At 67.7% G+C, this 56,086-nt stretch carries 51 protein-coding genes, 2 tRNA genes and 2 pseudogenes (2 of these 55 running past the window's edge); 16 read left to right on the top strand and 39 right to left on the bottom strand.

The window, feature by feature from the left end; translation table 11 throughout:
* Both GVO57_RS11320 and GVO57_RS11315 read right to left on the bottom strand, forming a co-directional pair.
* Positions 1-1,482 carry the 5' portion of an anthranilate synthase component I family protein gene (locus tag GVO57_RS11320; protein ID WP_160593976.1) on the bottom strand. The gene continues 30 nt to the left of window position 1, outside the view, so 1,482 of the gene's 1,512 nt are visible here — the first part of the coding sequence; the start codon lies at positions 1,480-1,482; its stop codon lies beyond the left edge, outside the window.
* A 65-nt stretch (positions 1,483-1,547) separates the two neighbouring features.
* Complete coding sequence (locus tag GVO57_RS11315; protein WP_160593224.1) at positions 1,548-3,485, bottom strand: peptidylprolyl isomerase; 1,938 nt, start codon at positions 3,483-3,485, stop codon at positions 1,548-1,550.
* 227 nt (positions 3,486-3,712) lie between these two features.
* Here GVO57_RS11315 and tpiA point away from each other — a divergent pair, with 227 nt between their 5' ends.
* Positions 3,713-4,462: a triose-phosphate isomerase gene (tpiA, locus tag GVO57_RS11310; RefSeq protein WP_160593223.1), complete on the top strand. Its 750-nt coding sequence runs from the start codon at positions 3,713-3,715 to the stop codon at positions 4,460-4,462.
* 98 nt (positions 4,463-4,560) lie between these two features.
* Here tpiA and GVO57_RS11305 read toward each other — a convergent pair whose 3' ends face one another.
* Positions 4,561-5,061: a vgr related protein gene (locus tag GVO57_RS11305; protein WP_160593222.1), complete on the bottom strand. Its 501-nt coding sequence runs from the start codon at positions 5,059-5,061 to the stop codon at positions 4,561-4,563.
* Positions 5,062-5,109: 48 nt separating this feature from the next.
* Entirely contained in the window at positions 5,110-5,595 is a 486-nt protein-coding gene (locus tag GVO57_RS11300) for a copper chaperone PCu(A)C (RefSeq protein ID WP_160593221.1), read from the bottom strand.
* Positions 5,596-5,789: 194 nt separating this feature from the next.
* Between GVO57_RS11300 and dnaK the strand changes: the two genes are divergently transcribed.
* Positions 5,790-7,685, top strand: coding sequence for a molecular chaperone DnaK (dnaK, locus tag GVO57_RS11295; protein WP_160593220.1), 1,896 nt, complete (start codon positions 5,790-5,792; stop codon positions 7,683-7,685).
* A gap of 112 nt (positions 7,686-7,797) precedes the next feature.
* Positions 7,798-8,915, top strand: a pseudogene (dnaJ, locus tag GVO57_RS11290) (molecular chaperone DnaJ).
* 192 nt (positions 8,916-9,107) lie between these two features.
* Here dnaJ and purB read toward each other — a convergent pair.
* Positions 9,108-10,424: an adenylosuccinate lyase gene (purB, locus tag GVO57_RS11285; protein ID WP_160593219.1), complete on the bottom strand. Its 1,317-nt coding sequence runs from the start codon at positions 10,422-10,424 to the stop codon at positions 9,108-9,110.
* Positions 10,425-10,639: 215 nt separating this feature from the next.
* Here purB and GVO57_RS11280 point away from each other — a divergent pair, with 215 nt between their 5' ends.
* Positions 10,640-11,029, top strand: a complete 390-nt coding sequence (locus GVO57_RS11280; protein ID WP_160593218.1) for a calcium-binding protein — start codon at positions 10,640-10,642, stop codon at positions 11,027-11,029.
* Positions 11,030-11,126: 97 nt separating this feature from the next.
* Here the strand turns inward: GVO57_RS11280 and metH are convergent, their stop codons facing one another.
* The 7 genes from metH to GVO57_RS11245 all read right to left on the bottom strand — a co-directional run bounded on the left by metH (position 11,127) and on the right by GVO57_RS11245 (position 19,384).
* Complete coding sequence (metH, locus tag GVO57_RS11275; protein ID WP_160593217.1) at positions 11,127-13,757, bottom strand: methionine synthase; 2,631 nt, start codon at positions 13,755-13,757, stop codon at positions 11,127-11,129.
* Between the two features lie 22 nt (positions 13,758-13,779).
* Positions 13,780-14,325, bottom strand: coding sequence for a GNAT family N-acetyltransferase (locus GVO57_RS11270; protein WP_160593216.1), 546 nt, complete (start codon positions 14,323-14,325; stop codon positions 13,780-13,782).
* Positions 14,322-15,380, bottom strand: coding sequence for a homocysteine S-methyltransferase family protein (locus GVO57_RS11265; protein ID WP_160593215.1), 1,059 nt, complete (start codon positions 15,378-15,380; stop codon positions 14,322-14,324). The genes GVO57_RS11270 and GVO57_RS11265 overlap by 4 nt, the downstream gene beginning before the upstream one ends.
* Entirely contained in the window at positions 15,377-16,318 is a 942-nt protein-coding gene (gene metF / locus GVO57_RS11260) for a methylenetetrahydrofolate reductase [NAD(P)H] (protein WP_160593214.1), read from the bottom strand. Before metF ends, GVO57_RS11265 begins: the two co-directional genes overlap by 4 nt.
* Positions 16,315-17,253, bottom strand: a complete 939-nt coding sequence (locus GVO57_RS11255; RefSeq protein WP_160593213.1) for an ArsR/SmtB family transcription factor — start codon at positions 17,251-17,253, stop codon at positions 16,315-16,317. The genes metF and GVO57_RS11255 overlap by 4 nt, the downstream gene beginning before the upstream one ends.
* A 167-nt stretch (positions 17,254-17,420) precedes the next feature.
* A complete protein-coding gene (locus GVO57_RS11250) occupies positions 17,421-18,521 on the bottom strand; it encodes an LLM class flavin-dependent oxidoreductase (RefSeq protein WP_160593212.1) in 1,101 nt (366 codons plus the stop codon).
* The gene (locus GVO57_RS11245) at positions 18,476-19,384 is read right to left on the bottom strand and encodes an aldo/keto reductase (protein WP_160593211.1); all 909 of its coding nucleotides are present in this window, start codon (positions 19,382-19,384) and stop codon (positions 18,476-18,478) included. The genes GVO57_RS11250 and GVO57_RS11245 overlap by 46 nt, the downstream gene beginning before the upstream one ends.
* A gap of 29 nt (positions 19,385-19,413) precedes the next feature.
* Here GVO57_RS11245 and GVO57_RS11240 point away from each other — a divergent pair, with 29 nt between their 5' ends.
* Together GVO57_RS11240 and GVO57_RS11235 are read left to right on the top strand one after the other, a co-directional pair.
* Complete coding sequence (locus GVO57_RS11240; protein WP_160593210.1) at positions 19,414-20,499, top strand: Gfo/Idh/MocA family protein; 1,086 nt, start codon at positions 19,414-19,416, stop codon at positions 20,497-20,499.
* A 234-nt stretch (positions 20,500-20,733) separates the two neighbouring features.
* Positions 20,734-23,082, top strand: a complete 2,349-nt coding sequence (locus GVO57_RS11235) for a TonB-dependent receptor (protein ID WP_160593209.1) — start codon at positions 20,734-20,736, stop codon at positions 23,080-23,082.
* Between the two features lie 60 nt (positions 23,083-23,142).
* Here GVO57_RS11235 and GVO57_RS11230 read toward each other — a convergent pair whose 3' ends face one another.
* The 6 genes from GVO57_RS11230 to GVO57_RS11205 all read right to left on the bottom strand — a co-directional run bounded on the left by GVO57_RS11230 (position 23,143) and on the right by GVO57_RS11205 (position 25,686).
* Positions 23,143-23,862, bottom strand: a complete 720-nt coding sequence (locus GVO57_RS11230; RefSeq protein WP_160593208.1) for an NAD-dependent deacylase — start codon at positions 23,860-23,862, stop codon at positions 23,143-23,145.
* 9 nt (positions 23,863-23,871) lie between these two features.
* A complete protein-coding gene (locus GVO57_RS11225) occupies positions 23,872-24,375 on the bottom strand; it encodes a DUF5946 family protein (protein WP_160593207.1) in 504 nt (167 codons plus the stop codon).
* Positions 24,376-24,461: 86 nt separating this feature from the next.
* Entirely contained in the window at positions 24,462-24,773 is a 312-nt protein-coding gene (locus tag GVO57_RS11220) for a transcriptional regulator (RefSeq protein ID WP_201752638.1), read from the bottom strand.
* On the bottom strand, positions 24,770-24,946 hold the full coding sequence (locus GVO57_RS11215) for a hypothetical protein (RefSeq protein WP_160593206.1): 177 nt from the start codon (positions 24,944-24,946) through the stop codon (positions 24,770-24,772). Before GVO57_RS11215 ends, GVO57_RS11220 begins: the two co-directional genes overlap by 4 nt.
* A gap of 26 nt (positions 24,947-24,972) precedes the next feature.
* A complete protein-coding gene (locus tag GVO57_RS11210) occupies positions 24,973-25,446 on the bottom strand; it encodes a hypothetical protein (RefSeq protein ID WP_160593205.1) in 474 nt (157 codons plus the stop codon).
* 3 nt (positions 25,447-25,449) lie between these two features.
* Positions 25,450-25,686 (bottom strand): helix-turn-helix transcriptional regulator, encoded by a 237-nt coding sequence (locus tag GVO57_RS11205; protein WP_160593204.1) that lies wholly within the window; start codon positions 25,684-25,686, stop codon positions 25,450-25,452.
* Between the two features lie 98 nt (positions 25,687-25,784).
* On the opposite strand from GVO57_RS11205, the pseudogene dapB reads away from it, so the two are divergent.
* From dapB to GVO57_RS11185, 4 genes and pseudogenes are all read left to right on the top strand, one after another.
* Positions 25,785-26,496, top strand: a pseudogene (dapB, locus tag GVO57_RS11200) (4-hydroxy-tetrahydrodipicolinate reductase).
* The gene (gene nth / locus GVO57_RS11195) at positions 26,493-27,128 is read left to right on the top strand and encodes an endonuclease III (protein ID WP_160593203.1); all 636 of its coding nucleotides are present in this window, start codon (positions 26,493-26,495) and stop codon (positions 27,126-27,128) included. Before dapB ends, nth begins: the two are co-directional and overlap by 4 nt.
* Before the next feature lie 90 nt (positions 27,129-27,218).
* Entirely contained in the window at positions 27,219-27,659 is a 441-nt protein-coding gene (locus GVO57_RS11190) for a hypothetical protein (protein ID WP_233281352.1), read from the top strand.
* 58 nt (positions 27,660-27,717) lie between these two features.
* Positions 27,718-27,794 (top strand) — tRNA-Arg (locus tag GVO57_RS11185).
* A 175-nt stretch (positions 27,795-27,969) separates the two neighbouring features.
* On the opposite strand, the gene GVO57_RS11180 is transcribed toward GVO57_RS11185, so the two are convergent.
* Entirely contained in the window at positions 27,970-28,494 is a 525-nt protein-coding gene (locus GVO57_RS11180) for a PEPxxWA-CTERM sorting domain-containing protein (protein WP_160593202.1), read from the bottom strand.
* 496 nt (positions 28,495-28,990) lie between these two features.
* Here GVO57_RS11180 and GVO57_RS11175 point away from each other — a divergent pair, with 496 nt between their 5' ends.
* Both GVO57_RS11175 and GVO57_RS11170 read left to right on the top strand, forming a co-directional pair.
* A complete protein-coding gene (locus tag GVO57_RS11175; RefSeq protein WP_160593201.1) occupies positions 28,991-30,109 on the top strand; it encodes a DUF2339 domain-containing protein in 1,119 nt (372 codons plus the stop codon).
* 59 nt (positions 30,110-30,168) lie between these two features.
* Complete coding sequence (locus tag GVO57_RS11170) at positions 30,169-31,941, top strand: DUF2339 domain-containing protein (RefSeq protein WP_201752756.1); 1,773 nt, start codon at positions 30,169-30,171, stop codon at positions 31,939-31,941.
* A 57-nt stretch (positions 31,942-31,998) separates the two neighbouring features.
* On the opposite strand, the gene GVO57_RS11165 is transcribed toward GVO57_RS11170, so the two are convergent.
* From GVO57_RS11165 to GVO57_RS11155, 3 genes are all read right to left on the bottom strand, one after another.
* Entirely contained in the window at positions 31,999-33,264 is a 1,266-nt protein-coding gene (locus GVO57_RS11165) for a surface lipoprotein assembly modifier (protein WP_233281351.1), read from the bottom strand.
* A 51-nt stretch (positions 33,265-33,315) separates the two neighbouring features.
* The gene (locus GVO57_RS11160) at positions 33,316-36,654 is read right to left on the bottom strand and encodes a hypothetical protein (protein ID WP_160593198.1); all 3,339 of its coding nucleotides are present in this window, start codon (positions 36,652-36,654) and stop codon (positions 33,316-33,318) included.
* 599 nt (positions 36,655-37,253) lie between these two features.
* Positions 37,254-39,767 carry a TonB-dependent receptor domain-containing protein gene (locus tag GVO57_RS11155; RefSeq protein WP_160593197.1) on the bottom strand — a complete coding sequence of 838 codons (2,514 nt, stop codon included), beginning with the start codon at positions 39,765-39,767 and terminating at the stop codon, positions 37,254-37,256.
* 371 nt (positions 39,768-40,138) lie between these two features.
* Between GVO57_RS11155 and GVO57_RS11150 the strand changes: the two genes are divergently transcribed.
* Positions 40,139-40,798, top strand: coding sequence for a S24 family peptidase (locus GVO57_RS11150; protein ID WP_160593196.1), 660 nt, complete (start codon positions 40,139-40,141; stop codon positions 40,796-40,798).
* Positions 40,799-40,817: 19 nt separating this feature from the next.
* Here GVO57_RS11150 and GVO57_RS11145 read toward each other — a convergent pair whose 3' ends face one another.
* The 4 genes from GVO57_RS11145 to yaaA form a co-directional block, all read right to left on the bottom strand.
* A complete protein-coding gene (locus GVO57_RS11145) occupies positions 40,818-41,756 on the bottom strand; it encodes a TraB/GumN family protein (RefSeq protein ID WP_160593195.1) in 939 nt (312 codons plus the stop codon).
* Positions 41,757-41,797: 41 nt separating this feature from the next.
* Positions 41,798-44,545, bottom strand: coding sequence for a DNA gyrase subunit A (gyrA, locus tag GVO57_RS11140; protein ID WP_233281350.1), 2,748 nt, complete (start codon positions 44,543-44,545; stop codon positions 41,798-41,800).
* 176 nt (positions 44,546-44,721) lie between these two features.
* Positions 44,722-45,405 carry an SDR family NAD(P)-dependent oxidoreductase gene (locus tag GVO57_RS11135; RefSeq protein WP_160593194.1) on the bottom strand — a complete coding sequence of 228 codons (684 nt, stop codon included), beginning with the start codon at positions 45,403-45,405 and terminating at the stop codon, positions 44,722-44,724.
* Entirely contained in the window at positions 45,402-46,157 is a 756-nt protein-coding gene (gene yaaA / locus GVO57_RS11130) for a peroxide stress protein YaaA (RefSeq protein ID WP_160593193.1), read from the bottom strand. Before yaaA ends, GVO57_RS11135 begins: the two co-directional genes overlap by 4 nt.
* Positions 46,158-46,319: 162 nt before the next feature.
* Between yaaA and GVO57_RS11125 the strand changes: the two genes are divergently transcribed.
* On the top strand, positions 46,320-47,606 hold the full coding sequence (locus tag GVO57_RS11125; RefSeq protein WP_160593192.1) for a tetratricopeptide repeat protein: 1,287 nt from the start codon (positions 46,320-46,322) through the stop codon (positions 47,604-47,606).
* Positions 47,607-47,657: 51 nt separating this feature from the next.
* Here GVO57_RS11125 and GVO57_RS11120 read toward each other — a convergent pair whose 3' ends face one another.
* The gene (locus tag GVO57_RS11120) at positions 47,658-48,149 is read right to left on the bottom strand and encodes an Lrp/AsnC family transcriptional regulator (protein WP_160593191.1); all 492 of its coding nucleotides are present in this window, start codon (positions 48,147-48,149) and stop codon (positions 47,658-47,660) included.
* Positions 48,150-48,307: 158 nt separating this feature from the next.
* Here GVO57_RS11120 and GVO57_RS11115 point away from each other — a divergent pair, with 158 nt between their 5' ends.
* Positions 48,308-50,044, top strand: a complete 1,737-nt coding sequence (locus GVO57_RS11115; RefSeq protein ID WP_160593190.1) for a sensor histidine kinase — start codon at positions 48,308-48,310, stop codon at positions 50,042-50,044.
* A gap of 76 nt (positions 50,045-50,120) precedes the next feature.
* Positions 50,121-50,196 (top strand) — tRNA-Ile (locus GVO57_RS11110).
* A gap of 130 nt (positions 50,197-50,326) precedes the next feature.
* Here the strand turns inward: GVO57_RS11110 and GVO57_RS11105 are convergent.
* From GVO57_RS11105 to GVO57_RS11055, 12 genes are all read right to left on the bottom strand, one after another.
* Positions 50,327-50,734: a tyrosine-type recombinase/integrase gene (locus GVO57_RS11105; protein ID WP_160593189.1), complete on the bottom strand. Its 408-nt coding sequence runs from the start codon at positions 50,732-50,734 to the stop codon at positions 50,327-50,329.
* Complete coding sequence (locus tag GVO57_RS11100) at positions 50,722-51,414, bottom strand: site-specific integrase (protein WP_160593188.1); 693 nt, start codon at positions 51,412-51,414, stop codon at positions 50,722-50,724. Before GVO57_RS11100 ends, GVO57_RS11105 begins: the two co-directional genes overlap by 13 nt.
* Positions 51,411-51,680, bottom strand: a complete 270-nt coding sequence (locus tag GVO57_RS11095; RefSeq protein WP_160593187.1) for a helix-turn-helix domain-containing protein — start codon at positions 51,678-51,680, stop codon at positions 51,411-51,413. The genes GVO57_RS11100 and GVO57_RS11095 overlap by 4 nt, the downstream gene beginning before the upstream one ends.
* Positions 51,677-51,808, bottom strand: a complete 132-nt coding sequence (locus GVO57_RS15290) for a hypothetical protein (protein ID WP_268830432.1) — start codon at positions 51,806-51,808, stop codon at positions 51,677-51,679. The genes GVO57_RS11095 and GVO57_RS15290 overlap by 4 nt, the downstream gene beginning before the upstream one ends.
* Positions 51,805-52,263, bottom strand: coding sequence for a hypothetical protein (locus GVO57_RS11090; protein ID WP_160593186.1), 459 nt, complete (start codon positions 52,261-52,263; stop codon positions 51,805-51,807). The genes GVO57_RS15290 and GVO57_RS11090 overlap by 4 nt, the downstream gene beginning before the upstream one ends.
* A complete protein-coding gene (locus GVO57_RS11085; protein WP_160593185.1) occupies positions 52,260-52,904 on the bottom strand; it encodes a hypothetical protein in 645 nt (214 codons plus the stop codon). The genes GVO57_RS11090 and GVO57_RS11085 overlap by 4 nt, the downstream gene beginning before the upstream one ends.
* Positions 52,905-53,137: 233 nt before the next feature.
* Positions 53,138-53,398 (bottom strand): hypothetical protein, encoded by a 261-nt coding sequence (locus tag GVO57_RS11080; protein ID WP_160593184.1) that lies wholly within the window; start codon positions 53,396-53,398, stop codon positions 53,138-53,140.
* Positions 53,395-53,784, bottom strand: a complete 390-nt coding sequence (locus GVO57_RS11075; RefSeq protein WP_160593183.1) for a hypothetical protein — start codon at positions 53,782-53,784, stop codon at positions 53,395-53,397. Before GVO57_RS11075 ends, GVO57_RS11080 begins: the two co-directional genes overlap by 4 nt.
* Before the next feature lie 76 nt (positions 53,785-53,860).
* Positions 53,861-54,076 carry a hypothetical protein gene (locus GVO57_RS11070; RefSeq protein ID WP_160593182.1) on the bottom strand — a complete coding sequence of 72 codons (216 nt, stop codon included), beginning with the start codon at positions 54,074-54,076 and terminating at the stop codon, positions 53,861-53,863.
* On the bottom strand, positions 54,063-54,251 hold the full coding sequence (locus GVO57_RS11065; protein ID WP_160593181.1) for a hypothetical protein: 189 nt from the start codon (positions 54,249-54,251) through the stop codon (positions 54,063-54,065). Before GVO57_RS11065 ends, GVO57_RS11070 begins: the two co-directional genes overlap by 14 nt.
* The gene (locus GVO57_RS11060) at positions 54,248-55,384 is read right to left on the bottom strand and encodes a hypothetical protein (RefSeq protein ID WP_201752637.1); all 1,137 of its coding nucleotides are present in this window, start codon (positions 55,382-55,384) and stop codon (positions 54,248-54,250) included. Before GVO57_RS11060 ends, GVO57_RS11065 begins: the two co-directional genes overlap by 4 nt.
* A gap of 12 nt (positions 55,385-55,396) precedes the next feature.
* A protein-coding gene (locus GVO57_RS11055; protein WP_160593180.1) for a YqaJ viral recombinase family nuclease crosses the window boundary here: on the bottom strand, positions 55,397-56,086 show its 3' portion. 216 nt of this gene lie beyond the right edge of the window; 690 of the gene's 906 nt are visible here — the last part of the coding sequence; the start codon falls outside the window, past its right edge; the stop codon is at positions 55,397-55,399.

Raw genomic sequence — 56,086 nt, 5'->3', positions numbered from 1 at the left:
AACAAGCGCCTCGCGCGCGGCGGCGAACAGCGCGCCCGATTTGGCCTCGCACTCGCGCTGTTCGGCGGCGGGATCGCTGTCGGCGACGATGCCGGCCCCGGCCTGGACGTGCATCTGCCCGTCCTTGACCACGGCGGTGCGCAGCACGATGCAGCTGTCCATCGACCCGTCGGCCGAGAAATAGCCGACGCCGCCCGCATAGGCACCGCGCGTTTCCGGCTCCAGCTCGGCAATGATCTCGCACGCGCGGACCTTGGGCGCGCCCGACACCGTGCCGGCCGGAAAGCCGGCGAACAGCGCATCGAGCGCGTCGCGCCCGTCGGCCAGCCGCCCGACCACGTTCGACACGATGTGCATGACGTGGCTGTAAAACTCGATCGTGTAGCTGTCGGTCACGCGCACGCTGCCCGGCGCGGCCACCCGGCCGACATCGTTGCGGCCAAGGTCGAGCAGCATCAGATGCTCGGCCCGTTCCTTGGGATCGGCGAGCAGGCTGTCGCGATTCTCGGCATCTTCGGTCGCGGTCCGCCCGCGCGGCCGGGTGCCGGCGATCGGGCGGATCGTCACCTCGCCGCCGCGCGCGCGCACCAGAATCTCCGGGCTGCTGCCGGTGAGCGCAAAGCCCGGCAGGTCGAGGAAATAAAGGAAGGGCGACGGATTGATCCGCCTGAGCGCGCGGTAAAGATCGAACGGCGGCAGCGGGAAGGGCGCGGTGAAGCGCTGGGCGAGCACGACCTGAAAGATATCGCCGGCGCGGATATAGTCCTGCGCGCGCACGACCATGTCGCGGTACTGGCCGGGCGCAAGGTGCGGCGTCACGCTCAGGTCGGTGACGGCCGGCGGTGCGGTGCGCGCTGCGGTATCGCCGCGCGCCGCCAGCCGGGCGGCGGCGGCGTCGATCCGCTCCCGCGCGTCGGCGATGCGGGCTGCCGGATCGGCAGCGCCGTCACCCGGCCAGAGCGGGGCGATCAGGAACAGCTCGTCGGTCAGCCGGTCGAACACCAGGATCAGGGTCGGGCGCACGAACAGCATGTCGGGCAGCGCCAGCGGATTGGCCGGCGGCCGGGGCAGGTTTTCGATCAGGCCGAACGTCTCATAGCCGAAATAGCCGACCAGACAGGCGAGCGCCGGGGGCAGTTCCGCCGGCACATCGGCACGGCATTCGCCGACCAGCGTGCGCAGTGCCGCGATTGCCGGGCCGGCGGGGATGAAATCGTCCCGGTCGTGCAGCCAGTTGCGGTTGATCTCGGCCGTGTCGCCGACGGCGCGGAAGACGAGGTCCGGTGCCAGCCCGATCAGGCTGTGGCGGCCGCGCGTCTGCCCGCCCTCGACCGATTCCAGCAGGAAATCGCCGCGCCCCGGCTCGATCAGCGCAAGCGCCGCGCCGACCGGGGTGTGGACATCGGCGATCTGCCGCCGCCAGACAAAGGCGGGCCGCCCTTCGGCCAGCGCCTGCGCCACCGCCTGATCGTCGCTTGCCATGGCCGTGCCCGTTCCCATGCCCGCGCCCGCGCCCGCCGGGGCAGCGCCCACGCCGTGCTGTGTCATCAGGGCGCTGCCGGGCCGATCAGGTCGCGCTTCAGCGCGCCGACCGCTGCCTGGTTGATTTCGCTGCCCAGTTCGCGGCGGGCGGCGGCGATCAGCTGCTGCGCATATTCCTGGCCCAGCACCGGGCCGAACTGCGCCTGCGACGCCTGGATCAGCGCCGGCTGGCCGCGCGCATCGCCGGGGACGATCTGGTCGACGCGCACCACATACCAGCCCGCCATGTCGGCGGCGGGCGCGAGCCGCGCCCCGCCGGCGCGCGGGCCGAACAGCGCATCGAGCCGGGGATCGACCGGCCGGCCCGCCTGCAGCAGCTCGCGCCGCTGCCCTGCAATGGCCGCAGGCGCGGGCAGGGCGGCCCCCGCCGCGCGGGCGGCGGCGGCAAGATTGTCGCCGGCCTTCAGCCGGGCGAGCACCCGGTCGGCGGCGGCGCGGGCGGCGGCAAAGCCCTGATCGCGGCCAAGATCGGCGACCAGCCGGTCGCGGATCGACGCCATCGGGCGCGGCGTCGGCGCGACGATCTGGCCGACCTTCAGGATCACCGCCCGTTCATTGGCTGCGACCTGTTCGACCACCGGATCATCATCCGCCTCGCTGTCGAACGCGACCTTGAGCACGGCGGCCAGTTCCGGCGCGACCGGCGCGTCGGGCGCAGCATCGGCGGTGCGCCCGGTCGCGAGCAGCGGCTGGGTGGTGATGCCGGTCAGCTTGTTGGCGGCGACCACTTCGTCGAACGTCCCGCCATTGGCGATCGCATCGTCGATCCGCGCGATCAGATCGGCAAAGGCCTGTTCGCTCTTGGTTTTGAGGATGCCGGCGGCGAGTTCGCCGCGCACATCGGCAATCGTCTTGCCCGGCACGGTGCGGACCTGATCGACGCGGACGACATGCCAGCCGAGCGGCGAGCGCGTCGGCGCGGCGATCCGGCCCTGCGCGGTCTGGAACGCCGCCGCGGCGACTGCATCGGCGCTTGCCGTCGCATAGGCCTGGCGGGTCTGGCCGGTCAGCCGCGCGGCTTCCAGCCCGATGGCCCGCGCGGCGGCATCGATCGTCGCCCCGCCTTCGATCCGCCGGGCGAAATCGCGCGCCGCGCTTTCGGACGGCAGGATCACCTGGCTCAGATCGCGGGTTTCACGCGGGGCATATTCGGCCTTGGCCGCATCATAGGCCTTGGCGATTTCCGCATCGGTCGGCGCGGGCACGGCAAGCGCCGCGCGCTCGATCACCGCATAGCGGAGCACCCGGCGTTCCGGGATCGTGTAACGGCCGATATTCTGCCGGTAATAGGCGGTCAGCTCGGCCTCGCCGGGTGCCTTGGGCGCGAACGCCGCCGTCGGCACGAACAGCGCCTGGCCGCGCCGCTGTTCGAGCAGCATCGACGCATAGGGCAGCGCGAGGCCAAGCGGCGCGCGCGTGCCGCCAGCCGCCGGCACGATCAGCTGGTTGGAATATAGATCGCGAGCGAGTTCCGCGCGGACCTGCTTTTCGCTCAGCCCCTCGCGCGCCAGAAACGCTTCATATTGCGACTGGTCGAACCGCCCGTCGAGGCCGCGAAACGCCTGCGCGCCGGCGATCAGCCCGTCTTCGAGCTTACGGCTGACGCCCATGCCCGCGCCGCGCGCAAACTGTTCGATGACGAGATCGTCGATCATGCGGTTGAGCACCGCCTCCACCCCGCCCTGGGCGACAAAGCTCTGGATGGTCAGCGCCGGATCCTGCCGCCGCGCGGACTCATAGGCACGCTGCACCCGCTGGCGCAGATCGGCCTGGGAAATCGTCGTCCGCCCGACCCGTGCCGCATTGTCGCCGGTCGCGCTGCCCGGGACCCCGACATTCTGGATGTCCGCCAGCACAAAGCCGGCGGCGATCGCGGCAAGGAACAGCCCAAGCAGCACCACGCCGAACTTGGATTTGGACAGACTGCGAAGCGCGTTGAGCATCGATGTTCCGCAACAAAAATGGGCAGGGCAGACGGACGCGCCGGAACATGCGCCCCGGTGCAGGGCAAGGGCTTTAGGCATTGTCGCGCAGCGGGACAAGCATCGGGCGCATGGCGGGCGGGCTCGCGGAACGGTTGCGCGTGCCGCATGCGATCCTCTACCGGGCGGGCGGAGACCGATCCGGGGGCCACCCGGTCGGAGACCGATCTTGAGGGATGCGAGGGCAGATGAGCACCGGAACACAGGCGCGGCGCAAGCTGGTCGCGGGCAATTGGAAGATGAACGGCGACATGGCAGCGCTCGCCGAGCTGGATGCGATTGCAGCCGCCGCCGCCCTCCACCCGCATGTCGATGTCGCCATCTGCCCGCCCTTTACGCTGATCGCGCCGGCGGCAGCGCGGACGGCGCTGCCCATCGGCGCGCAGGATTGCCATGCGCGGGCGAGCGGCGCGCACACCGGCTGCGTGTCGGCGGCGATGCTGGTCGAGGCGGGGGCGCGGCTTGCCATTGTCGGCCATAGCGAGCGCCGCGCCGATCAGCATGAAAGCGATGCCGAGGTGCGCGCCAAGGCCGAAGCGGTGATGGCGGCCGGGATGATCGCCATCCTGTGCGTCGGCGAGACCGAGGCCGAGCGCGATGCCGGGCGGGCCGAGGATGTGGTCGCGGCCCAGCTGGCCGGATCGGTGCCGCCGGGGGCGAAGGCGGATGCGCTTGTCATTGCGTATGAACCGGTCTGGGCGATCGGCACCGGGCGCACGCCGACGCCGGGCGATGTCGCGGCGATGCATGCCGGCATCCGCACCCGGCTGCGTGCGCTGCTCGGGCCGGAGGCGGACGGGGTGCGCATCCTTTATGGCGGGTCGGTCAAGCCCGCCAACGCGGCCGAGCTGCTCGGCCTGCCCGATGTCGATGGCGCGCTGGTCGGCGGGGCGAGCCTCAAGGCAGCCGATTTCGTGCCGATCATCGCCGCCGCCTAGAGCGGCTTTCGATCCGATTGCATCGGGCCGGCCCTCCAGGTCTCTGTTTTGCGGCGTTTTCCGAACCGTCAGGTGATTCCACCCGGCTTGAAAACACCCTAGCCCGAGAGGGTGCCGAACGGCAGCAGTGCGGCGAGGCGCATCGCGTCTCCGCCGTCCTCGCCCGAAGGCCATGATCCTGCGGCCAGAAAGGCGTGGCGGACAATCTCCGCCTGCTGCTCGATGCCATATCGGGCGAAGGGCCGGCCCGGCTCCAGCCGATAGGTGTAGCGGCAGAAGGGATGCCGCCGCCAGGGCAGGAACAGGCCGGTCTGGTGCTGCCAGACATGCACCATTTCATGGATGAACAGCCCCTGCGCGGCACGCGGCGCGGCGCTGAAATCGGCGTGATAGGCGGGGCTTTCGGGGTGGAACCAGATCGCGCCATCGGGTGCCATCACCACCCGGCGCGGCTGGAGGGGCCACCAGCAGCGCCGATGGATGCGGATGGCCGCGTAATCGACCGCATCGCCGAACACTGACCGGCCAAGATCGATCTCGCCGCCGGTCAGCGGCCTGCCGCCGGCCTGTGCCCGGCGGATCAGGGCGGCGCGGATCATCGCCGTCCGGCCCTTATCGGCCCGTTGCCACCAGCCACGCCGGTCGCGTCATTTGGGTGCGGGCGCACCCACCGCAACGGTGCGCGCCGCGACCTCGATCTGGGTGCCATCGGAGAAGGTGAAGACGAGCGGCATGGTGCGCGGCGGCACGATGCCGGGATTGATGTTCCAGAACATCGCATGGCGCCCGCCGGGCGCGAACGCGACGGTGCCGCGCGCCGGCACATCGACGCTGGTCACCGGCTTCATCATCGTCATGCCATGGCCCTTGCCATCGCTATTGCCATCACCAGCACCGTGATCGGCCATCGTTTCGTGCATTTCGGTGCGGATCGCGACCGGCGAGCTGACGCCGATCAGCTGGACGGCCTTTTCCCCGCCCTTGACCGTGAAATAGCCGGCAGACGGATTGGACGCCACCGGCGAGATGCGCACCCAGGCATCGGTCACCTGCAGCTGCGCTTCTTCCTGCGTGCAGCCGGCGGTTGCCAGCGCAATGCCGGCGGCACAAAGCCCAACAAACGGACGCAACATCGGGTGATCTCCTCTGGCATGGCCGGCGCACCGCGACAGCAGTGGCGCGCGCGCCGGACGGTCGGCCAAAGTCTAGGGTCCGGCGCGACTTGCGGCAAGCAATAGCCTGCCTATATCCGCTTCATCAGTCCGGTCGGGGCTGGCCCAGGGGGGTCGCCGCGACCAGCTTCATCGCAGGGGTGCAAAGAGGTAAAATGGCTAAAGTTATCGGCATCGATCTGGGCACGACGAACAGCTGCGTCGCCGTGATGGAAGGCGGCAAACCCAAGGTCATCGAAAATGCGGAAGGCGCGCGCACGACGCCGTCGGTCGTCGCGTTCACCAAGGATGGCGAGCGCCTGATCGGCCAGCCCGCCAAGCGGCAGGCGGTGACCAATCCGGACAACACGATTTTTGCGGTCAAGCGCCTGATCGGCCGCCGCTATGACGATCCCGTCACCAAGCGCGACACCGAGCTGGTGCCCTATGCCATCTCGCGCGGCCCCAATGGCGATGCCTGGGTGCAGGCGGGCGGCAAGGATTATTCGCCGTCGCAGATCTCGGCCTTCACCCTGCAGAAGATGAAGGAAACGGCCGAGGCCTATCTGGGCGAAACCGTCACCCAGGCGGTGATCACCGTTCCGGCCTATTTCAACGACGCCCAGCGCCAGGCGACCAAGGATGCCGGCCAGATCGCCGGGCTTGAGGTGCTGCGCATCATCAACGAGCCGACGGCGGCCGCGCTCGCCTACGGCCTTGAAAAGCAGGACGGCAAGACGATCGCCGTCTATGACCTTGGCGGCGGCACGTTCGACATCTCGGTCCTCGAGATCGGCGACGGCGTGTTCGAGGTGAAGGCGACCAATGGCGACACCTTCCTCGGCGGCGAGGATTTCGACTCGAAGGTCGTCGAATATCTGGCCGACGAGTTCAAAAAGGCCGAGGGCATCGATCTGCGCGCCGACCGGCTGGCGCTGCAGCGCCTGAAGGAAGCGGCAGAGCGCGCCAAGATCGAACTGTCGTCGGCGCAGACGACCGAGATCAACCTGCCCTTCATCACCGCCGACGCCACCGGGCCGAAGCATCTGGTGAAGACCGTCACCCGCGCCGATCTGGAGCGGCTGGTCGACGATCTGATCCAGCGCACGCTGGAGCCGTGCCGCAAGGCGCTCGCCGATGCGGGCGTGAAGGCGGCGGACATTTCCGAAGTGGTGCTGGTCGGCGGCATGACCCGCATGCCCAAGGTCCGTCAGGTCGTGAAGGACTTTTTCGGCAAGGAACCGCACACCGGCGTCAATCCGGACGAGGTCGTGGCGATGGGCGCGGCCATCCAGGCGGGCGTGCTGCAGGGTGACGTCAAGGACGTGCTGCTGCTCGACGTGACGCCGCTGTCGCTGGGCATCGAGACGCTGGGCGGCGTGTTCACCCGGATGATCGACCGCAACACGACGATCCCGACCAAGAAGAGCCAGGTCTATTCGACCGCCGACGACAATCAGCAGGCGGTGACCATCCGCGTGTTCCAGGGCGAACGCGAAATGGCGGCGGACAACAAGCTGCTCGGCCAGTTCGATCTGGTCGGCATCCCGCCGGCCCCGCGCGGCGTGCCGCAGATCGAGGTGACGTTCGACATCGATGCGAACGGCATCGTCAACGTGTCGGCCAAGGACAAGGGCACCGGCAAGGAACAGCAGATCCGCATCCAGGCGTCGGGCGGCCTGTCCGATTCCGACATCGAGCAGATGGTCAAGGACGCCGAGCGCTTCGCCGAAGAGGACAAGAAGCGCCGCGCCGCCGCCGAGGCCAAGAACAATGCCGAAAGCCTGATCCACACCACCGAGCGCCAGCTTGCCGAGCATGGCGACAAGGTCGATGCGGCGCTGAAGGGCGAGATCGAGGCTGCGATCGCCGAAGCGAAGGCGGCGGTCGAAAGCGGCGATGGCGACCAGATGACCGAAAAGGCCCAGGCGCTCGCCCAGGTGGCGATGAAGCTTGGCCAGGCGATCTACGAAAAGGAACAGGCCGCGCCCGCCGGCGATGCGGCCGAGGCCAAGGCCGATGACGATGTCGTCGATGCCGAGTTCTCCGAAGTGGACGAGAACAAGGGCTGAGTCCCGTGAAACGCAAGCCCATGCCGGTCGGCGCGGGAAGGGGCGGGGCGCATGACGCGTTCCGCCCGGCCCGCCCGGCCGGCATCGGGCTTCGCCAGGCTCTGGGGTCAGCATGAGCACCGAAATCGACTATTACGAGCTGCTGGGCGTCGAGCGCACCGCCGACGATGCGACGATCAAGTCCGCCTATCGCAAGCTCGCGATGAAATATCACCCGGACAAGAATGGCGGCTGCCGCGATGCCGAGGCGCAGTTCAAGGCGGTCAGCGAGGCCTATGACTGTCTGAAGGATCCGCAGAAGCGCGCCGCCTATGACCGGTTTGGCAAGGCCGCGTTCCAGAATGGCGGCGGGGGCGGCGGTTTCCACGCCGGCCAGGGCTTTGACGGCTTTGCCGACATTTTCGAGAGCATTTTCGGCGGCGGCCAGCAGCGCGGCGGGCGCCAGCCCCGGCGCGGTGCCGATCTGCGCTATGATCTCGAGATCACGCTGGAAGAAGCCTATCACGGCACGACGACCGAGGTGACGCTCGACGTTTCGGCGGCCTGCGGCACCTGTGCCGGCACCGGGGCCAAGGCGGGGCGGGCGTGCGCGCCTGCAACACCTGCGGCGGGATGGGCAAGATCCGTTCGCAGCAGGGTTTTTTCGTCGTCGAACGCACCTGCCCGACCTGTCACGGCATGGGCGAGGTGATCGCCGATCCGTGCCAGACCTGCCATGGCGAAGGCCGGGTGGACCAGCAGAAGACGCTGTCGGTCAACATCCCGCCCGGGGTCGATGACGGCACGCGCATCCGCCTGAGCGGCGAGGGCGAATGCGGCGCGCGCGGGGCACCGTGCGGCGACCTCTACATCTTCCTCCATGTCCGCCGCCATGCGATCTTCGAACGCGATGGCACGACGTTGTTCGCGCGCGCGCCGATCAGCTTCACGACGGCGGCGCTCGGTGGCACGATCGTCGTTCCCGGCCTCGACAAGCAGCGCCACGAGATCCGCATCCCGGCCGGCATCCAGTCCGGCAAGCAGATCCGTCAGCGCGGGGCGGGCATGCCGGTGCTGAACGGGCGCGGCCAGGGCGATCTGGTGATCCAGGTCGAGGTCGAGACGCCGACCAAGCTCAACGCCAAGCAGCGCGAGCTGCTGGAACAATTCCGCGCCACCGAAACCGGTGAGGAATGCCCGCAGAGCCACGGCTTTTTCGACAAGCTGAAGGCGATGTGGTCGGGGGAATGACGGGGGCGCACTGACCCGGCACCGGCCCGCTTCCCCACCCGGCGTCCCAACGGCCATATCCTGTGGGAGGCCGGGTGGGGGAGCGGGCCGGTGCAGCCCTTGCGCCGTCGGGCGCAGCACAGACTCCGCCGCACGAAACGCACGATCAGCCAGATAAAAACAGCCGCCGGGGCCCCGGCGGTTGTTTTCGGGTCAGTCCGCCCCGAACACGCGCGCGAAGATCGTGTCGACGTGCTTCAGATGATAATCGAGGTCGAACCGCTCGGCGATCTCGGCGGGCGACAGCCGGGCGGTGACGTCCGGATCGGCCTTGAGCAGCTCCTCCAGCGACAGCGCGCCGTCGGATTCCCACACCTTCATCGCGTTGCGCTGGACCAGGCGATAGGCGTCCTCGCGCGATGCCCCCGCCTGGGTCAGCGCCAGCAGCACGCGCTGCGAATGGATGAGGCCGCCCATGCGGTTCATGTTGCGCGCCATCCGCTCCGGATAGACGAGCAGCTTGTCGATCACCCCGGTCAGCCGGGCGAGCGCGAAGTCGAGCGTCACCGTCGCGTCGGGGCCGATCATCCGTTCGACCGACGAATGGCTGATGTCGCGTTCATGCCACAGCGCGACATTTTCAAGCGCCGGGGTCACATAGCCGCGCACCATGCGGGCGAGCCCGGTCAGATTTTCAGTCAGCACCGGATTGCGCTTGTGCGGCATCGCCGACGAGCCCTTCTGGCCGGGGGAGAAATATTCCTCCGCCTCCAGCACTTCGGTGCGCTGCAGATGCCGCACCTCGGTCGCCAGCCGTTCGACCGACGAGGCGATGACGCCCAGCGTGGCAAAGAACATCGCATGGCGGTCACGCGGGATCACCTGGGTCGACACCGGCTCGATGGTCAGGCCCATTTTCTCCGCGACATGCGCTTCGACGCGCGGATCGATATTGGCAAAGGTGCCGACCGCGCCGGAAATCGCGCAGGTCGCGACATCGTCGCGCGCCGCGATCAGCCGGGCGCGGTTGCGCGCGAACTCGGCATAGGCCTGGGCAAGCTTCAGCCCGAAGGTCACCGGTTCGGCATGGATGCCGTGGCTGCGGCCGATGGTCGGGGTGAGCTTGTGCTCAAAGGCGCGGCGCTTGAGCACCGCCAGCAGCGCGTCGAGATCGGCAATCAGCAGATCGGCCGCGCGCTTCAGCTGCACGGCAAGGCAGGTGTCGAGCACGTCCGAGCTGGTCATGCCCTGATGCAGGAAGCGCGCCTCCTCACCGGTGCGTTCGGCGACATGGGTGAGGAACGCGATCACGTCATGCTTGGTCTCGGCCTCGATCGCATCGATGCGCGCAATGTCGAACGGCGGCGCGGCTGCATGGGCTGCCCAGACCTTTTCCGCCGCCGCGCGCGGCACGATGCCCAGCTCGGCCATCGCATCAAGGGCATGGGCCTCGATCTCGAACCAGATCTGGAAACGGGTCTCGGGCGCCCAGATGGCGACCATTTCGGGCCGGGAATAGCGGGGGATCATGCGCTGTCTCTGGTTGCGGGCCGGTGGTCGCGGGCCTCTGGTTGCGGGCAGGGTCGAACGGTTCGTCGCGCGCGTCGCACGGACTCGCGGCGAGCCGCGCGATAGCAGGGACGGGCAGGGGCGGCAAATGGTCGCCGGGGCGGAACGGACGAAAGCGGGGCGGCGTTCACGCCCGTGGTTGATCAGCCAAAGCCAATGCTATTCAGGAGTTTATCATGTTGAAGAGCCTCATGCTTGCGAGCGCGGCGCTGATCGCGGCTCCGGCCGTGGCGCAGGATGCGACCACCCCCGCAGCGCCCCAGTCGACCAGCTCGCCGACGTCGCCGACGTCCATGCCGACCGACACCGCACAGACCGGTGCAGCACAGGCCGTCGCCCCGATCGAGCCGCAGCCCGGCGCGGCCGCCGATCCGGTCGCGGCCACGGTCGCCGCCGAATGGGCGACCTATGACGCCGATGGCAGCGGCAGCCTGTCCAGGTCCGAGTTCACCAAATGGATGGTCGCGCTGCGCGCCAAGGCCCCGAACAGCAGCCGGTGGCCGATATCAGCGCCTGGGCCAATGCCGCTTTCGCCCAGGCCGATGCCGACCGCAGCAAAAGCGTGAGCCAGGACGAGCTGCAGCGCTTTCTGCGCGGCTGATCGCGGTCCATCGCCGGGCCGCCGCGCACGCCCCCGCGCGCGGCGGCCCGTTCAGGCCGGGATCAGTCGAGATTGGGCCGCAGCCAGCGCTGCGCCTGATCGAGGCTGACCCCGCGCCGCACCGCATAGTCGGCCAGCTGGTCCTGCCCGATCCGCGCGACGCCGAAATAGGCGGACTGCGGATGGCCGAAATAAAAGCCCGAAACCGCCGCCGTCGGCAGCATCGCAAAGCTTTCGGTCAGCGTCGCGCCGGCCGGCGTGCCGCCCAGCATGTCGAACAGGATCGGCTTCAGGCTGTGGTCCGGGCAGGCCGGATAGCCGGGGGCAGGGCGGATGCCGCGATACTGTTCGCGGATCAGCGCCTCGTTGGTCAGCTGCTCATCTGGCGCATAGCCCCACAGGGTCGTGCGGACATGGCTGTGCAGCGCCTCGGCAAAGGCTTCGGCCAGCCGGTCGGCCAGCGCCTTCAACAGAATGTCCTGATAATCGTCATGCGCGGCCTTGAACCGGGCGATGTGCGGATCGATGCCGTGAATGGCGACGGTAAAGCCGCCCAGCCAGTCATCGGCGGTGTCGATAAAGTCAGCCAGGCACATATTGGGCTTGGCGGTGTTCTTGGCCATTTGCTGGCGCAGGAACGGCAGCACCACCGCGCGTTCGGGCGGGGCGGCACCTGCCCCAGGGCGGTGGCCATCGGGATAGACGAGCACATCGTCGCCATGGCGCGCGCACGGCCAGAGCGCCGCGACGCCCCGCGCGGTCAGCCATTTTTCGGCGATGATCGTGTCGAGCATCTTCTGCGCATCGGCATAAAGGCTGCGCGCGCTTTCCCCGACAATCTCGTCATCGAGGATCGCCGGGAAGTTGCCCGCCAGTTCCCAGGCGCGGAAGAACGGCGTCCAGTCGATGAAGTCGCGCAGATGCTCGAGCGGCCAGTCGTCGAACACATGCAGGCCGGGCTGGCGCGGCGCGGGCGGCTTCAGCGCCGGATCGATGGTCATGCCGCGCGCCCGCGCTTCGGCGATCGGCAGCAGCTCGTTCTGGCCCTTGCCCTCGCGCGCGGCGCGCACGGCGGCATAATCCTCCGCCGTGCGGTCGATGAACGGCTCCGCCTGGGTGTCGCTGACCAGCGCCGATGCGACGCCGACGGCGCGGCTGGCATCGAGCACATGGATGACCGGCCCCTTATAGGCCGGGTCGATGCGCAGCGCGGTATGGACCTTGGACGTGGTCGCCCCGCCGATCAGCAGCGGCATCGTCATGCCCGCGCGCTGCATTTCCTCCGCCACCGTCACCATTTCATCAAGCGACGGGGTGATCAGCCCAGACAGGCCGATCATGTCGGCCTCATTCTCGTTGGCCGCTTCGAGAATGCGGGTCCAGGGCACCATCACGCCCAGATCGATGACCTCGAACCCGTTGCACTGGAGGACGACGCCGACGATGTTCTTGCCGATATCGTGCACATCGCCCTTGACGGTGGCGAGCACGATCCGCCCCTTGCCCTTGGCGTTCTCGTCCTTTTCGGCCTCGATATAGGGCAGCAGATGGGCGACCGCCTTTTTCATCACGCGGGCCGATTTCACGACCTGGGGCAGGAACATCTTGCCCGCGCCGAACAGGTCGCCGACGACGTTCATCCCGTCCATCAGCGGGCCTTCGATCACCTCGATGGGGCGGGCAAAGGCCTGGCGCGCTTCCTCGGTATCGTCCACCACATGGGCGTCGATGCCCTTGACCAGCGCATGTTCCAGCCGCCGCGCGACCGGCCAGCTGCGCCATTCCTCGGCCTGTTTTTCCGCCACGGCGTCGCCGCCGCGATATTTTTCGGCCAGCGCGATCAGCCGTTCGGTCGCATCGTCGCGCCGGTCCCAGATCACATCCTCACAGGCTTCGCGCAGTTCCGGGTCGATCGCGTCATAGACGTCGAGCTGGCCGGCATTGACGATGCCCATGTCCATCCCCGCCTGGATGGCGTGATAGAGGAACACGCTGTGCATCGCGCGCCGGACCGGCTCGTTGCCGCGGAAGCTGAACGACAGGTTGGAAACGCCGCCTGAAATATGGACATGCGGGCAGCGGGCCTTGATCTCGCGCGTCGCCTCGATGAAGTCGATCGCGTAGCGGCGATGCTCGTCAATCCCGGTCGCGACCGCGAAGATATTGGGATCAAAGATGATGTCTTCGGGCAGAAAGCCGATGCCGGTCAGCAGCTTATAGGCACGCTCGCAGATCTCGACCTTGCGGTCGCGCGTGTCCGCCTGGCCGACCTCGTCAAACGCCATGACGACGACGGCGGCACCATAGGCCATGATGCGCCGGGCCTGCTCCAGGAACGGCTCCTCGCCTTCCTTCATCGAGATCGAATTGACGATCGGCTTGCCCGACACGCATTTCAGGCCGGCTTCGATCACCGACCATTTGGAACTGTCGATCATCACCGGCACGCGGGCAATGTCCGGTTCGGCGGCGATCAGCTTCAAAAAGGTGGTCATCGCCTGTTCGGCGTCGAGCAGCCCTTCGTCCATGTTGACGTCGATGATCTGCGCGCCGTTTTCGACCTGCTGGCGCGCGACCTCGACCGCGCGCGTATAGTCGCCGGCCATGATCAGTTTCTTGAACGCCGCCGATCCGGTGACGTTGGTGCGCTCGCCGATATTGACGAAGACGGCGGAGGGTCCGGTTCCAGACATGGGGCTTTGGGGTGTCCAGCGTTTAGCGGTTGGCGTTGAGCGGGCGGGCGAGCACGACATCGTCGCAGATCGTGCCGCCGACATCGAAGCGGCGGGTGGCGATCTGGGTGAAGCCGTGCCGGGTATAGAAGGCGCGGGCGCGGGCATTGCCGGTATGCACGCCGAGCAGCAGCCGCGCATCGGCGGCGGCACGCGCCTGCGCATCGGCGATCGCGGTCGCCATCAGCGCCGGGCCGAGGCCGGAACCGTGATAGCGGCTGAGCGTGTAGATGCGCCGCAGCTCGATATCGCCGGGCGCGGCACCCGGCAGGTCGGGCGGCATCAGCAGCGCATAGCCGACCGGGGCCTCGCCCGGCTCGGCCAGACCCAGCCAGGCACGGCCGCCACCGCCCAGCATCGCGGCAAAGGCGTCGCTGCTGCTCGCGCGCGTGCAATGGGCGATGATCGCCGCCCCGGGCAGGATGCCGGCAAAGCCATCCAGAAATGTCGCGCTGCCGACCAGGGCGAGGGCAGCGGCGTCCGCCGCCCCGGCACTGCGGATGCGCCAGCCCGGCGCGCCGTCGGTCATGCCGGAACCAGGAACGGGTCCAGCCCGGCCAGCATCGTCTGCCGCCGCGGCGCGGGGACCGCGCGGGGCGCATGGCCGGCCACGGCGCGCGCCATCTGCGCGATATGGTCGGGGGTCGTCCCGCAACAGCCGCCGACGATGTTGATCAGCCCTTCCTTCGCCCAGTCGCCGATGAAGCCCGCCGTGGTTTCGGGCGCTTCGTCATATTGCCCCAGATCATTGGGCAGGCCGGCATTGGGATAGACCATCATCAGCGTGTCGGCGACCGGATTGAGCGCGGCGACATGCGGACGCAGCTGCGGCGCGCCGAACGAACAATTGAGCCCGATGGTCAGCGGCCGGGCATGGCGCACCGAGGCCCAGAAGCTTTCGACCGAATGGCCCGACAGGTTGCGCCCCGACATGTCGGTGACGGTAAAGCTGATCATCAGCGGCACTTCGACGCCGCGGGCCATGCCGGCTTCCAGCACCGCCATGATCCCCGCCTTGGCATTGAGCGTGTCGAAGATCGTTTCGATCAGGATGAAATCGACCCCGCCGTCGAGCAGCGCATCGGTCTGCTCGCGATAGACCTGCTTCAGCTCGTCGAACCCGATCGCCCGATAGCCGGGATCGTTGACGTCGGGCGACAGCGACAGCGTCTTGTTGGTCGGCCCCAGCGCCCCGGCGACGAAGCGCGGGCGCCCGTCCGCCGCCTCGGCAGTGCGGGCGGCGTCGCGCGCGATCTGGGCTGAGGCCAGGTTGATGTCGCGCACCAGATGCTCGGCACCATAATCGGCCTGGCTGATGGTGTTGGCGTTGAACGTGTTGGTCGACACGATGTCGGACCCGGCGGCCAGATAGGCCTCGGTGATTTCCGCCACCACATGCGGGCAGGTGAGCGCCAGCAGGTCGTTATTGCCCTTCTGGTCATGGCTGAGCGTCAGGCCGCCGCGATAATCCGCCTCGGTCAGCCGATAGGACTGGATCATCGTGCCGAACGCGCCGTCGGTCAGCAGGATGCGGGACCGCGCTTCCTCGCGCAGCCGCCGCGCGGCTTCGGATGCCGTGATCATGCCGCCTTCTCCGTCACCTGCGCGTTGCCGCGCACGCCCAGCATATGACAGATCGCATAGGCCAGTTCGGCGCGGTTGAGCGTGTAGAAGTGAAAATCGCGCACGCCGCCCGCATAGAGCCGCCGGCACAGCTCGGCGGCGATGGTGGCGGCGACCAGCTGGCGCGCGGCCGGCAGATCGTCCAGCCCCTCGAACAGCCGGTCCATCCAGCCCGGAATGGTCGCGCCGCACTGGGCGGCGAAGCGCCGCGTCTGGGCGACGTTCGACACCGGCAGGATGCCCGGCACGATCTCCGCGGTCACGCCGCGCGCCGCCGCCTTGTCGCGGAACCGGAAGAAACAGTCGGGCGAGAAGAAGAACTGGCTGATCGCGCGCGTGCCGCCGGCGTCGATCTTGCGCTTCAGATTGTCGATGTCATCGTCAAGGCTGCGCGCCTCGGGGTGCGCCTCGGGATAGGCGGCGACCGAAATCTCGAACGGGTGCAGCCGCTTCAGCCCCGCGACCAGATCGGCCGCGCTCGCATAGCCGCCGGGATGCGGCGCAAAGCCCTGGCCCGCGACCGGCGGATCGCCGCGCAGCGCGACGATGTGGCGCACGCCCGCCGCCCAATATTCATCGGCGATCGCGTCGATTTCCTCACGCGTCGCCTCGACGCAGGTCAGGTGCGCGGCGGCGGCGAGCGAGGTTTCGCGGACGATGCGGGCGACCGTGGCATGGGTGCGCTCGCGCGTCGATCCGCCGGCGCCATAGGTCACCGACACGAAACGCGGGCCGAGCGGGGCAAGCGTCTGCACCGCGTCCCACAGCTGGGTGTCCATTTTCTCGGTCTTGGGCGGAAAAAACTCGAACGACACGCCGATATCGCCCGACAGATCGGCAAACAGCGGCGCATCGAGGGCGCGGCGCGCCTCTTCGAGCTGGGCGAGGGATGGTGTCATGCGGCGATCTCCTGGATCAGCCCGGGGCGGTGCCCCAGCCAGAGTTTGACGGTCAGTTCTCCGCCGTCGAGCGTGTCGGTCCGGCCGAGCGCAAGCCCCGCCGCCGCCAGCCAGCCGGCAATCTGTTCATCGGAAAAGCCCAGCCGGGCATGCGCGTCGCGCGCGCGCAGCTCTTCCCGGTCGTGCGGCGCAAAATCGACGATCAGCATCCGCCCTCCCGGGCCAAGCAGCCGCGCGGCTTCTGCCAGGGCGCTTGCCGGCTGGCTCATGAAATGCAGCACCTGGTGCAGGATCACCGTGTCGGCCACCGCTTCGCCCAGCGGCAGCGCGGTCAGGTCGCCCTGGCGAAGCTCGGCCCCCGGCACGGTTTCGGCCAGCTTGGCGCGGGCAAGGCGGAGCATTTCCGGGCTGCGGTCGATGCCGATCGCCTTCACCGCGCGCGCGCCGAACAGTTCGAGCATCCGGCCCGTGCCGGTGCCGAGATCGACGAGCCGGCCAATGGGCGCGTCGCCCAGCATCGCGGCCATTGCCGCCTCGACCGTTTCCTCGGGCGCGTAGAGCGAGCGGATCGCGTCCCATTCCTCGGCGCGGGCGGCGAAATAAAGCGATGCCGCCTCTGCCCGGTCGGCGCGGACGGCGGCAAGGCGCTGCGCATCCTCATCCGCCCAGTCGCCCGTTGCCCGGTCGATCGCCGCCAGCAGCGGCGCGACATGCGCGTCCTCGGCCAGGGCGAGAAAAACCCAGCTGCCCTCGCGCCGCCGGACGGTCAGCCCGGCATCGGCGAGGATGCGGACATGGCGTGACACGCGCGGCTGGCTTTGCCCCAGCACCTGCGCGAGTTCGCCGACGGACAGCTCCATCGCCCGCAGCAGCGCGAAGATGCGCAGCCGCGTCGGGTCGCCGAGCGCGCGGAAGATTTCGATCAGCCGGTCCACGTTTCAGGACATAAAGATATCTTTATGTCCGCACAAGGCTGTTGTCGCCCGATCTTGCCGCCAAGGTGCTTAACAGCTGGTTGCTCCGGCACATCGCGGCCGCCGCAATGCGAAGCGGCCCGGACGCGCTGGGCGTCCGGGCCGCTCGTCAACAGAATGATATCGGCTCAGCCGAGCGGCGCGTGATCGATCCGCGGCAGCACGTGCCGGGCGAACAGATCGGCCTCGGCGGCGTGCGGATAGCCCGACAGGATGAAGGCCTCGATGCCGAGCGCGCGATAGCGTTCGAGCTTGGCAAGCACCTGATCGGGATCGCCGACGATCGCCGCGCCGCAGCCCGAACGGGCACGGCCGATGCCGGTCCACAGCTGCGGTTCGGCAAAGCCCTCATCATCGGCGTTCTCACGCAGCATCGCCTGGGCGGTGACGCCAACCGACGCCGAATCGAGCGACTTCTGGCGGATCGCCGCGCCCGTTTCAGCATCGAGGCGCGACAGCAGCCGCCGGGCATAGGCCCGTGCCTCGTCCTCGCTTTCCCGCACGATGACATGGGCGCGGTAGCCAAAGCGCAGCGTGCGGCCATAGGCGGCGGCCCGCGCCGTCATGTCGGCGATGATCGCCTGCACATTGGCCTCGGTATCCGGCCACATCAGATAGACGTCGGCGGCGCGCGCCGCCGCGTCGCGCGCATCGGGCGACAGGCCGCCGAAATAGAGCGGCGGGCATTTGCCCGACACGGTGCCGATGCGCGGCGGATCGATGGCGATCTTGTAAAACTCGCCCTGATGGTCGAGCGGCTCGCCGTTGAGCAGCGTCTTCAGGATCTGCATCACCTCGACGCAGCGCTGGTAGCGCGGGGCCGAGGGAAGGGTTTCGCCCGGCATGTCGGACGAGATGATGTTGACGGTCAGCCGCCCGCCCAGAATCCGGTCGATGGTCGCGATCTGCCGGGCAAGCTGGGGCGGCCAGCTTTCGCCGACCCGGACCGCCATCAGCAGCCTGATCCGCTTGACCAGCGTCGCGATTGCCGCGGCAAAGGCGGTGGTGTCGATGCCAAGCGTATAGCCCGAGGGCAGCAGAATATTGTCGAAGCCGCCGCTTTCGGCCTGCAGAACGATGTCGCGGCAATGCTCCCAGCTTGATGCAAGCTTTGGATCCGGAACGCCCAGAAACTCGTAATCATCGTCGCAAAGCGCTGAGAACCAGCTGATTTCGCAAGGTTTCACGGCAGTCTCTCTCCCATCGATGCTTCGAGCACGGCGTACCATTCAGCTCTCGTCCAGCGCGGCTTGAGCGCGTCTCCGATTTCGGCGATCCGTTCGACCCGCTGGGTGCCGACGATCGGGATCGGCCGGGCGGGGTGCGCCATGATCCAGCTGAGCGCCGCCGCCCCGCGGCCGACGCCGTGTGCCGCCGCCTTGGTATCGAGCAGATCGGCGACCGCCTGTTCGCGCGCAGTGCCCGGCGTCGCGATCCGCCCGCCGCCGAGCGGCGACCAGGCAAGCGGGGTCAGGCCCATCGTCATCGCCTGATCGAACAGGCCGCTGTGCAGCGGCGCCAGCGCCAGCGCCGAGAATTCGGGCTGGGTCGCGGCGATCGGCACGGGCAGGAAATGCTGGAGCGCTGCGGTCTGCGCGGGGGTGAAGTTGGACACGCCGACTGCCATGATCTTGCCGGCGGCATGGGCGGCCTCGAGCGCGCGGGCCACTTCCTGCGGGTGGGTGAGGATATCGGGACGGTGGATCTGCCACAGCTCCACCCGCTCGACGCCCAGCCGCTTCAGCGACGCGTCGATCGCCGCGCCGATATAGGCCGCGCTCGAATCATAGGGGGTGCCGATCACGATGCCGCCCTTGGTCGCGAGCGCCATCCGTTCGCGCAGGCCCGGCGCGGCGGCAAACACCCGGCCGAGCAGGGCTTCCGCCGCGCCGAACGGCTCGCCATTGTCGGGGCCGTAGATATCGGCGGTGTCGAACAGCGTGACACCGGCGGCGAGTGCGGCTTCGACCTTGGCCTGGGCGGCGGCGACATCGTCGCCGGCAAAGCGCCACATCCCCCAGGCGATTGGGGAAACCATGATCCCGCTCTTGCCGAGCGGGCGCGGATCGGGTGAGAAGGGAAGGTATGTCATCGTTGTCATATGACACGAAGGGAGAGGAAATGGGAAGCAGGGTTCGCTATGGATTGATCGGCACCGGAATGATGGGCGTCGAACACATCCAGAATCTGCGCGTGACGCCGGGTGCCGAGCTGACGGCGATCAGCGATCCGGTCGAAACCTCGCTCGGCTGGGCGCGCGATGCCGCTGCCGGCTGGTCGGACCCCAGGGTGTTCGCATCGGGTGAGGAGATGGTGCGTTCGGGCGCGGTCGACGCGGTGATCATCGCCGCGCCCAACCACACGCACCGGGCGGTGCTGGAGCCGCTGATGGACCTGCCCGTCCATATCCTGTGCGAAAAGCCGCTGGCGACCACGGTGGCCGATGCGCGCTGGGTGGCCGAACAGGCGGCGGCGCGCGACCATCTGTTCTGGACGGCGATGGAATATCGCTTCATGCCGCCCGCCGCGCGCTTCATCGAGCAGGTGCATGGCGGGCGCATCGGCCGCCTGCAGATGCTGTCGATCCGCGAGCACCGGTTCCCGTTCCTGCCCAAGGTTGGCGACTGGAACCGGTTCAGCCGCAACACCGGCGGCACGATGGTCGAGAAATGCTGCCATTTCTTCGATCTGATGCGGCTGATCGTCCGCGCCGAAGCGGTCAGGGTCTATTGTTCGGGGGCGATGGACGTCAATCATCAGGACGAGCGTTATGGCGGCGAAAAGCCCGACATCATCGACAACAGCTATACGGTCGTCGATTTCGACAATGGCGTGCGCGCGATGCTCGATCTGTGCATGTTCGCCGACGGCGCGGAAAATCAGGAAGAGATCACTGCGGTGGGCGACAAGGCACGGCTTGACGTGCTGATCCCCGAAAGCGTGATCGTCCATTCGCCGCGCACCGGCTTTATGAACCCCAAACAGGCGACGCGCGAGACGGTGCCGGTTGACGAGACCGCGCTCAAGGCCGGGCAGCATCACGGCTCGACCTATTATCAGCATCAGGCGTTCAACGCTGCGGTGCGCGGGCAGGGGCCGGTGATCGTGTCGGCCGAAGATGGCCTGCGCGCGGTCGAGATCGGTGCCGCCGCCGAACTGAGCGCGCGGGAAAAGCGCGTCGTCGAGCTGGCCGAGCTGCGCGGCTGACGCAGCGATCTTGAGCGAGGGGGGCGGGGGCCAGGGTGTTTGCCCCCGCCTCCGCACTCCCTCCGCCGGATTGCGCGCACGGCGTGCAGCGGGAGGTGATGCAGCCGCGCAACGCTTGTTCAAACAAATGCTTTGCGGACTCGCGATGGTCTTTCGCGCCATAAGGATTTCTGCTTAGCATTTATGACAACGCTGCCAAAGAAAGCGGCGACGTCTGTCCGAGGGGAAACCGCAATGAAATCTGTCTGGCTGACCTCCAGCATTATCGCGCTTGCCGCCGCAACGCCGGCATTTGCCCAGAACGCCTCCGGCCAGGACGGTGCCGCGCCTGAACAGGCCGCTGCCGAGCCGGCCGATATCGTCGTCACCGCGCAGCTGCGCTCCGAACGGCTGCAGGACGTGCCGGTCGCGATCACCGTGCTCAGCGGCAACGCGCTCGAGGCGCAGGGGCGCGTCAATCTTGAAGGCGCGGTCAATCTGATCCCGTCGTTCAACTTCCTCAAGTCGGGCACCACGCTCAACCAGTCGCTGTTCCTGCGCGGCGTCGGCACCTCGACCTTCTCGATCGCCGGCGAGCCGTCGGTGTCGACCGTGCTCGACGGCGTCGTGCTCGCCCGGTCGGGCGAAGCGTTTCAGGAACTGGTCGATGTCGACCGGCTCGAAGTGCTGCGCGGCCCGCAGGGCACGCTGTTCGGCAAGAACGCATCGGCGGGCGTGATCAACATCATCACCCGCGCGCCGGGCAAGGATTATGAAGGCTATGTCGAGGCCGGCTGGTTCTCCGACGACGAATATCGCGGCCGCATGCTCGTCAACGTGCCGGTCACCGACACTGTCGCGATCCGCGCCACCGGCTATTACGCCAACTGGGACGGCAACATCACCAATGTCGCGCTGACCCGCAACCGCACCGTCAACGGCTATGAACGCTATGGCGGCCGCATCAAGGCGCGCGGCGACTGGACGAACGTCAAGGCGACCTTCATCTTCGACTATTACAAGAACAGCGACGATTGCTGCGCCGAGGTGATCGGCACCGGGGCGCTAACCGGCGCGGGCCTGCCGGCCACCAACCCGGTGTTCAGCGTGCTGCCGACGCCGCGCGGCGACGAGACCCGCCAGATCAACCAGAACCTCGTCACCCGCACCGAAGAGCGCGGCTGGGGCGCCTCGCTGCAGCTCGACGCGCAGGTCGGCACGCAGACGGTGACCTCGATCACCGCCTATCGCGACTGGCGCAACACCGAGATCCGCGACGGCGACTGGCTGCCGGCCGCCTTCCAGGGTGCCGGGCTGCAGCAGCTGCATGATCGCGGCCCGCAGGAAAGCAGCACCTTCTCGCAGGAACTGCGCCTTGCCTCGCCGGGCGGTGAGTTCATCGACTATGTCGTCGGTGCCTATTATTCGCGCGCCGAGAACCGCCGGATTTTCCAGCGTGACGTGATCGCCTGCAACACCGCCGGCAATCCGACGCCCAGCCCGCTCGTCACCTGCGGCGCCGCGGGGGCACCGGCCAGCACCTTCCCGACCGGGGTTGCCGATTTCGGGTCGGTGTTCAAGACGACCGCGCTGTTCGGCCAGGCGACGTTCAACTTCACCGAACGCCTCCGCGCGATTGCCGGGCTGCGCTTCACGCTCGACCAGCTCGACGTGTTCCACAGCCGCAACACGACGCTCGCCGGTCCGGGCATCCAGCCCAGCTTCCCGGTCATGCCGGGCGGCGTCGGCCAGCCTGCGGCCCCGTTCCGCAGCAAGACGGATGCGGAAAATCTGTCGGGCCGGGTGGGCCTGCAGCTCGACGTGCTCGACGACTCGATGGTCTACGGCATGTATACGCGCGGCTATAAGGGGCCGGCGTTCAACGTGTTCTTCAACCTGACCCAGGTCGGCACCGATCCGCTCGACCCGGAAGAGTCGGATGCCTTTGAACTGGGCATGAAGAACACGCTGTTCGGCGGCAAGCTGGTGCTGAACCTCGCGGCCTTCTACGCCAAATATCGCAACTTCCAGGCGAACAACCCGGATCTGGTGGCGGGCGTGATCGTCACGCGCTTCACCAATGCCGGCTCGGTATCGACGCGCGGTGCAGAGCTTGACCTGATCTGGCGTCCGGCCAGCGACCTCAGCATCACCGGCGGCCTTGCCTATACCGATGCCAGGGTCGACCGGTTCCAGCTGCCGCCGGGCGCGCTCCCGACCCAGGTCATTCCCTCGGGCACCGAACTGGCGTTCGCGCCGAAGTGGAAGGGGTCGATCGGTGCCGATTATCGCTGGCGCACCGGCGGTTCGGTCGATCTGTTCTTCGGCGGTCAGGCGAACATCCAGTCGAGCCAGCTCGGCCAGTTCTCGCCCGATCCGGTGGTGCGGGAACGCACGACGATCGACGGCTATGCGCTCGTCAACCTGCAGGCCGGGCTGGTCGATCCGGAAGACCGCTACCGGGTGACCTTCCAGGTCCGCAACCTGTTCGACGAAAGCTTCGCCGCCTCGATCGTGAGCGGCGGGCCGGCGGGCAGCTATCGCTACATCATCCCGCGCGACGCCGACCGTTATTACGGCGTCACCGCCCGGGTGAACTTCTGATCCGGGGATCCGGCACGGGCATCGCCCGTGCCGGATCGTCCGCCGGTCAGCCGCTGCCAGTCAAACGCGGCCGGTCATCTCGGCCACCCATGTCGGCACCAACTCGGTGGCCGGGCCGAACCGGCTGTCGTCGAACAGCCCGCTTCCCGCCGAGGGTTCGAGATTGAGTTCAAGCGTGCGCGCGCCATGCGCCGCCGCCACGCGGACAAAGCCCGCCGCCGGATAGACGGCCCCCGATGTGCCGATCGACACGAACAGATCGGCCCTTGCGAGCGCGGCTTCGATCCGCTCCATCTGATAGGGCATTTCGCCGAAGAACACGATGTCGGGCCTGAGCGCGCGGGCGCCGCAGGCCGGGCAGGGCGGCCAGTCACCCGCCTGTGCCGCGCCCATCGGCCCATGCCATTCGCTGCGCCCGTCACAGGCCAGGCACCAGGCCGAACGCAGCGCGCCATGCATGTGAACGAGGCGCGCCCCACCCGCGCGCTCGTGCAGATCATCGACATTCTGGGTGACGATTAGCAGATCGCCCGGCCAGTCGGCATCAAGCCGCGCCAGCGCATGATGCGCAGCATTCGGGCTGACCGCATCAAGCTGCGCCCGCCGCGCATCATAGAAACGGTGGACCAGCGCCCGATCGCGCGCCAGCGCCTCTGGCGTGCACACATCCTCGATCCGGTGCGACGCCCACAGCCCGTCGGCCGCGCGAAACGTCTCCAGCCCGCTCTCGGCCGAGATGCCCGCCCCGGTCAGGATGACGATGTTTTGGATGTCGTGCATGGTGCCGTTCTAGCGGATCGGGCGAGCGTCCGCGAAGCGAAGATCGTCTGAACGATCTTGAACGGCCCTCAGCAACGTGGCGGTCTGTTCGGCAAGCGCCGCCCATGCGCGGAATGCAGAGTTGGCCCATGCTGTCACCGCCGGCACATGATCGCTTTTTCCGCGCGCGAGGACGTCAGCCAGGGTCACGTCAAACTGCACGGGCCGGGGCGGCAGCGGCGGAAGACTGGCTTTGACGAGTTTTTGCATTATCGGGGCGATGCGCGCATGATCTGTCCGCGCGTCCAGGGCAAGATGAAGCGCCGCATAATGAACCCATATGGATTGCCGGGCGCGTCGATCGGTCGGGTCGCCGGGGTGCTGAAGCGCATAGGCATCGACGGTCAGCCGGTGAACGGCACCGAACAGCGCCCGATCCTGATATTCACGGGCCAGCAATGTGCCATAGCCGTGCCAGCACCCGGGAGATGACTGCATATATTCATGCGTCGGACCCGACATGGCTTCGAACATGCCTCCGCACGCAAAGCATCTCTCGTCCATCGCTCCGGCCTCGCTCCTGTCGGTTGCCAAGTGATCCAACCCGGCCTCAAAATGTGCTAATCAGCTGTGATCCTGGCCTGGGCATCATCAACCAGCCGCTGAAGAGCGGCGATGTGTGCGGTGAACGCTTGACGGCCGTTTCGGGTCAGTGCTGCCCAGGTTCTCTGTCGGCCACCCAGCGACGCCTTGCGAAGCCGAACATGGCCATCCTCTACCAGCACGGACAGGTGCTTTGAAAGGACAGAGTCGCTCACTTCAACAATATCTCTGATGGTTGCGAACTCGGCCTCGTCCACGCGCGCGAGCAATGCCGCAATCTGAAGCCGGGCCGCCGGGTGCAGGGTCGCGTCAAAGCCGCCAATCATCATGCCCGGTCCCGACGAAGCAGCGCAGCGCGGTAAATCCGTTCCCAGGCAATGCTGGCCGCGGTGCAAATGACGAAGGTCACAACCCCAATAATCAGGGCAGAAAACTGGATCCCGTCGCCACGAGCAACGTAAAGCGTCGCCCATACCATCGTCGCCAGGAAAGCGGCCAGCATGAATGTCAGCGGCCTGGTGCCGCCCCTCAGCCGTCCGCATCCTCATCGGTCATCGACCAGGCGAGAAGGGCCGTTGGCAGCAGCGATGCGGTCAGGAACAGGCCCCAGAACAGCATGTTCCACGCGCCATAGCCGGCGGGCGTCCACCAGCCGGTGTCGCTGGCCGCGCCGGCATAGGCGATGCCGAGCAGCATCAGCGCCGACAGGATGAAATAGCTGCGCGACAGGATCCGTTCGCGCAGCTGGCGTTCGCGTTCGTCCAGCCGCACAGCCTCTTCGGCGACGATGCGCTGGGCGGAGCTTTGATAGATGGGCAGGGCGCACAGGATCGCGGTGGCGATCATCACCAGTCCGGCGATTTCCGCCGGCGCGCCGGGTGCGGCCGCCAGGATGATGCCGCCTGCCGGATAGAGGCCAAGCGCCAGCCCGGTCAGCAGCCGCAGCCGGCCGGTGGACATTGGCGACCCGCCCTCGCCGGTCGGGGACCTGTAGAAGATCATGGTTCAGCCTTTCTGTGAACGGCGGATCAGCTCCGCCACCGGCTCGAACGGGTCGAGCGAGAACAGCGCCTCCACCGGCACGTCGAACACCCGGGCGATGCGCAGCGCCAGCTCCAGGCTGGGCTTGTAATCACCGCGTTCGAGATAGCCGATCGTCTGCGGATTGACGTCGACCCGGGCGGCAAGATCCTTGCGCGACAGGCCGGCTTCGGCGCGGAAAAGGGAGAGTCTGTTGTGCATGGCGTCCTATGATGCTCTGTATAACGCGATTCGTTGTGTAAACACAACATATTTTTTGGTCCTTGCGCTTTTGCGGTCATTGGGGGAACGGAACGGGCATGACAGCGATCGGGATCATCGGAGCCGCGGGCCGCATGGGCCGCGCCATCGCCGCCGAGGCGGCGGAACAGGGCGTCACGCTGGCCGGGGGCGTCGACCGGGGCGGCGACATCGCCGCGCTGGCGCGCGCGGCGGACGTGCTCATCGATTTTTCCGTGCCCGATGCGCTGGGCGAGACGCTTGCCGCCGCGCGCACCGCCGGCACGCCGGTGCTGATCGGCACCACCGGGCTCGCGGCCCACGACCATGCGGCGATTGATGATGCCGCGCGCAGCGTCGCCGTGCTGCAGGCGGCCAATACCTCGCTTGGCGTCAATCTGCTGGCGGCGCTGGTCGCGCAGGCGGCGGCGCGGCTGGGGCCGGACTGGGATATCGAGATCCTGGAGATGCATCACCGCCACAAGGTCGATGCGCCCAGCGGCACCGCGCTGCTGCTCGGCCATGCCGCGGCCGAGGGCGGGGCCATGCATTGACGCCCGTCGTCGACCGCACCGGCGCGCGCCGGCCGGGGATATCGGCTTTGCCGTGCTGCGCGGCGGATCGGTGGCGGGCGATCATCAGGTGATCCTGGCCGCCGAGGGCGAGCGGATCGAGCTCGGTCACCGCGCCGAGAGCCGGGCGATCTTCGCGCGCGGCGCGCTGCGGGCGGCGCTGTGGCTCGCCGGGCGCGGGCCGGGCCGCTATGCGATGAAGGACGTGCTCGGCCTGTGAAGGCGCCCGCGATCTTCGAGTTTTTCCGGCGGCTGGCCGAGGCCAATCCGGCGCCCGAGACCGAACTTGCCTATGTCAATGATTACACGCTGCTGGTGGCGGTCGTGCTGTCGGCGCAGGCGACCGATATCGGGGTGAACAAGGCCACGAAGCGGCTGTTCGAAACTGTGACCACGCCCGAGGCGATGGTCGCGCTGGGTGAAGAGGGGCTGAGGGCGCATATCCGCACCATCGGCCTGTTCAACACCAAGGCGAAGAACGTCATTGCCTTGTCCGAAGCACTGATCCGCGAGCATGGCGGGCAGGTGCCGGCCGACCGCGACGCGCTGGAACGGCTGCCGGGGGTGGGGCGCAAGACCGCCAATGTGGTGATGAACACCGCCTTCGGCGCGGAGACCTTTGCCGTCGACACCCATATCTTCCGCGTCTGCAACCGCACCGGCCTTGCGCCCGGCAAGACCGTGCTGGCGGTCGAGCGGGGGCTGGAAAAGCGGGTGCCCAAGCCCTTCCGGCTGGGCGCGCATCACTGGCTGATCCTGCACGGCCGCTATGTCTGCAAGGCAAGGCGGCCCGAATGCTGGCGCTGCCCGCTCGCGGATCTGTGCCGGTTCAATCCGAAGACGCTTGCCTGATCCCGCCTGATCGGTGCAGCCTTGGCCAGGCAGGGGGCCGATGAGCTGACGACGCGTGCGCGGGGCGCGCGTGAGCAGGAGGACGGGCCGATGCGCGTTTTAACGATGATCATGGCGGCGGCAGTGCCGCTTGCTGCCTGTGCGAGCGACGATCAGCGCGCTGCCGCCCGTGCAGCGGCCGAGGCTGCGGCGCAGCTGAGCGCCGACGGCCAGGGCTATGCCGATGGTGCGCGCTTTGCCGGGCCGGCGCGCAACTGCGTGCCGATCAACGATCTGCGGCAGAGCCGTGTGCGCAGCGACCGGGTGATCGATTGGAGCGGCGGCAGCGGCCGCACCTATCGCACCGTGCTGCCCCAATCCTGCCCGACGCTCGGATTTGAACAGCGTTTTGCCTATCAGACGTCGCTGACCCAGCTGTGCGCGCAGGACATCATCACCGTGCTGCAGGGCCCAAGCGCACAGCCGGGGCCGGCCTGCGCGCTCGCCCCGTTCCAGCCGATCACCCCGCCGCCGCGCGCCGGACTTCGGTAAAGCTTGTGCGATAAGGGGCTGGCGCCATGCGAAATCGCCTGCTAAGCGGCCCCTCCACGCACCCATAGCTCAGCTGGATAGAGCGCTGCCCTCCGAAGGCAGAGGCCAGAGGTTCGAATCCTCTTGGGTGCGCCATTTTCCGATCCGCCAGTTCGCCGCTCAGGCGCGCGATATGTTGTTTGTCGCGGGCTGTGCGACGCTTGCGTCCCGCGGGCCGGGGTCTGCGATATCTGGCCGGTGCCGAGCGTGAGTCAAAAAACCCCGCCGGATCTCTCCAGCGGGGTTTCATTCATCGCGTTGCGGAATGCAGTTACGCGTGCGATGTCGCTGCGGTCGAGGCTTTCGGTTGACGCAGCGTGCCACCGATCAGGCCGAAGCCGACAATAAGCATGGCCCAGGTCGCAGGTTCCGGCACAGCGGGAGCGGTGTTGGTCACCGTCAGGGTCGAAGGGCTGCCGTTGATCGACTGATAAGACCCGGTGGTGTCAAGCGATGCCAGCGTAAATCCGCTGTTGATCGAGAAGGCAACGATGCCAACCGGGTTTGCCATGACACTGATGGAGTTCAAGTTCACACCGAACGAACGCCCCATGATGATGCGTGCGCACCCAACATTGGAACCATTCAGGCGGAACACGCAATTTGCCGTGCTGAGATTGAGGATCTGCTCGTCGCCAAGCGGGCTATCACTCTGAAATGAAAAAGAGGCTTCCATGCGGACGCCGCCGCCTGTCGATGAGCCCGACCAATCATAAATAACGGCGGCCGATGCGGGTGCCGACAAGGCTGCCGAACCCAGCGCAATCGCACTCATCAAGACATGTCTGATTTTCATAATGCCCCCAAGTCAGCAGACCAGTCACGGTGGATTTCCGGGGTCGTCGAAGATGAGATGATCGTCAAGATGAAATTCTGGCCTGTCTCAAAACGAAGCGGAGCAAACACCCCCGCTTTGTCATGCGTCATTTTCATATGTGCCAGGCGCATATAGTCAGCACATCAATGGCTTGTCTTAGATTTTGGTCGGCAGGACATGCTCGGTAGCGTCGAATATATGGTGATTGGCGGGCCGGGACAGTTGGCGGCCCGCGCATTGATGAGCCCGGCCGGGGCGTCATGCCCCGGCCGGGACGGCGTTCCTCAGAAGTTGAACCGGACCGCGGCCGAAACGGTTCGCGGGTTGATCGTTCACCCGGCGATGACGCCCCAGTGATTGCCGCGCGGGGAGCATTACGGGTATCTCCGACAATCGGGAACGCGTCCCCGTGCCCCGCCAGCCGATCTCGTGATTGCAAAGCGTTTGAAGCTTGGCGATGAGGGCCGGGGGGATCATGGGCATTTTCATCACTCTTCTGATTGTCGGCCTGATCGGAGCCGCGTGGCTGCGGATCGACAGGCTGCAACAGCGCGTTTCCCGCCTTTCGCTTGAGCTCGAGAATCTGCGCGATGCACTCCGCGCGCCGGAGCAGGACGACATCCACCAGATCAGGGCAGCCGCCGAAGCGCCGTCCGCGCCATGGGCCAAGCAAGCCCCAATGCCACCAGCGAGCGTGCCCGGTCCGGCCCCGAGCGAGAGCCGCCCGTCCGAGCCTGCAGCCCCGGAACCGGTAGCGAGCGCCCCCATTGCCGCTGCCGCGCTCGACGAAGCGCTTCCGGAAGCACCGGCCGGTGGCTTCACCTTCGATTTCGAGGACATATTCGGACGCCGACTCCCGATCTGGGGCGGCGGCTTCGCACTGGCAATCGCCGGCATATTCCTCGTCCGTTTCTCGATCGAGGCAGGATTGCTGACCCCGCCGGTGCGGGTGGCGATGAGCTTCGTCTTCGGCCTCGGTCTGCTTGCAGCGGCGGAGGCCGCCTTCCGTCTTGATGCACGGCTTGCCGATCCGCGAGTCAGGCAGGCGCTCGCGGGGGCGGGGCTGGCGACGCTTTACGGTGCCTTCTATCTTGCGGGCACGACCTATGGCCTGATCGGTGCGGGGCCGGCATTTCTCGGCCTTGGCGGCGTGACGATAGCGGCGATCGGGCTCTCGTTCCGATTTGGCCTGCCGAGCGCGGTGATCGGGCTGGTCGGGGGCTTTGCTGCCCCACTGCTGGTCGAAAGCGACAGCGGCAATGTGCCGCTGCTCTCCTTCTACCTCGCGCTGATCACGGGCGGACTGACATGGACCGGCGCGCGCCAGCGGCAACGCTGGATGAGTTATGCGGCGCTCGCGGCCGGCCTTGGCTGGGGCGTGCTGATGATGGTCGCGGGCGTTTCCAGCACGTCGGACCTCGCGGCGCTGGGGATCTATCTGGTGGTGCTGGGCGCAGTGCTGCCGGCCTTTCTCCAGTCGCGCGGCGGCCCCACGCTCCCCCAGCTCGCGGCGGGCGGGATCGCGACCCTGCAGATGGCAGTGATGGTCAGCGATGCGGGCTTTGCGCCGCTCACCTGGGGCTTTACCTGCTGATCGGCGCGGCGCTGACCGCACTGGGGTGGCGGTTCGAGGCGCTGCGACCGGGGACGCTGGTGACCGCCGGGCTGGGGCTGTGGCTGCTGTTCGTCTGGCCCGATCCCGACGACGGATTCTTCGCGCTGGTCGCCTTTGCGCAGGTGGCGATTTTCGCCGGCGTCCCGCTCGCGCACCATGTGCGTGGGCGCGCGCAGCCGCTCGATCTGGCGCAGCTGTCATTGGTCTCGCTGGTCATGGCGCTGGCCATCTATGGCCGGTTCGGCTTCGGGCAGGCTGATGATTTCGCGCCGCTGCTCGCGGCCACCGTTGCGGTGCTGGCGGTCATTCCGGCGACAGCCTTCATGCTGATGTGGCGCCGCGGGCAGGAAGGCGAGACGCGCACGGTGCTGACCGTGCTCGTCCCGGCGGTGATGCTCGCGTTCGGTGCGCTGCTGCTCGTCACCCCCGCGTGGCTGGCCCCGGCGATGGCACTCTTAGCAACTGGTCCGCTGCTGTGGTGCGAGGCGCGCCGCGATGCGCCGGCGCTGCATGCGGCGGCCTGGCTGGGGGCGGCGATGGCGCTGACCGCGCTGGCCGTGACGCCCGATTTCAGTGTGGAGCTGTCCCAGCTTGGCAACCTTGCCGAGCCCGTGGACATGCTGCGCGCCGGCCTGCGATGGGCGGCGGCGGGCACGATCTTTGCCGCGAAGGCGCGCCTCTCCCGCCCCGCACTGTCACGGTCGGTCGGAGAAACGCTGGCCGTGGCGCTCGGCTACGGCCTTGCCGCGCAGCTGCTGCCGAGCGCGGCACTGGCGTGGATCGCCGCAATCTTCGCCAGTGGACTGTTCGTCGTCGTCCCGCAGCGCGTGGCGGCATGGGGGACCGCGCTCGCCATCACGGCCATCTGGAGCCTGGAGCCGCTGATCGGATGGGCGACTGGCGGGATCATGGCGCTCACTGGTGCCCCGTTCATGGTGACCTCGGCCGTCAAGCCGCTCGATATCGTGCTGCGTGTCGCGCCGCTGGTTGTGGCGCTGGCGATGCTGCTGACAAAGGGGCGGGATCTGCCGGCCAACCTCCGCGCGCATGGATTGGCCGGACTGGCGGTTCCCGGCATGATCGCGCTCCACAGCCTCTACAAGCAGATCTTTGCCATCACCTCGCCGGTCCAGTTCGAGGACCATGGCATGGGCGAACGCAGCATCTGGCAGGCCCTGCTGGTCGCGGGGGCCTATGCCGCCGGACGGAGCCTGCCGGCAGGGCTGCGACGCCCCGTCAGCCTGGGGCTTGCGACAGCGGCGCTGGCGCATTTCGCGATGTTCACCCTGTTCCTCCACAATCCGCTATGGGCACTCCAGCATGTCGGCCCGATCCCAATCGTTAACTGGCTGCCCCCGGCCTATCTGGCCGCGATCGTCGCGCTCCGGATCGGGCACCGGCAATGGGATGACGCGCCTCCCGCCGCCCGGACCGCAGGCGATGCGGCGGCAATGGTGCTGATTACGCTGCTCGCTTTCTCGCTCCTCCGGCAGGCCTTCGCCGGATCTGTGCTGACCGCGCACGGCATCGGGCCGACCGAAAGTCTGCTGATTTCGCTGATCGGGATCCTGCTGGCGCTTGGCTTCCTTTGGTGGGGATCGTTGCGCGCGTCGCGCAGCTGGCGGATCGGCTCGCTGGTGCTGATGCTGGTGGCGGTGATCAAGGTGTTTCTGATCGACGCTGCAAGGCTCGAGGGCCTGCTGCGGATCGCCAGCTTCATGGCGCTCGGCTTCAGCCTGATCGGCATTGGCTGGGTCTATTCGCGCCAGCTCTCGCGCGGCGCGGACGATACCGGCGTGAAAGCGGCCTAGATCTGCTGCGGAAACGGCCGGGTTCCGCCGATCGCTTTCATGCCGGGCGCGCTATGGTCAGAATGTGCGGCTCAGGCCGGCCTCGACCGCCAGTCGGCGATAATCGAACAAGCCGACTGTCGAGATGTTGCGTTCTGCCACGACACGGACGACGGGGGCAAAGCCGCGCACGCTCAGCTGGCGGAACGTGCCGCCGACCACCCCGCGCAGGAACCATTCGCGCCGGGGCTGCGGGAAAATGAACAGCGGGCCGTCGCCCGCCAGCCGGCGGATGGCAGCCGATCCGAACAGGCTCGCCCGGCCGAGCTGGTGGAAATAGAGGGCCGACAGGCCGCCGGACCAGCTTGCGAATCCCGGATCCCGGGCTTCCTGCCGTGCGCCGCTCAGGGTCAGCGCAGCCCCGGCGCGTGCGCTGACCGCGAACTCATAGGTTGCCGAGATCTGATGGCCGGTGCCGTCCTGGCCGCTGTTGCGCGGAAAGCGTGCCCAGCTGGTCCCGGCGCTCGCGGTCAGTTGCCCGCGGCGGCCGATCGGGCGCAGCCAGTCGATCGTCACGCTGCGGGCACGTGAAAAGATGGAGCCGCCGAACCAGCGCCAGTCATGGCCGCCCGACAGGGTTACACGGCTGCCATCGGCGCCTTGGTGTTCGAGCCCGATTTTGGGTTCGATCTGAATGTCGTTGAAACTGTCCTCCTCATAGAGCCGCGCGCTGCCACTCAGGCGGGGAAGCACGCTCAGGCGCGACGACAGTGGCAGGCGCAGATAAAGCTGGCCCGACGGCGCAACACCGATGCCGGAGCGGGCGCGGGCATCCGGGCTCAGTTCGATCGGGAACAGTCCGGTGTCGAGCGTCTGACGACCGGTGGCCCGGTTGACGTTGCTGTCAGGCGCAATCGCAATCTCGAAAGTGGCACCGATCGGCGCGCGCGAGCGCAGCGCGGTGCGGAACTGATCGACGATGCGGGCAATGTCGGGTGGCAGGCCGGCGGCCTGCGCCTGGCGCAGTTCACGCGCGGCCGCACCGGTGTCACCCATCGCCGTCAACAGCCGCGCGAGCTCCACCCGCACGCGCGCAGCGTCAGGTTTTTCATCAAGGATCCGGCGGAGCAGCGTCGCCGCCTCGGCGCGTCGGCCCTGCGCTTCCAGCAGCCCGGCAAGCCGGAACCGCGCCTCCGCGCGGATTTCCGGGTCAGGATCGGTCGTGAGTGCTTCGAGCAGGGTTTGCGCGTCACGTGGCCGGCCATTCGCGCGGGCGCGTTCCGCCAGCGCGAACAGCTGGGCCGGGTTGAGGCCCGTCAGTTCAGCCGCCGGTGCGACCGGCATGCTTTGGGTGGCGGCGAAGGCCGCTGCCGCTAACCAGCCTGGCATGCGGGTTTACTGCCGCCGGCCCACAAAGGCGGCCTGGCCGGCCAGGCCCGGCAGCGTCCCCGCCGGGGTGGACGTGAACCGCATATGTGCCGCCGCCTCGTTGGCATCGGGCCCGAAGAATGCGCCCCGGAAATCGCCCGAATATATGCCGCCAAACATACCCGACAGGCTGCCGCCCGATATTGACCCGTTATTGACGATCAGCGGATCCATGGTGACGTTTGTGTTCGTGCGCAGGTTCGTCGCGCTCAGGTTCAGCGTGGCCCCGAAGCCGAATGATGCCCAGTCAACCTCCAGCCGCCCGGTTCCGGCCAGCAGGAAGCGGTCTTGCCCTGCGGCACCAAGCCCTGCGGCGGTGCCGTGGACGACCCCGTTATAGGTCGCGCTGCCCGTGCGCGGAATGCGATCGAGCGGTGTGCCGAGGCCGAACATGATCGACCGGTCCGCAGCCGCGCCGTTCGTTCCCGCAAACTCCATCTGGGCGAAGCTGGCATAGCTCAGCGCAAGCTGATCATTGCCCGCACCGCTGTTATAGACCCGCCAGGTGGTGACCCCGTTGCCGCCGGTGACGCGATAGGTGGTGAAGCGGGCATCGCTTTCCGCCGCCACGCGGCTGGACGGGCCGACTTCGGTTGCTGCTGCGGCCGGCAGATCGCGTTGGGAGAACTGGGTGATGCCGGTTCCGGGGAACAACCGGACCCGGCCGCTATCCAGCACGGTCGACGCCTGGCCGACCGTCGTCGGACTGCCCGTGCCGCGCACATAGTCGATCCCGGCGCTCTGGCTGTCCAGGCTGGCCGCATCGCGCAGTCGGGCGAGCGTCTCGGGCGGCGGTGCGCTGGTTCCGCGCGCGCCGATCAGATAGCCGCTGAACACCGTTCCCGGTGCACCTCCCGTACCAAAGGTCAGCGCGCTCCCCAGTTCGCTGCCGCCCGGGCCATAGAAATAGCCTTGGCCGAAGGCCGACGATACATTCCGGATGCTCAGCGACGTCTGAAAAAGATTGATCGACGTCGTGCGCCCCTCCAGCGTGAAGCCCGCCAACGTTGCGCGGGGTGCTCCATTGTCAAGTTCACCCCGGACGATTGAGGTCCCGACACCGACCATCTGTCCCGATGCCCAGTCGATGCGGAGCATGCCGGTGCCGTTCAGCAGGCGCAGTCCGTCCTGCATCGGCTGCAGTGCTTCGATCGCGATTGCAAAATCGGCCGCCGTGGCTCGGGGGATGTCGACATTCGGGGTGCGATAGCCAAAGGTGAACCCGTGCAGCGTGTTGCGTTCGATACCGCCCTGAGTGTCGATCTGGCGCCAGATGCCCCCACCAACATGGCGGGTTCCGATCAGGCCCTGGGCGCCCGCCACGCTCAGCCTAAGTTCGTTGCGCGTGCTACCGTTGGCGGTCCGGAAAATGGTCGTGCCAGAGTTGCTGGCGGCAATGTCGCGCGTCGCGGGTGCGAAGGTCTCGCTGGCTGCCGGCAGGGCAGGGGAGCCGGGCGACGATACCGTGTAGCTGCCCGTTGCCGCATCGAAGCTGACGGTAAGTTGCCCTTCCTCCGAAGTCAGAGCGCTGGTTCCGGAGAAGGGGTAGAAGAGACTCGCCCGTCTTGCATCGGCCAGGAAGGTCTCGCTCGCCGTCAGGTTGTCGAGGCCGGGATTGAGCGGTGTCGGCCATGGCTCGGTCAGCGGAACCCGGGGTGGCGGTGTTCCCACCGGCTGCCCCGATGACGGGCCGGTTGAAATCAGCCGGGTCGCGACCGCGCCCTGCGCTGCGAGCACGGTGCCCGCGCCCGGCGTGAACAGCGAGAACGCACCCGTGGCCTCTTCGGCATTGGGGCCGTAGAACGCGCCCTTCAGCCGACCCGCAGCACCTGGCTGTCCGCTGATGACCGCATCGAACGAAGCCGACAGGAACGGGGTTGAACCGCGCAGCGTAAAGTCGCCGAGCGGCGTTGCGGTTCTGGTGCGCAGGTTGGTGGCGACCGGCGAAAGCCGCCCACCGATCGTCTGCGCCTGCCAGTCGAACTCAAGCCGGGCGCTACCCTGCAGGCTGAACCTGTCGCCATCCGGACCGGCACCAACAGCGGTGCCATGAAGCACGCCCTGATAGACGCCGCTGCCACTACGCGGTGCATTAACGAACCCGGTTGCGAGCCCGAAAACCGTCGTATAGTCAATGAACTGGTTGCCCAGGTCCATTTCGGTCATGGCGAACGTCGAGTAGGTCAGCGCCAGTTCCGGGTTCGGCGTCATGTAACGATAAAGCCGCGTCGTTCGGACGGTGGGGAAGGTTGTGCCGGTGTTGCGATAGGCGACGAACAGCGGGTCCGACAGTGCATCGACCCGTGTTGCCGGCGTCAGCGGGTTTGCGAACATTTCGATCGCCTGCGCGTCTGGGCCAAGCGTGCGGATGCGGATTTCGCTTTGTGATATCGGCCGGACGCCAGTGGCCGTGAACCGCCCGGCAGTTGCCGACGCGTCGTAAAGAACCTCCGTCTCCAACTGCTGCAGACTGGTGTTCGATAGCAGCGTTGCAAGCGTTTCAAATGCCGGCGCGGCTGTGCCGCGCGTGCCGGTCAATGTGCCTGCCGCCATCTGCTGGCCGAAGCCGGCGCTGAACGACGCCCCCAGCTCGCTGCCCGACGGGCCGAACAGCCGGCCTTCGATCGTTCCCGGCAAAGGCGATCCCGGATTGAGCTCGAGCTGGATGTCTCCCTGCAGCCTGTTCGATGCCACCGAGAAGTTGCCGTTTGTCGACCACCGGAAATAGCTGGGGGATGAAAAGCCCGAGAAGGTTGCGAAACGGGTTGATGCGACACCATTGCCGGTGGTGCGGCCGGTGCTGAAATCGAGTGTCAGCAGCCCGCTGCCGGTGATGGGCTGAAAGTCATTCAACCCGGTCAGCGCGCCCAGGAGGCCGACACCGAAGCTCGCACTGCCCGTGCGCGGCACCTCAGCCTCCGCTGTTCGCAGGCCGAATACGAAACTCGTCAGCTGGTTGAGAGTCGATCCGGCAAATGGTTCGCTGTTCTGCAGGGTGCCGCCGGCCACGAAGCGGGTGCCGTAACGGCTGGTCTCGCCCGTTCGCGTGAGGCTCAATGTGCTGGTCACAAGGCCGCCGATCGCGCGAAACACGTCGAAGATCGGGTTGCCGTCGATGGCGCCCGAACCCTGTGTCTGCAGCGTCGCAAGCGTATCCTGGCCCGAAAGGATCGCATAGCTGCGGGCCGAGGCATCGTATTGGACCGACAAAGGCACGGGTGCCGTCGGCCGGTTGGCAGCGACAATGCCGCCCGCAGAATAGGTTGCCGTCACCCGCGACGCTTCAGCCGGAAAGGTGTCGGACAACAGGATCGGGGCAAGGGATGTGTTGTTGAGTGGCGGCGCTGCCGGCGCCGGGCTCGGTGCGGGCGCAGGGCTTGGCGCCGGTGCGGGCGCAGGGCTTGGTGCCGGGGCTGGCGCAGGACTTGGTGCCGGGGCTGGCGCAGGACTTGGTGCCGGGGCGGGGCTCGGACTGGGTGAGGGCGACGCAACCGGGGGCGCGGGCGTAGGGTTGACACCCGACCCGCCACCGCCACCCCCGCACGCCGCCAGGGTAAACAGACTAGCAATAACCGATGCGACCGAAACGCTGCGCATTTACGCCCCCTTGTGTTTGCGGCGGTCATGGCAATCTCCCGCGCTTCAATCAACGTCCGGATTGGCGGTCAACGCACAGAAAAAGCGACCATTTTGGAACCAGTCTCAAGCGAGTTGGGCGATCTCGCGGGGTTTTGGCGCTTCGGTCCGGTGGCTCGGTTTGGGGAAGATCGGTGTTATGGCCCCGGCGGCAGCGCGTCATGCGGTGCCACTCCGGGCCTTCCTCAAAAAAAACGCGGGCCGCGCCGTGGCGGCCCGCGCATTCTTCGTTCGGCCTGGGCGTTATGCCCCGACCGGGACGGCGTTCCTCAGAAGTTGAACCGGACCGCGGCCGAGACGGTGCGCGGGTTGATCGTTCGCCCGGTCACGACGCCGGTGGCCGGTAGCGCGCCCTGCGAGATTTCGACGATGCCCATGGTGTCGAACACATTGTTGACGTTGAGCATCACCGTCACCCGGTCGGCCGGCCGCACCTGCAGGAAGGGGCTCACGATGGTGAAGCCCGGCAGGCGCAGCTGGTTCTGGTCCTGGGTGTAGCTGTCGGTGTGACCGACCACATTGACGCCGACCGTGAACAGATCGGTGCTGTACTGCGGCGTCGCCTGGAAGATCAGGTGCGGCTGACGGCGCGGGGTGTTGCCGACGAACTGCGGCTGGGTGCGGTCGGCGCGGATTTCCGCCTTAGTGTAGGTGGCACCGGCCGTCAGGCTGAACCCGCCGAAGGTGACCGCACCTTCAAACTCCAGACCATAGGCCCGGTAATCGCGGGCAAGCAGCACCGCGATGGTGTCGCCTGCCGCGTTCGAGGTCACCTGCAGGTTGCTCTCGCTGGTGTCGGCAAGGAAGCCGGTGACGTTCAGCGTGACGTTCGACTTGCGGAACTTCAGGCCCAGCTCGGTCTGGGTGACGGCGTCATAGCCGTCCTCGCCCGCCGCCAGTCGGCCGGTCACCGGATTGATCGCCGGGGTCAGCAGGATGCGGTCAGCCGCCGCACGGCCACCGCGGCTGTAGCGGGCAAAGGCAGCCAGCGAGTCCGACGCGCGGTAGTTCACGCTCGCCGAATAGCTGACATAGTTGTAGTTATAGTCGACCAGCGACGGGGCATTGAAGTCAAACCGCGTGGTGCGGGTTTCGGCCGGCGAAATCGTCCCGTCGCGGTTGATGTCGACGGGGCGGGTCGGCAGGTTGGTCGCACCGATCGTGTAGCCAAAGGCCTGGCCCTCGACATTGCCGCGATCGAAGCGGACACTGCCGCCGAACGAGAACTTGCCGACCTTGTAGTTGACCGAGGCATAGGGCGCGAGGACCTGATAGTCCGCATCAAAGCTTGCCGCGACCGTGCCGTTGAAGTTGAAGAAACCGCCCTGGGTCAGCTGGGTTCCGCCGGCGGTGATCAGGTCGACCAGCGCCGTGTTGCCACCGCCACGCACATCATTGATGATGCTCGAACCCAGGAAGTCGTTGAACACCGACTGGCGCGACGTGTAGAGACCAACGGTCGTTGTCAGCTCTCCAGCACCGGCCTTCCACACGCGGCTGGCGCGCAGGTCGTTGGTGATGTTGTCCATGTTCTTCATCTGGGTGTTGAAGAGCATGTTGTTGACCAGCAGGCCGTTGCCGTTGATCGTCGCGGGGTTTGCGACCAGCTGGCCGGCGCGGTCGCCATTGGCATAGCGCAGGCGGCCCCCCGGCGCGCCGAGTGCGCCCATCAGCAGCGGGGCCGGCGCCGTCGCCAGCGGCAGAGCGATCTGCACGCTGCCGCCGATGTCGGAATAACGGAAGCGTTCGGTGATGGTCCAGTCGCCGACGTCGAACTGCGCCTCAAGGCCGATCGACTTGACGGTCGGGTTGATGCCCTGGCGCGCGTCGAACCGGGTGAGGTTGTTCTGGCCGTTCGGGATCACATAGTTGCTGATGTTGCGACCCTGGAGCACGTCGCGCGACGCGTCGAAGCCCGCGACGTTCGAATAGCGCGGATCCTCGTTGGTGCCGGTCACCGCGATCGGCACGCCCTGGTAAAGCGGGGTGCGGTCGCTCAGATACTTACCGTACAGGCGGATATAGCCGGTCGGCAGGTCCTTGGTGATGTTGAACTTGATCTGGCCGCCGCGATAGGCGGTGAAGCCATTGTCACGCGGGCCTTCGCCCTCGCGGTAATAGCCGCCGACATGGAAGCGGACGGTTTCGCTGAGGCGCGCGCCATAGGAGAAGTCGACGCGGTAATCCTGATAGTCGATGCCGGTCGAGGCCTGCAGCGCGCCGCCTTCGACATCGCCGGTCTTGGAGATGAGGTTGATCACCCCGCCCGGCGAGTTGGACGCGAAGGTCGAGGCCGAACCGCCACGGATGGTCTCGATCTGGCCGACATTGAGGTCGAAGCGCATCAGCGAGTCAGGCGTCAACAGATTAAGGTCGCCAAACTCGACGACCGGAAGGCCGTCTTCCTGGAAGTTGAGCCACTTCGAACCGCTCGAGGCGAGCGGCAGGCCGCGGATCGTGTAGTTGCCCAGGCCCTCGCCGATCGCTTCGGCGCGGATGCCGGGGATGTTGCGGAACACTTCGGCGAGCGAACGGGCGCCGAACTTCTCGATCTCGGTCGCGCGCAGCGAGCTGGTCGAGGTGGCGCTGTCCAGCCGGTCGCGGCCCTTGGCAACGCCGGTGGAGAAAATCTCGGCCGGCGGCGCATTCTTGGCATCCTGCGGCTCCGCAGCTTCGGAAGCCTCGCTGTGGGCTAATGCCGTGTCGGCCGCCGCCAGGGCACCCGTGACCGGCACCATGAGCGAGCCGATTGCCACCGATGCCAACCAAACCGTCGTCTTCATTCCAAAATCCTGCCTCAGGCTGTCAAAACTCCTGGCATCATAGAAAGGCGGGGAGCGGCGCCGGGGGCGCGGGGGCGATTCAGAATGCGGAAGCGGTAAGTTTAACCAATATTGTGACATCGCAGTCACACTGGACGTTCGGTTAACCATTTGTGGGTCGGGCGGCACCGGCACGGCAGAAAGATCGGATCCGGCACCGACCGGCGGAGGCGGGGCGCGAATGGCTCGACTCTGGACGCGACAGGCGGACAGAGGTGCGCAAAATGGCTATTCTGGGCGCGACTCCCCGGCATGTGCGCGCGGTCCCCCGATCAGGGCATGGATCGTCAAAACCCTGTTGGTATAGGGTAATGCCTATGATAGATGAGGATATGACCAGCATTGATCCGCGTGCCGAGCTGGACCGCCTGATCCGCTCCCGTGGCGAGGACTATGCCGGCATTTCCCGCCTGATCGGCCGCAACGCCGCCTATATCCAGCAGTTCATCAAGCGCGGCGTGCCGCGCAAGCTGGACGGCGATGATCGCCGCACGCTCGCCCGTTATTTCGGCGTCAGCGAGACGGTGCTGGGCGCGGCCGATGCCAGCGGCGCGATGCAAACCGGTGCCGAACGGCTGCTGCCCATCGCCCGGCTCGATATCGGGGCATCGGCAGGGGCGGGGGCGGTGATCGACCGCGAACAGCCGCTGTATCCGATGAGCTTCGACCGCGCCTGGCTGCGCCGGCTGACGCGCGCGCCGGCCGAGCGGCTGTCGATCATCCGCGTGCAGGGAGATTCGATGCAGCCGACGCTGGCGGACGGCGACGACATCATGATCGACCGCAGCGACGGGGCCGAGCGCCTGCGCGACGGCGTCTATGTGCTCAGGCTCGAAGATGCGCTGATGGTCAAGCGGCTGGCGCTCAACCCGGTCGGCGGCCGCGTTGCCGTGCGCAGCGACAATCCCGCCTATCCGTCCTGGCCGGACTGCCCGGCTGAAGACATCAACATCATCGGCCGCGTCGTCTGGGTGGGCCGCAAGCTGGGCTGACCGGCCGGCCCGGCCCGCGTCAGTCGCGCCAGCGCGGCCCGTCGACCGCATAGCCTGCAGCTGCCAGCCGGTCGAGCAGCCCCCCCGGTTCGGCGGCAAGCCGGGCAGGTGCCACGGCCAGGGTCGTGCCAGGGGCGGCCAGCGCGGTGTCGAGCGCGTCGGTCCAGTTGCGCTTGAGCCTTGGACCGATGGCCGGATCCGCCCAGGGCCAGCAGCGGCTGAGCGCGGTGTCGAGCGGATCGGCAAGCAGGGCAGGGATGTCGCGCGCGCGCCAGGCATCGGCGCGGTCAGCGGCGGCGTCACGCCCGGCCTCGGCCGCCGCGATGCTCGCGGCCATGCAGTCGCGATAGGCGGCCGGATCCTGCGCCATCAGATTGTCGATCACCTCTTTGCCGCGCACCGTGCCGATGCTGCGCCCCGGCACGCCCGCGCGGCGGGCGGAATCGGCCACGACGTCGCGGATCGACCGTCCGCCGCGCGCCAGCCCGGCATGGCGGCCAAGCAGGCGGAAGGCGAGGATGACGGGGCTTTTGCGGCGCCATTCATCCGATTTTTCCGCCGCCATCACCCGTTCCAGCCGGGCCATCAGCGGCGGGGGCAGATAGTCCGCGATCGTCCGGCCTTTGGGCAGATCGGTGATCTTGCCGCCGCGAAACAGCAGGCGGAACACATCGCCGACCGAAAAGGACGCGCTGACCGGATAGAGCACCCGGTCCGCGCGGGCCGCCGCCTGTTCGAGCGGCACGACATTCCAGTCCAGCCCCTTGGGCACCGGCTCCAGCGCGCCGACCAGCACCAGCCTGCGCCCGTCGCGGGTCGCGGTCCAGATTGGTGCGCCCGACAGCCGGGCGGACACGATGATGTCGTCGGCTGGGGCCGGGGCTGCCTGTGCTGGTGCCGCCGGTGCCGGCGTCTGCGCCCGCAGCGGCGCGGCGAGAAGCAGCAGCACTGCCGGCATCAGGGCGGCAAGCCCTGCCGGGGCGGTGCTGCGGCGCCGCATCACGCGTCGCCGCCCGTCCCGTCCTGCGCCCCGTCCGGTCCGGCGGCGCCTTCGGCAGCACCCGCGTCTGCGGTGTCTTCCGGCTCGTCGCTTTCCTCGATCCGCGCCGCGCCGACCACATGTTCGTCGGCGGCGACGTCGAACAGCCTGACGCCGGCGCTGCCGCGCCCGATCACCCTGAGGCTGTCGAGCGGGATGCGGATCATCTTCGCCTGATCGGTCACCAGGATGATCTGGTGCGCGGTCGTGGCCGGGAAGCTGGCGACCACCGGGCCGTTGCGTTCGATATTGTCGATGTTGACGATACCCTGGCCGCCGCGGCCGGTGCGCCGATATTCATAGGCGCTCGACAGCTTGCCATAGCCATTGGCGCAGACGGTGAGCACGAACTGTTCGCGCGCGACCAGTTCGGCATAGCGCGCATCGTCCATCCGCCGCGGCGCGCGGTCGGGGTCTTCGCCCTTCCACGGCGCGTGGCGCAGATAATCCTCGCGCTCGTCCTGATCGGCCACGCCGACGCGGTGCAGCGTCGACAGCGACATCACCTCGTCGCCGGGTTTGAGCGTGATGCCGCGCACCCCGGTCGACGACCGGCTCTGGAACTCGCGCACCTCGTCGGCGGCAAAGCGGATCGCCTTGCCGGACTGGGTCGCCAGCAGCACGTCATCGCCTTCCTCGAGCAGCGCGACACCGATCAGCCGGTCATCGGCGTCCTCGCCCTCGAACTTCATCGCGATCTTGCCGTTGGACGGGATGTTGGCGAACGCATCCATGCTGTTGCGGCGCACGCTGCCCCGCGCGGTCGCGAACATCACGTGCAGCCGGCCCCATTCGGCCTCGTCCTCCGGCAGCGGCAGCACGGTGGCGATCGTCTCGCCCTCTGCCAGCGGCAGCAGGTTGATCATCGGCCGCCCGCGCGTGCTCGGCCCGCCTTCGGGCAGGCGCCACACCTTCATCCGGTACACCCGGCCGAGATTGGAGAAGAACAGCACCGGCGTGTGCGTCGAGGTGACGAACAGGTTGGTGATCGCATCCTCGTCCTTGGTGGCCATGCCGGCCCGGCCCTTGCCGCCGCGCTTCTGGGCGCGGAACGCATCGAGCGGCGTGCGCTTGATATAGCCGCCCAGGGTCACGGTGACGACCATGTCCTCGCGCTCGATCAGGTCCTCGTCCTCGATGCCGTCGGCGGCGGGGGCGATCTGCGTGCGGCGCGGCGTCGCGAACTCGGCGGCGACCGCTTCCAGCTCGGTGCGCATCACCGCATAGAGCTTCACCCGGTCGGCGAGGATCGCCAGCAGCTCGCCGATATTGGCGGCGAGCTGCTTCAGCTCGTCGCCGATCTCGTCGCGGCCGAGCGCGGTCAGACGGTGCAGGCGCAGATCGAGGATCGCGCGCACCTGCGCTTCGGACATGCGGTAGGTGTCGCCCTCCACCTCATGGTCGATCGCCTCGACCAGCCGGATATAGGGGGCGATTTCAGCGACCGGCCAGTCGCGCGCGAGAAGCGCGGCGCGCGCCTCGGCGGGGCTGGCCGAACCACGGATGATCCGCACCACCTCGTCAAGATTGGTGACCGCGATGACAAGGCCGAGCAACAGGTGCGCACGTTCGCGCGCCTTTGCCAGTTCGAACTTCGAGCGGCGGGTGATCACCTCCTCGCGGAACTGGATGAAGCTCTGGATGATCTCGCGCAGCGTCAGCAGCTCGGGCCGGCCGCCGCGAATGGCGAGCATGTTGGCGGCAAAGCTCTGCTGCGCCGGGGTGTGCCGCCACAGCTGGTTGAGTACCACTTCGGGCGTCGCGTCGCGCTTCAGGTCGATGACGATGCGCACGCCCATGCGGTTGGATTCGTCGCGGATGTCGGCAATGCCCTCGATCCGCTTGTCCTTGGCTGCTTCGGCGATCCGCTCGACCAGCGCATTCTTGCCCTGCTGATAGGGAATTTCGGTGAGCACGATCGAGCGCCGGTCGCCCCGGCCTTCCTCGATCTCGTGGCGCGACCGGACGATGACCGACCCGCGACCCTGCTGATAGGCGGCGCGCGCCCCCGCCTGACCAAGGATGATCGCCCCGGTCGGGAAATCCGGCCCCGGCACGATCGCCATCAGCTCTTCCAGGCTGATCGCCGGATTGTCGATATAGGCAAGGCAGGCGCGGATGACCTCGCCCAGATTGTGCGGCGGAATGTTGGTCGCCATGCCGACCGCGATGCCGCCCGCGCCGTTGACGAGCAGGTTCGGGAACCGCGCCGGCAGCACCTGCGGCTCGCGTTCCGACGCGTCATAGTTGGGCTGGAAATCGACGGTGTCCTTGTCGAGATCCTCAAGCAGGCTGCCCGCGACTTTGGCGAGACGCGCTTCGGTATAGCGCATCGCCGCCGGTTCATCGGGGTCCATCGACCCGAAATTGCCCTGGCCGTCGATCAGCGTCACCCGCATCGACCAGTCCTGCGCCATGCGCGCGAGGGTCAGGTAGATCGCGGCGTCGCCATGCGGGTGATATTTACCCATGACGTCGCCGACGATGCGGCTGCACTTGCGATAAGGCTTGCCCGCGACATAGCCCGCTTCCTGGCAGGCATAGAGGATGCGGCGGTGAACGGGCTTCAGCCCGTCGCGCACATCGGGCAGCGCACGGGCCACGATCACCGACATCGCATAGTCGAGATAGCTCGACTTCATTTCATCGACGATGCTGATCGGTCGAATGTCGGACGGTTCGGCGATGACGGTGTCGTCGCTGCTCAAGGCGTTGCGCTTTCAAAAATGGTGGAACCTGCCCTTGGGCTTAGCGGCTGTGGCGGGGGAACGCCACCCCCGCGCCGTCCCTGAGGCCGCCGCCGGCACCCGGCCCACAGGCTTATCCACAGGCTTGTCCCGTCAGCCCCGGCCGGTCCGCCCCGGCCATAGGCCGGCGCGCGCGCTTAGGGCGTGATCGTCACCCCGTCCCAGGCGATCAGATTGCCGCTGTCCTTGACGCCCAGCCCCTCGATCACGTCGAGCAGCTGGACGGCGGCGCGCTCCGCGTCGAACAGCTGGCCGGGGGCGACATTCTTCTGGAACGGCTGCGACAGGCGGGTGTCGACCGTGCCCGGATGCAAGCCGATCACGATCGCGCGGTCGTTCAGCCGCTTCATCTCAACCGACAGCGTGCGGATCAGCTGGTTGAGCGCCGCCTTGCCGGCGCGGTAGCCATACCAGCCGCCCAGCCGGTTGTCGGAAATGCTGCCCACCCGCGCCGACAGCGCGGCGAACACCGTGCGCTCGCCTCGCGGCAGCAGCGGCAGGAAATGCTTGGCGACCAGCGCCGGGCCGATCGCATTGACGCCGATCACCTCGGTCAGCCAGGCGGCGTCGAGTTCCTTCAGGCTTTTTTCCGGCCCGCGTGTTGCCGAATGCAGCAGGCCGGTGGCGACGATCACCAGCGCGGGCGGCGGGCCGGCAGCCACGCGTGCCGCTGCTGCAGCGATGCTGGCTTCGTCGAGGATGTCGATGTCGGGGCGCGCCAGCGCATGGACGGTTGCAAACTGGCCTTCCTCGACCAGCGCCGCCGCCAGCGCGCCGCCAATGCCGCCGCGCGCGCCGATGACGACCGCGCTGCGGCTCATGTCCGCACGAACCGCCACAGCGTGTCGGTCGATCCGTCGCCGTCGAACCGGTAGCCGTCGGTGTCGAAGCCCTTGAGTGCCTCGGCCTCGGTCAGCCGGTGTTCGCACATGAAGCGCGCCATCATCCCGCGCGCACGCTTGGCGGCAAAGCTGTTGAACCTGAGGCCCGCCGGGCCCTGTTCGCGGAAATCGACGGTGATGATGCGCGCGCCCGCCGGCGGGGCGGCCTCGACCGCGTGCCAATATTCGCGGCTGGCCAGGTTGATCACCACGCGGTCATCCTGCGCGTCGAGATCGGTGGCCAGCAGCCCGCCGACCCGGTCGCCCCAATAGCCATAGAGATCGCCGCGCTCGGGCGCCCATTTGGTGCCCATTTCGAGCCGGTAGGGCCGGATCGCGTCGAGCGGGCGCAGCAGGCCGTAAAGCCCCGACAGGATGCGCAGATGATCCTGGGCGAACAGGATCGCCTCTTCCGCCAGGCTGTGCGCCTCGAACCCCGCATAGACGTCGCCGGCAAAGGCATAGATGGCCGGCCGCTCGGGCAGCGTGTCGAAGTTGCGGAACCGCTCGGCGTTGAGCGTCGCCAGATTGTCCGAAATGCCCATCAGCGCCGACAGCCGCTCCGGCGACAGCCGCGCCGCCGCGCCCGCAAGCAGCGCCGCATCGGCGGCATAGCGCGGCGCGGTCACCGGCAGGCCGGGGATCGGCTTTTTATAGTCGAGCGTTTTCGCCGGAGAAATGATCGCGATCATCGTGGGCGTGCGGTTAGCCAAGCTTGGCCCCGGGTTCAAGCAAGGTTCATTGCGCGGCGGTCAGGCGGGGGGCGAAAGTGGCTGCTTGTTCGCGGTGCGGCGGGACGGTATCGATCCGCCCGAGACGGGGGAAACCCGGCGAACAGGGTTCTGGAGGAGATCATGATGAAGTTGGTGTCGAAACTGGCGCTGGGCGCGGCAATCGCGATCGGCATGGGCGCCGTGGCCGGCCAGCCGGCGCTGGCCCAGAAGAAGGGCAAGGCCGAAGCGGCGGGCGAAGCGAAGTTCACGCCCAAGCTGAGCAAGGAATTCCGCGCCGCCGCCGGCCCGCTGCAAAAGGCGATCGAGGCGAAGGATTTCGCGGCTGCCAAGGCGGCGCTGCCCGCCGCCCAGACCGGGGCGACCGAGGCCGATGACAAATTCTTCCTCGGCCAGTTCAAGCTGCAGATCGGCCTCGGCACCAGCGACCGGCCGCTGCAGAAGGAAGCGCTCAACGACATCCTGAACTCCGGCTCCGCGGGCGCGACGCCGGATCTGGGCCGGTTTGCGTTTTTCGCCGGTCAGTTCGCCTATCAGGACAAGGATTTTGCGGGCGCGATCCAGCGGCTGACCCAGGCCCGCCAGGCCGGCTATGCCCCCGTCACCGCCCAGGGGCTGCCCAGCCACGACATCGAGCTGCTGCTGGCGGAAAGCCATTTCCGCACCAACCAGACGGTCGAGGGGCTGGCCGTGCTCGACGAAGCCGTGAAGGCTGAAAAGGCAGCCGGCCGCAAGGCTCCGGCCGACTGGTACAGCCGGGCCTCATCGGTCGCCTACAGCGCGAAGATGATGGACCAGGTCGCCCGCTGGACGCGGATGCAGATCGTCGATTACCCGACCGCTGAAAACTGGCGTTCGGCGCTGGTCATCTATGGCGACAGCCAGAAGATGGACGACCAGACCAACCTCGACCTGATGCGCCTGATGCGCGCGGCCGGGGCGCTCGCGGGTGAGCGCGACTATTTCGAATATGCGCTGCTGGCCGACAAGGTCGGTCTGCCCGGCGAGGCCGACGGCGTCGTCAAGGAAGGCCTGGCCAAGGGCAGCTTCGACAAGTCGAGCAAGGCGATCAACGAGATCGGCAACCTTGCCGCCAGCCGCGTGCCCGAGGACAAGAAGTCGCTGCCCGCCGCCGAGCGCAGCGCGGCGACCGCCGCCAATGGCAAGATCGCGCTCAGCACCGCCGATGCGTTTTTCGGTTATGGCGAGTTCGCCAAGGCCGCCGAGCTGTATCGCCTCGCGATCCAGAAGGGCGGCGTTGATGCCAATGTCGCCAATCTGCGCCTCGGCATGGCGCTCGCCCGGGCTGGCCAGAAGGATGCGGCCCGCCAGGCTTTCGCCCAGGTCGCGACCGGTCAGCGCGGTGAAATCGCGAAGTTCTGGACGATCTGGCTCGACCAGCAGGCCTGAGCCATGCAGCCCCGGCCGGGCCTGTGCCCGGCCGGGAAACGCAGCTGCCGGTCAGGCGGCGGAGCGGGTGCCGCCGGGCACCGGGACGCCCGGGCTGTCCTTCGACGTGCGGATGGTGAGCGACGTTTTGACGCTCGCGACATTGGGGGCGGTCGTCAGCTTCGTCGTCAGGAAATGCTGGAATTCCTGCAAATCGGGCGAGACGATCTTCAGGATGAAATCGATCTCGCCGTTCAGCATGTGGCATTCCCGCACCTCGGGCAGGTTGGTCACATGCTCCTCGAACGCCTGCAGGTCCGCCTCTGCCTGGCTGCGCAGGCTGACCATCGCGAACACGCTGATCCCATAGCCGAGCGAAGTCGGATCGAGCCGGGCGTGATAGCCCTTGATCACCCCGCGCTGCTCGAGGCTGCGGACGCGGCGCAGGCAGGGCGGCGCCGTCAGGCCGACCCGCGCGGCGAGATCGACATTGGTAATTCGGCCATCCTCTTGAAGAGCTGCCAGAATTTCATAATCCACTTCGTCGAGCACCGGGCCGGCCATGTAAGCTTGTTCTCCAAAATGATGCGCTATCTATAAGAATATTACGGGCAAGCGCAATTGTGCCACAATGTGACGGCGCACTTTCCCCCCTGTTGCGCCCGGTTTCCGTGGCTTATCGTTCGCGGCGCGGCCCTTGCTGGCCGCCAAGGGGTGTAAGGGTGCGATTCGACGACCGTCTGGCAACCGTCCTTGGCCTGCCGGCCTCGGGCAGAACAGAGCGGCTGGCGCTGTGGCGTCAGCTGGTCGATCTGCTTGCGCAGGCGGACCGCACCTCATCGCCCCGCCGCGACGAGGCGCTGGCCCGGCTGCGCGACTGGCGGGGCGAGGTGCCCGATGCGGCGCGGCGCGGCGCAGCACTCGCGCTGGCCGGGGAGGCGGTGCCCGCCGATCTCGTGCATTTCTTTGCCGAGGACGAGGCGTCGATCGCAGCGCCTGTCCTAGCGCGCGCCGCGATGGACGACGAAGCCTGGGCGGTGATGATCCCGCGCCTGTCGCCCATCGCCCGGGCGCTGCTGCGCCATCGCCGCGATCTTGGGCCCAAGGCGCGCCATGCCCTTGATGCCTTTGGCCCCAGCGATCTGATGATCGGGGCGGGGCCGGTGCCTGCCAATGATGCGGCGGGCAGCTCCGAGGACATGGGCATCGACGTGGAAGCGGGCGGTGCAGGCGAGACGGACGCGCTGCCGGACGATCACGCGCAGGCCGACCCCGAAACCGTCCCCGGCAGCCCCGCCGGGCAAACCGAGGCTATGGCCGGCCGGGCTTCTCCGCCGATCGCCGAGCTGGTCGCGCGCATCGCGGCGTTCCGCGAGGGGCGAGCGGACACCGCATTTGCCGCGCCGCCGCCGGCCAGGGTGCGCGAGTTTCTGTTCGAAACCGGGCCTGACGGGGTGATTCACTGGTGCGATCTCGACGCGCGCGGTGCGGTGATCGGCCTGTCAATCGCCTCGGCTGACGAAACCAGCGCGCACGGCGTCGATGGTCATGCGGCGGGGGCATTCCGCCGCCGCGCCTCGTTCCGCGACGCGCGGCTGACGCTCGCGGGCGAGGGAGCGATTGGCGGCGAATGGCGGATTTCCGCCGTGCCCGTGTTCGACCCGGCGATCGGCCGCTTTTCCGGTTATCGCGGCAGCGCGCGCCGGCCCCGGCTCGACGAACGGGCCGAGCTGCCCGGCCTGTTCGGCACCAGCCTGCCCGGCGAGGCGCTGCGCCAGCTGGCGCATGAGATTCGTACGCCGCTCAATGCGATCATCGGCTTTGCCGAGCTGATCGAGCAGCAGATCATGGGCCCGGTCAATGTGCGCTACCGCCAGCTGGCGGCCGAGATATTGGGCGAGGGGCGCGCGCTGCTGGCGACCATTGACGATCTGGAAACCGCCGCGCGGATCGAGGCACGCGCGCTGCGCCTGGCGCCAAGGCCGCTTGATCTGGGCGCGCTGCTCGCCAGCCTCGGCCCGGCGCTCAGCGATCTGGCCGATCTGCGCGGCGTCGCCTTTGCGCTCCGCCTCGCGCCCGATCTGCCGACGATCACCGCCGATCCGGTGTCGACGGAACGGATGCTCGTGCGGCTGCTGGGCGCGATGGTCGGGCTGGCCGGGGCGGGCGAGACCGTCGAGGCGCGGCTCGATCCCGGCATCATCGGCCAGATCCGGCTCAGCGTGTCGCGGCCTGCCGTGCTCGCCGGGCGCGACGAACGCTCGCTGCTCGATCCTGCCCACGGCCCCGATGGCGACTGGCCCGATGCGCCGGTGCTCGGCCTCGGCTTCACGCTCAGGCTCGTGCGCGGGCTGGCCGAGGCGGCGGGCGGACGGCTGGTGATCGAGGCGGAGCGCATCGCCCTGACCCTGCCGGCGGTCGCCGGGGCGGCCGCTGCCGCCGAACTGGAGCAGCGCTGAGCGGTGAACGGCCGCCGCGCGCCGATCCTCCCTTGCCAGTCGCGCCGCCGCTCCGCTATCGGCAGGGTTCCGGGCCGGGCCTGTAGCTCAATGGTTAGAGCTGGCCGCTCATAACGGCTAGGTTGGGGGTTCGAGTCCCTCCGGGCCTACCACCGGACGCTTGCGGCAGGCGGGCGAAACGCGCATGAGGCGTGCGATCCTGTCTGGACGGTCCCGTGTCGGGGAGTAGCGCAGCCTGGTAGCGCATCTGCTTTGGGAGCAGCCCCGCCACACCCCAAAAAGTCACGCTTTTCTGCGGTTTTCATCGGTGGCCTCGTTCACCTGTCGGGGACTATTCGGGGAGTGGGCCGCATCCATGATGCGCCGGAGGTCGTCTTCGATCACGTGGGCATAGCGCGCGGTTGTCGCGATATCGGTGTGCCCGAGCATCCGTTGCGCCGCCTTCAGGTTGCCGCTCGAGCGCACAACCCGGGTCGCCGCCGTGTGCCGGAGGTCATGGAACCGGAAGTCCTCGATTCCCGCGTTGGTCAGCGCACGCCGCCAGTCCCGCATCCAGCCCTGTTTGCTGAAGGGGTATCGCTGCCCCTTGATCCGCTTCGGTCGGCCGGCGCGTGGCGGTGCTGTCCGGCGGCAGTCGTAAGTGAAGACCTGCGGAGCGACCTTCGGGCGGTTCGCGATTATCGCCACCATCCGGGGGTGAGGGGGAAGCTGTGCCAGCCGCCGCCCTTTACGCGGACTTCGGCGCGGCGGCCTGCAAGATCGACCTTGCTCCACAGCAGGGTGATGACCGACGTCCGGCGCTGACCGGACAGCAGGGCGAACTCTGCGACCGCCGCAAGATCATCCGGCAGCTGGGCGAACAGCGCCGCCTCTTCGTCGGCGGAAAGCTCTCGGACACGCTCTTTGGGCTCTTTCAGCAGCAGCTGGCCCCATTCGATCTCCGGCGTCTCATAGGCCTTCAAGGCCGCCAGGTACCGCACGACGCGGCGGAGCAGCTCGACTTCACGGTTGACGCTGGAATCGGCCACGCTCGCCCTCCGGCGCGCGACGTAGTGATTGAGCTCGACCATGCCCAAGTCGGCCAGGGCGGTGGTCTTGCCCAGCCCGGCGAGCAGGTTCTTCAGCTGATAGTTCTCTGTCGCCTGGCTGGCGTGATGCCGCCCGCGCGCCTCCCACCAAAGCCCGAAGGCTTCATCCAGCGTGAGGCTGCGCTTGATGTCGTCTCCGAGGGCGACACGCCGTCTTTCCTCGCGCTCGAACCGTTCGGCGTCGCGCTTGGCCTTGCAGCCGGTGGAGCCCTTGTAACGGCGCCCGCGGAACTGAAACTCGTACACCCAGTAAGGCGAGCGCGGGTCTCGATAGACGCTCATCTCGCCATTGCCGTGAATGGCACGACGTTACCGGGCCGCCGGCGTGCGGGCTGGGGGCGCGCCGATCGGTTCGCCTCCGCCGGGGTGTCGATCTTCGTTCGGCCTTCGATGTACGATTCGCAGTCCTCGGGTCGATACATGATCTTGCGCTCCGTCACGGCGACGTAGCGGATCAGGCCACGCTTGCGCAGGTCGCGCAAGGTGCGCTCGCTGATCCCGAGCCGATCGGCAGCGGCTGCGCTGTCCAGAAGGCGGGGCGATCTCATTTCCGTCGTCCAAAGTTGAGTTCGATGTAGAGGCCGAGCCAGCGCAGCTCGACGCCGCGCCCGTCGACGGAGCTGTCGCACTCGTCGTCGTGGCCGCCCCAGCGGTAGAAGGTGAGGCGGGGGATCATGCGCGCCCTCCCGACGGCGGCCCGCTAATCAGCAGCGGCGAAGGCGCGCCGGACTGGTATTCGAGTGCGATCGGCTCGCGCACCCTGTCGTACAGCGTCTGGCCGTCGGACATGACGACATTGGCCAGGAACGCCTCTTCGACCGTCTCGACGTTGCTGACCACGCTCTCGAACTTCGCCTTAATGACGAGAAGCAGCGCGCGGCCGCGCTGGCGGCGCCATTGCTCGGCGAACCGCACAGGATCCTGGCGGGGGCCGATCATCTCAGCGATCTGGGCGTCTGTCGGGAACGCGACGCGGAATCGGATCATCCGGCCGGTCAGGGTGAACTGCAGCACGAAATGGTCGCCCAGGTCGGCCTGCACGATCTGGGTGCCGCCGCACTTGCGGACGATGCCCACGATCTCGGCGATGCTGTTGTCGAACGGCACCTTGGTGGTTTCGGCGTAGCTCATGCTGCCTCGCGCTCCTCGCTCTGGGCGATGTGATCGCCCCACTGGTCAGCCATGGCGGCGGCGATGCCGGGGAAAAACCGCGACCGTTCGCGCCAGCGGTCAGGCCCCGGAGACATGTGGTGAACGCGCGGCTGGCGGCCCGCCACGATCAGCGTGGGCCGAAGCGGCGGCAGGTTGCGCAGCCACAGGCATGTGCGCTTCGTCTCGCCATGCCCGAACTGCCACGGCTGCACCGACTGCGCCGGTGCGGCATAGTTGCGGATCCGCGCCTTGGCGTGCTTGTGCATCACCGGGTTCTCCACCGCGACATGCGGGATCGGCGCGTTCCACAGCGTCGAGAACAGCGCCGCGCCTTCGTCCAGCTCGGCCCACATTTCGGCACGGGTGCGACCCGGCGGCGGGGCCGACAGCCAGCGCACGCCGCTGTTGCACAGCCGCGTGCAAGGCGGGTGTGCCACGATCAGCAGATCCCAGCCGTCCCCGAGGATGTCGCGCACGTCACCGCGGATGTGCCGATTGCTGCCGCGCTCGTCCGCGAGCAGATCGCAGCTCCAAGCGTCGAAGCCGCGCGCCAGAAACGCATCGCGCACGGTGCCGGAGAATTCGCAGGCGACCAAGACGCGCTGGGGGCGGTCAGCCATGGGCGGCCTCCGGCGCGTTCGCCAGCTCTCTAAGCAGAGCGGCCTCCGTGCTCTCCGCCAGCCTTCTAGACAGAGCCGCTACGATAGCCCGATCACATTCAGGGCAGGTGATATCGCCCACTCGCCAGCCTGTGCCGCGCATTGGGAATACGTGTCGCCTGCCACATGCCGTAACATTACCAGAGCCGCTCGGATCGGCTTTGATCCAGTGGACAACTGCCGATTGTGCTGCGTCAGCCATTGTCCCGGCCCTCCGCGCTGGCGATGGCGATGCGGACCCGGTCCTCCAAAATCGCTGCCTCGTTCGGGCCGCGATCATCCGCATCCGAGAACCGGGCGAGATACTCGGCGCACTCGTCCAGCACATCGATCAGTGCAGACATCGAGTTCATGCGATCGGCGATTTGCTCGGCGGCGCGCTCGCCCCGAGCATCCGCGAAGTGCAGGCCATCGAGCAGCACCTGCTTGCCAACATGGGTGTAAGCGCCAGTCATGCCGCCAGCCTTTCGATCGACTTGGCGATGGCCGCCGCCGCGCGCCTGGCGTCGGTGCGCATCTGATCCTCGATCATGCGCCGGGCTTCGGCCGCACCGAACGTGTTGCGCAGCTTGATGTAGAGCGGACGGAGATCGATCGGGCACCAGCCGGACCTGGTCTGCCGGATCGATCTGCCTGCCTTCGCGCGCGCTTCGGGGGTGCGTGTCGTGGCAATGTTGGCCGCGCCATAACGCCTGCCGCTTTCGCGCCTGATCTCGATCACGACGGGGTCTTTGTGGACCGCCATCAGCCTTTCCATGTGGCGCGCCTTGAACTCGGGATCGGCGAACCGGGCTTTCAGGCTCGCGCTGACCTTGGCCGCACGGTGCGGATCTGCGTGCATCGCGGCGGCGGCGCACCGCCGGCAGTGGCCGGCACCCTTGGCCTCGCAGGCTTCTGGCCGCCGACAATGGGGACGATCAGGCATTCTGCTCTCCCGAGAAGATGATGACGGCATCACGGCCGCCGATGGCTTCAAGCGCGCGCTCGACGGCCTCGCCGAGGCTCGCGGCATCGTGGTCGATGCCGGTCGCCCCGTGGCGAAATCGCGCGCCCGATCGTGTCGCCCGCAGGTGGATGCGCGGCCGGCCGTCGGCGCGCGCCGGGACAGCCGCGCTGCGATTACCCACGACCATGCTCCGCCAGCCGGGCCAGCGCCGCGCCCTTGAGGGGCACGACCAGGCCATTGGCGCGGCTCAGGCGGGCACCATGATCGGCAAGCCTCGCCTCGACCTCGCGCAACTGGGCGACCAGCACCGCCTTCCGGGCCATGAGCCGGCGGACCTCTGCGGCATCGCGGGCCGGGCTCACTTCGCCGCTTCCTTCAGCTTGGCGATCCGCTCCACCGCGCGATCGCGCAGCACCCCACCTTCCTCTTCGGTCAGGCCCGGCAGGAGCGCCGAGACGCGCGAGTTGACGTCCATCGGGGACGTCGCCTGGTCGATCTGATCCAGAGCGTCGGCCAAGGTCACGGCCTCAGCGCGGTCGTCATTCGCATCCCCTCGGTCGCCGTCCGCCACGGGTTCGGACGACGTTGAGGGGCCGGCGGCCGCTGCCGGGGGAGTGGCGGTTTCGGTGGACTGGGGTGAACGGGCGCGGGTCTGCTTGCGAAGCGCCTCTTTGGCAGCCTCGTTGCCGGTCGACTTCGCTTCGTCGGCAGCATCGCCTTCTGCAGGGTCGAACCAGTCGGCGGGAACGGACATGTTGTCGCGAAGGCTCTGGTAGATCTTGCGTAGTGCGACGATCTGCGCTGGCTGGATCGTGTCGAACCGACGCTGAATGCGCGCCTCGAGCTGGTGCTGGCTCACGCCGAACTCGGCGAAGGCGTTGACCATCTTCTGGAGCGCTTCCGGCGACGTGTCAGCCTTGGCGCGCATCGTCGCCTCGCACTGCTGAACCGCCGTGTCGATAACGTCGCCAGGGATCACGGCGAGGATGCACGAGCGCAGCCGACGCGAGCCGTTATTGGCGACGAGCTCGTAGACGTCGCGCGGGTCTTCCAGCTTGTAGGAGCCGCGCTTGGTGTGTCGGGTGTGCGGAACCGAGAAAGTCATTTCGCGGCGGACATTCGTTTCCACGTCCCAAGCGAAGGCCTGAACGACAGATTCGCCGTGCCGCTGCTCGATTTCGCGGATGCCGAACTGAATATTGCCCCAGTTCTGGGCCAGCGCCTCCGCCAGCCGGATCGACGGGCCGGTGATTTCAGAGCCGCCACGCGAGTAGCTGTAGAGCGCGGCCTCGGCCAAACCTTGACGCTGGCACGCATTCAGGATGCGGTCCATCGCGCCGACCTCGTTGCGCGGGTTGGCGCGGGCGATCATCATTGCGGCCTGAACTTCGGCGATCGCGCGCTGCTGATCGGTGTTTGCGACCGCCCCGATGCGGCTGGTCGGCTCGGTAACACCGCCGCCCATCGGGTTCACGATGCGGGTGACTTCGTTCATTGGTGCGTGCTCCTACTTGATCAGAAAGCGCCGGTTCGGCTCGTCAGCTTTGAGGAATGCCGAGTAGATTTCGGGGTGCGCGGCCTTCAGCGCCCTGCTGTCCAGCCGAGCCGCTGCCTTCGCGGCCTTCCACGTGCACAGCGTCGTGCCGTCGCGAGCAACGAGCGTGTCGGCATCGCCCAGCGCGGCCATGATCGTCAGCTTGGCTGCTTCTTCGCGGGCCGCGAGGTCGGCTTGTGCCGCTTTGATCGCCCTCAACTGGTCAACCGCCTCGGCCACCTCCGGGCATGCGATGACAGAATCGGCGCGGCTCTGACGGCCCCAGCGCTTCAGAGCGTCAGCCATGGTTATCGGTTCGGGCGGGTCGTCATCGGTGACGCGGCGCCAGAACTCAGCCTCGGCCTCGACCAGCATTTCGTGCAGCTCGGCATCGGCTTCGACGGTGTAGATGCGAAAGTCACTGCCGCCGATCAGCACCGCGATGTCGGTCACGTCATAGCCGGTGACGGCCATGTAGTGCTGAACCTGAAGCAAATAGCCTTGAGGCACTTCGTCGCTGCCGGGCTCGCCCCAGCCTTCTGCGGTGCGCGCCGTCTTTCCTTCGTAAAGGCGATCGGTCGCGATGCCGTCGAGGTTCGCCAGCATGAACCCGTAGCGCGGGTGGCGAAGAACGCCCTCCGGAAGCGCCACGCTCCGACCGGT

It is taken from the genome of Sphingomonas changnyeongensis, from assembly GCF_009913435.1.
GTDB classification, from domain to species: domain Bacteria; phylum Pseudomonadota; class Alphaproteobacteria; order Sphingomonadales; family Sphingomonadaceae; genus Sphingomonas_B; species Sphingomonas_B changnyeongensis.
This window is presented reverse-complemented; position numbering and strand designations above follow the sequence as displayed.

Coding starts and splice junctions, on each gene's coding strand:
- GVO57_RS11210 (WP_160593205.1), bottom strand. CDS start 25,446: ATGATCTTCTACAGGTCCCCGACCGGCGAGGGCGGGTCGCCAATGTCC.
- GVO57_RS11240 (WP_160593210.1), top strand. CDS start 19,414: ATGGGAAGCAGGGTTCGCTATGGATTGATCGGCACCGGAATGATGGGC.
- GVO57_RS11235 (WP_160593209.1), top strand. CDS start 20,734: ATGAAATCTGTCTGGCTGACCTCCAGCATTATCGCGCTTGCCGCCGCA.
- GVO57_RS11070 (WP_160593182.1), bottom strand. CDS start 54,076: ATGGTCGTGGGTAATCGCAGCGCGGCTGTCCCGGCGCGCGCCGACGGC.
- GVO57_RS11060 (WP_201752637.1), bottom strand. CDS start 55,384: ATGAACGAAGTCACCCGCATCGTGAACCCGATGGGCGGCGGTGTTACC.
- metF (WP_160593214.1), bottom strand. CDS start 16,318: ATGACACCATCCCTCGCCCAGCTCGAAGAGGCGCGCCGCGCCCTCGAT.
- metH (WP_160593217.1), bottom strand. CDS start 13,757: ATGTCTGGAACCGGACCCTCCGCCGTCTTCGTCAATATCGGCGAGCGC.
- dnaK (WP_160593220.1), top strand. CDS start 5,790: ATGGCTAAAGTTATCGGCATCGATCTGGGCACGACGAACAGCTGCGTC.
- GVO57_RS11315 (WP_160593224.1), bottom strand. CDS start 3,485: ATGCTCAACGCGCTTCGCAGTCTGTCCAAATCCAAGTTCGGCGTGGTG.
- GVO57_RS11270 (WP_160593216.1), bottom strand. CDS start 14,325: ATGACCGACGGCGCGCCGGGCTGGCGCATCCGCAGTGCCGGGGCGGCG.
- GVO57_RS11225 (WP_160593207.1), bottom strand. CDS start 24,375: ATGTTCGAAGCCATGTCGGGTCCGACGCATGAATATATGCAGTCATCT.
- GVO57_RS11245 (WP_160593211.1), bottom strand. CDS start 19,384: ATGACATACCTTCCCTTCTCACCCGATCCGCGCCCGCTCGGCAAGAGC.
- GVO57_RS11135 (WP_160593194.1), bottom strand. CDS start 45,405: ATGAGCCGCAGCGCGGTCGTCATCGGCGCGCGCGGCGGCATTGGCGGC.
- GVO57_RS11165 (WP_233281351.1), bottom strand. CDS start 33,264: ATGCCGGTCGCACCGGCGGCTGAACTGACGGGCCTCAACCCGGCCCAG.
- GVO57_RS11120 (WP_160593191.1), bottom strand. CDS start 48,149: ATGGCCGGCCCGGTGCTCGACGAAGTGGATTATGAAATTCTGGCAGCT.
- GVO57_RS11080 (WP_160593184.1), bottom strand. CDS start 53,398: ATGACTGGCGCTTACACCCATGTTGGCAAGCAGGTGCTGCTCGATGGC.
- GVO57_RS11100 (WP_160593188.1), bottom strand. CDS start 51,414: ATGAGCGTCTATCGAGACCCGCGCTCGCCTTACTGGGTGTACGAGTTT.
- GVO57_RS11280 (WP_160593218.1), top strand. CDS start 10,640: ATGTTGAAGAGCCTCATGCTTGCGAGCGCGGCGCTGATCGCGGCTCCG.
- GVO57_RS11150 (WP_160593196.1), top strand. CDS start 40,139: ATGACCAGCATTGATCCGCGTGCCGAGCTGGACCGCCTGATCCGCTCC.
- GVO57_RS11305 (WP_160593222.1), bottom strand. CDS start 5,061: ATGATCCGCGCCGCCCTGATCCGCCGGGCACAGGCCGGCGGCAGGCCG.
- GVO57_RS11155 (WP_160593197.1), bottom strand. CDS start 39,767: ATGAAGACGACGGTTTGGTTGGCATCGGTGGCAATCGGCTCGCTCATG.
- GVO57_RS11190 (WP_233281352.1), top strand. CDS start 27,219: ATGCGCGTTTTAACGATGATCATGGCGGCGGCAGTGCCGCTTGCTGCC.
- yaaA (WP_160593193.1), bottom strand. CDS start 46,157: ATGATCGCGATCATTTCTCCGGCGAAAACGCTCGACTATAAAAAGCCG.
- GVO57_RS11215 (WP_160593206.1), bottom strand. CDS start 24,946: ATGCTGGCCGCTTTCCTGGCGACGATGGTATGGGCGACGCTTTACGTT.
- GVO57_RS11180 (WP_160593202.1), bottom strand. CDS start 28,494: ATGAAAATCAGACATGTCTTGATGAGTGCGATTGCGCTGGGTTCGGCA.
- GVO57_RS11265 (WP_160593215.1), bottom strand. CDS start 15,380: ATGATCACGGCATCCGAAGCCGCGCGGCGGCTGCGCGAGGAAGCGCGG.
- GVO57_RS11250 (WP_160593212.1), bottom strand. CDS start 18,521: ATGGTACGCCGTGCTCGAAGCATCGATGGGAGAGAGACTGCCGTGAAA.
- GVO57_RS11125 (WP_160593192.1), top strand. CDS start 46,320: ATGATGAAGTTGGTGTCGAAACTGGCGCTGGGCGCGGCAATCGCGATC.
- GVO57_RS11145 (WP_160593195.1), bottom strand. CDS start 41,756: ATGCCGGCAGTGCTGCTGCTTCTCGCCGCGCCGCTGCGGGCGCAGACG.
- GVO57_RS11075 (WP_160593183.1), bottom strand. CDS start 53,784: ATGCACGCAGATCCGCACCGTGCGGCCAAGGTCAGCGCGAGCCTGAAA.
- GVO57_RS11085 (WP_160593185.1), bottom strand. CDS start 52,904: ATGGCTGACCGCCCCCAGCGCGTCTTGGTCGCCTGCGAATTCTCCGGC.
- GVO57_RS11230 (WP_160593208.1), bottom strand. CDS start 23,862: ATGCACGACATCCAAAACATCGTCATCCTGACCGGGGCGGGCATCTCG.
- GVO57_RS11220 (WP_201752638.1), bottom strand. CDS start 24,773: ATGATGATTGGCGGCTTTGACGCGACCCTGCACCCGGCGGCCCGGCTT.
- GVO57_RS15290 (WP_268830432.1), bottom strand. CDS start 51,808: ATGATCCCCCGCCTCACCTTCTACCGCTGGGGCGGCCACGACGACGAG.
- GVO57_RS11175 (WP_160593201.1), top strand. CDS start 28,991: ATGGGCATTTTCATCACTCTTCTGATTGTCGGCCTGATCGGAGCCGCG.
- GVO57_RS11205 (WP_160593204.1), bottom strand. CDS start 25,686: ATGCACAACAGACTCTCCCTTTTCCGCGCCGAAGCCGGCCTGTCGCGC.
- GVO57_RS11105 (WP_160593189.1), bottom strand. CDS start 50,734: ATGGTGGCGATAATCGCGAACCGCCCGAAGGTCGCTCCGCAGGTCTTC.
- GVO57_RS11095 (WP_160593187.1), bottom strand. CDS start 51,680: ATGAGATCGCCCCGCCTTCTGGACAGCGCAGCCGCTGCCGATCGGCTC.
- purB (WP_160593219.1), bottom strand. CDS start 10,424: ATGATCCCCCGCTATTCCCGGCCCGAAATGGTCGCCATCTGGGCGCCC.
- GVO57_RS11300 (WP_160593221.1), bottom strand. CDS start 5,595: ATGTTGCGTCCGTTTGTTGGGCTTTGTGCCGCCGGCATTGCGCTGGCA.
- GVO57_RS11090 (WP_160593186.1), bottom strand. CDS start 52,263: ATGAGCTACGCCGAAACCACCAAGGTGCCGTTCGACAACAGCATCGCC.
- tpiA (WP_160593223.1), top strand. CDS start 3,713: ATGAGCACCGGAACACAGGCGCGGCGCAAGCTGGTCGCGGGCAATTGG.